51 protein-coding genes and 3 pseudogenes (2 of these 54 running past the window's edge) are annotated in these 55,360 nt (G+C 71.3%); 26 read left to right on the forward strand and 28 right to left on the reverse strand.

Annotated elements, in window-relative coordinates; translation table 11 throughout:
* A pseudogene (locus tag AB0G74_RS12840) lies at positions 1 to 460 on the reverse strand (tetratricopeptide repeat protein) (its annotated part extends 1,193 nt beyond the left edge of the window); the annotation flags it as partial.
* 497 nt (positions 461 to 957) lie between these two features.
* Between AB0G74_RS12840 and AB0G74_RS12845 the strand changes: the two are divergent.
* Positions 958 to 1,215, forward strand: coding sequence for a hypothetical protein (locus AB0G74_RS12845; protein WP_361144333.1), 258 nt, complete (start codon positions 958 to 960; stop codon positions 1,213 to 1,215).
* Here the strand turns inward: AB0G74_RS12845 and AB0G74_RS12850 are convergent.
* The 4 genes from AB0G74_RS12850 to AB0G74_RS12865 all read right to left on the reverse strand — a co-directional run bounded on the left by AB0G74_RS12850 (position 1,205) and on the right by AB0G74_RS12865 (position 2,060).
* The gene (locus tag AB0G74_RS12850) at positions 1,205 to 1,405 is read right to left on the reverse strand and encodes a hypothetical protein (protein WP_361144336.1); all 201 of its coding nucleotides are present in this window, start codon (positions 1,403 to 1,405) and stop codon (positions 1,205 to 1,207) included. The two genes, AB0G74_RS12845 and AB0G74_RS12850, sit on opposite strands and share 11 nt — an antisense overlap.
* A gap of 67 nt (positions 1,406 to 1,472) precedes the next feature.
* Positions 1,473 to 1,634, reverse strand: coding sequence for a hypothetical protein (locus AB0G74_RS12855; RefSeq protein WP_361144338.1), 162 nt, complete (start codon positions 1,632 to 1,634; stop codon positions 1,473 to 1,475).
* A complete protein-coding gene (locus tag AB0G74_RS12860; protein ID WP_361144340.1) occupies positions 1,631 to 1,861 on the reverse strand; it encodes a hypothetical protein in 231 nt (76 codons plus the stop codon). The genes AB0G74_RS12855 and AB0G74_RS12860 overlap by 4 nt, the downstream gene beginning before the upstream one ends.
* Positions 1,851 to 2,060 (reverse strand): hypothetical protein, encoded by a 210-nt coding sequence (locus tag AB0G74_RS12865; protein ID WP_361144342.1) that lies wholly within the window; start codon positions 2,058 to 2,060, stop codon positions 1,851 to 1,853. The genes AB0G74_RS12860 and AB0G74_RS12865 overlap by 11 nt, the downstream gene beginning before the upstream one ends.
* A 107-nt stretch (positions 2,061 to 2,167) precedes the next feature.
* Here AB0G74_RS12865 and AB0G74_RS12870 point away from each other — a divergent pair, with 107 nt between their 5' ends.
* The 4 genes and pseudogenes from AB0G74_RS12870 (at position 2,168) to AB0G74_RS12885 (ending at position 3,647) form a co-directional block, all read left to right on the forward strand.
* Positions 2,168 to 3,004, forward strand: a complete 837-nt coding sequence (locus AB0G74_RS12870) for a helix-turn-helix transcriptional regulator (RefSeq protein WP_361144345.1) — start codon at positions 2,168 to 2,170, stop codon at positions 3,002 to 3,004.
* Positions 3,001 to 3,216: a DUF397 domain-containing protein gene (locus tag AB0G74_RS12875; protein WP_361144347.1), complete on the forward strand. Its 216-nt coding sequence runs from the start codon at positions 3,001 to 3,003 to the stop codon at positions 3,214 to 3,216. The genes AB0G74_RS12870 and AB0G74_RS12875 overlap by 4 nt, the downstream gene beginning before the upstream one ends.
* Before the next feature lie 53 nt (positions 3,217 to 3,269).
* A pseudogene (locus tag AB0G74_RS12880) lies at positions 3,270 to 3,452 on the forward strand (DUF397 domain-containing protein); the annotation flags it as partial.
* Positions 3,444 to 3,647, forward strand: a complete 204-nt coding sequence (locus AB0G74_RS12885; protein WP_361144502.1) for a DUF397 domain-containing protein — start codon at positions 3,444 to 3,446, stop codon at positions 3,645 to 3,647. The pseudogene AB0G74_RS12880 and the gene AB0G74_RS12885, both read left to right, overlap by 9 nt.
* A gap of 3 nt (positions 3,648 to 3,650) precedes the next feature.
* Here AB0G74_RS12885 and AB0G74_RS12890 read toward each other — a convergent pair whose 3' ends face one another.
* Positions 3,651 to 4,496 carry an alpha/beta fold hydrolase gene (locus AB0G74_RS12890; RefSeq protein ID WP_361144350.1) on the reverse strand — a complete coding sequence of 282 codons (846 nt, stop codon included), beginning with the start codon at positions 4,494 to 4,496 and terminating at the stop codon, positions 3,651 to 3,653.
* Positions 4,497 to 4,683: 187 nt separating this feature from the next.
* Here AB0G74_RS12890 and AB0G74_RS12895 point away from each other — a divergent pair, with 187 nt between their 5' ends.
* The 4 genes from AB0G74_RS12895 to AB0G74_RS12910 all read left to right on the forward strand — a co-directional run bounded on the left by AB0G74_RS12895 (position 4,684) and on the right by AB0G74_RS12910 (position 7,718).
* A complete protein-coding gene (locus AB0G74_RS12895) occupies positions 4,684 to 5,325 on the forward strand; it encodes an RNA polymerase sigma factor (RefSeq protein ID WP_361144354.1) in 642 nt (213 codons plus the stop codon).
* Positions 5,322 to 6,314, forward strand: coding sequence for a CU044_5270 family protein (locus AB0G74_RS12900; RefSeq protein WP_361144357.1), 993 nt, complete (start codon positions 5,322 to 5,324; stop codon positions 6,312 to 6,314). The genes AB0G74_RS12895 and AB0G74_RS12900 overlap by 4 nt, the downstream gene beginning before the upstream one ends.
* A 171-nt stretch (positions 6,315 to 6,485) precedes the next feature.
* Positions 6,486 to 7,157 carry a peptidase inhibitor family I36 protein gene (locus tag AB0G74_RS12905; protein WP_361144360.1) on the forward strand — a complete coding sequence of 224 codons (672 nt, stop codon included), beginning with the start codon at positions 6,486 to 6,488 and terminating at the stop codon, positions 7,155 to 7,157.
* Between the two features lie 162 nt (positions 7,158 to 7,319).
* The gene (locus AB0G74_RS12910; protein WP_361144363.1) at positions 7,320 to 7,718 is read left to right on the forward strand and encodes a nuclear transport factor 2 family protein; all 399 of its coding nucleotides are present in this window, start codon (positions 7,320 to 7,322) and stop codon (positions 7,716 to 7,718) included.
* Positions 7,719 to 7,895: 177 nt separating this feature from the next.
* Here AB0G74_RS12910 and AB0G74_RS12915 read toward each other — a convergent pair whose 3' ends face one another.
* From AB0G74_RS12915 to AB0G74_RS12925, 3 genes are all read right to left on the reverse strand, one after another.
* Entirely contained in the window at positions 7,896 to 8,966 is a 1,071-nt protein-coding gene (locus tag AB0G74_RS12915; protein WP_361144366.1) for a hypothetical protein, read from the reverse strand.
* 100 nt (positions 8,967 to 9,066) lie between these two features.
* Positions 9,067 to 10,503, reverse strand: a complete 1,437-nt coding sequence (locus AB0G74_RS12920; protein ID WP_361144505.1) for an MFS transporter — start codon at positions 10,501 to 10,503, stop codon at positions 9,067 to 9,069.
* A 194-nt stretch (positions 10,504 to 10,697) separates the two neighbouring features.
* A complete protein-coding gene (locus AB0G74_RS12925; protein ID WP_361144368.1) occupies positions 10,698 to 11,159 on the reverse strand; it encodes an SRPBCC family protein in 462 nt (153 codons plus the stop codon).
* A 118-nt stretch (positions 11,160 to 11,277) separates the two neighbouring features.
* Here AB0G74_RS12925 and AB0G74_RS12930 point away from each other — a divergent pair, with 118 nt between their 5' ends.
* Both AB0G74_RS12930 and AB0G74_RS12935 read left to right on the forward strand, forming a co-directional pair.
* Positions 11,278 to 11,601: a nuclear transport factor 2 family protein gene (locus AB0G74_RS12930; protein ID WP_361144372.1), complete on the forward strand. Its 324-nt coding sequence runs from the start codon at positions 11,278 to 11,280 to the stop codon at positions 11,599 to 11,601.
* Positions 11,602 to 11,776: 175 nt separating this feature from the next.
* Entirely contained in the window at positions 11,777 to 13,039 is a 1,263-nt protein-coding gene (locus tag AB0G74_RS12935; protein ID WP_361144375.1) for a hypothetical protein, read from the forward strand.
* Between the two features lie 248 nt (positions 13,040 to 13,287).
* Here AB0G74_RS12935 and AB0G74_RS12940 read toward each other — a convergent pair whose 3' ends face one another.
* Together AB0G74_RS12940 and AB0G74_RS12945 are read right to left on the reverse strand one after the other, a co-directional pair.
* A complete protein-coding gene (locus AB0G74_RS12940) occupies positions 13,288 to 14,481 on the reverse strand; it encodes a hypothetical protein (RefSeq protein WP_361144377.1) in 1,194 nt (397 codons plus the stop codon).
* A gap of 115 nt (positions 14,482 to 14,596) precedes the next feature.
* Complete coding sequence (locus tag AB0G74_RS12945; protein ID WP_361144380.1) at positions 14,597 to 15,622, reverse strand: WYL domain-containing protein; 1,026 nt, start codon at positions 15,620 to 15,622, stop codon at positions 14,597 to 14,599.
* A gap of 137 nt (positions 15,623 to 15,759) precedes the next feature.
* Here AB0G74_RS12945 and AB0G74_RS12950 point away from each other — a divergent pair, with 137 nt between their 5' ends.
* From AB0G74_RS12950 to AB0G74_RS12975, 6 genes are all read left to right on the forward strand, one after another.
* Positions 15,760 to 16,167 (forward strand): RidA family protein, encoded by a 408-nt coding sequence (locus AB0G74_RS12950; RefSeq protein ID WP_361144383.1) that lies wholly within the window; start codon positions 15,760 to 15,762, stop codon positions 16,165 to 16,167.
* A 692-nt stretch (positions 16,168 to 16,859) separates the two neighbouring features.
* A complete protein-coding gene (locus AB0G74_RS12955) occupies positions 16,860 to 17,450 on the forward strand; it encodes an ATP-binding protein (RefSeq protein ID WP_361144386.1) in 591 nt (196 codons plus the stop codon).
* Between the two features lie 167 nt (positions 17,451 to 17,617).
* Positions 17,618 to 17,887 carry a hypothetical protein gene (locus AB0G74_RS12960; RefSeq protein WP_361144389.1) on the forward strand — a complete coding sequence of 90 codons (270 nt, stop codon included), beginning with the start codon at positions 17,618 to 17,620 and terminating at the stop codon, positions 17,885 to 17,887.
* Positions 17,888 to 17,894: 7 nt separating this feature from the next.
* Positions 17,895 to 18,275, forward strand: coding sequence for a hypothetical protein (locus AB0G74_RS12965; RefSeq protein ID WP_361144392.1), 381 nt, complete (start codon positions 17,895 to 17,897; stop codon positions 18,273 to 18,275).
* 913 nt (positions 18,276 to 19,188) lie between these two features.
* Positions 19,189 to 20,958: an alpha/beta hydrolase gene (locus AB0G74_RS12970; RefSeq protein WP_361144395.1), complete on the forward strand. Its 1,770-nt coding sequence runs from the start codon at positions 19,189 to 19,191 to the stop codon at positions 20,956 to 20,958.
* Entirely contained in the window at positions 20,955 to 21,545 is a 591-nt protein-coding gene (locus AB0G74_RS12975) for a hypothetical protein (RefSeq protein WP_361144398.1), read from the forward strand. Before AB0G74_RS12970 ends, AB0G74_RS12975 begins: the two co-directional genes overlap by 4 nt.
* A gap of 34 nt (positions 21,546 to 21,579) precedes the next feature.
* Here the strand turns inward: AB0G74_RS12975 and AB0G74_RS12980 are convergent, their stop codons facing one another.
* A complete protein-coding gene (locus AB0G74_RS12980; protein ID WP_361144400.1) occupies positions 21,580 to 22,182 on the reverse strand; it encodes an XRE family transcriptional regulator in 603 nt (200 codons plus the stop codon).
* A gap of 87 nt (positions 22,183 to 22,269) precedes the next feature.
* On the opposite strand from AB0G74_RS12980, the gene AB0G74_RS12985 reads away from it, so the two are divergent.
* Positions 22,270 to 22,896: a methyltransferase domain-containing protein gene (locus AB0G74_RS12985; protein WP_361144403.1), complete on the forward strand. Its 627-nt coding sequence runs from the start codon at positions 22,270 to 22,272 to the stop codon at positions 22,894 to 22,896.
* Positions 22,896 to 23,396, forward strand: coding sequence for a DinB family protein (locus tag AB0G74_RS12990; protein WP_361144406.1), 501 nt, complete (start codon positions 22,896 to 22,898; stop codon positions 23,394 to 23,396). Before AB0G74_RS12985 ends, AB0G74_RS12990 begins: the two co-directional genes overlap by 1 nt.
* A 141-nt stretch (positions 23,397 to 23,537) precedes the next feature.
* On the opposite strand, the gene AB0G74_RS12995 is transcribed toward AB0G74_RS12990, so the two are convergent.
* Positions 23,538 to 24,596 carry a helix-turn-helix domain-containing protein gene (locus AB0G74_RS12995; protein ID WP_361144408.1) on the reverse strand — a complete coding sequence of 353 codons (1,059 nt, stop codon included), beginning with the start codon at positions 24,594 to 24,596 and terminating at the stop codon, positions 23,538 to 23,540.
* 38 nt (positions 24,597 to 24,634) lie between these two features.
* Here AB0G74_RS12995 and AB0G74_RS13000 point away from each other — a divergent pair, with 38 nt between their 5' ends.
* A complete protein-coding gene (locus tag AB0G74_RS13000; protein ID WP_361144410.1) occupies positions 24,635 to 26,026 on the forward strand; it encodes an MFS transporter in 1,392 nt (463 codons plus the stop codon).
* A gap of 37 nt (positions 26,027 to 26,063) precedes the next feature.
* Here AB0G74_RS13000 and AB0G74_RS13005 read toward each other — a convergent pair whose 3' ends face one another.
* Positions 26,064 to 26,588 carry an FBP domain-containing protein gene (locus AB0G74_RS13005; protein WP_361144413.1) on the reverse strand — a complete coding sequence of 175 codons (525 nt, stop codon included), beginning with the start codon at positions 26,586 to 26,588 and terminating at the stop codon, positions 26,064 to 26,066.
* Between the two features lie 312 nt (positions 26,589 to 26,900).
* Here AB0G74_RS13005 and AB0G74_RS13010 point away from each other — a divergent pair, with 312 nt between their 5' ends.
* Positions 26,901 to 27,392, forward strand: coding sequence for a hypothetical protein (locus AB0G74_RS13010; RefSeq protein ID WP_361144416.1), 492 nt, complete (start codon positions 26,901 to 26,903; stop codon positions 27,390 to 27,392).
* Between the two features lie 336 nt (positions 27,393 to 27,728).
* Entirely contained in the window at positions 27,729 to 27,872 is a 144-nt protein-coding gene (locus AB0G74_RS13015) for a hypothetical protein (protein ID WP_361144418.1), read from the forward strand.
* Positions 27,873 to 28,129: 257 nt separating this feature from the next.
* Here AB0G74_RS13015 and AB0G74_RS13020 read toward each other — a convergent pair whose 3' ends face one another.
* The 4 genes from AB0G74_RS13020 to AB0G74_RS13035 form a co-directional block, all read right to left on the reverse strand.
* The gene (locus tag AB0G74_RS13020) at positions 28,130 to 29,347 is read right to left on the reverse strand and encodes an NAD(P)/FAD-dependent oxidoreductase (protein WP_361144421.1); all 1,218 of its coding nucleotides are present in this window, start codon (positions 29,345 to 29,347) and stop codon (positions 28,130 to 28,132) included.
* Positions 29,348 to 29,542: 195 nt separating this feature from the next.
* Positions 29,543 to 30,238, reverse strand: a complete 696-nt coding sequence (locus AB0G74_RS13025) for a pyridoxal 5'-phosphate synthase (RefSeq protein ID WP_361144424.1) — start codon at positions 30,236 to 30,238, stop codon at positions 29,543 to 29,545.
* Positions 30,239 to 30,275: 37 nt separating this feature from the next.
* Positions 30,276 to 30,617, reverse strand: a complete 342-nt coding sequence (locus AB0G74_RS13030) for a DUF5713 family protein (RefSeq protein WP_361144427.1) — start codon at positions 30,615 to 30,617, stop codon at positions 30,276 to 30,278.
* Positions 30,618 to 30,732: 115 nt separating this feature from the next.
* Positions 30,733 to 31,629, reverse strand: a complete 897-nt coding sequence (locus AB0G74_RS13035; protein ID WP_361144430.1) for a phosphotransferase — start codon at positions 31,627 to 31,629, stop codon at positions 30,733 to 30,735.
* A gap of 312 nt (positions 31,630 to 31,941) precedes the next feature.
* Here AB0G74_RS13035 and AB0G74_RS13040 point away from each other — a divergent pair, with 312 nt between their 5' ends.
* Entirely contained in the window at positions 31,942 to 36,921 is a 4,980-nt protein-coding gene (locus AB0G74_RS13040) for a SpaA isopeptide-forming pilin-related protein (RefSeq protein WP_361144433.1), read from the forward strand.
* Positions 36,922 to 37,200: 279 nt separating this feature from the next.
* The gene (locus AB0G74_RS13045) at positions 37,201 to 38,025 is read left to right on the forward strand and encodes a L,D-transpeptidase family protein (protein ID WP_361144436.1); all 825 of its coding nucleotides are present in this window, start codon (positions 37,201 to 37,203) and stop codon (positions 38,023 to 38,025) included.
* A gap of 280 nt (positions 38,026 to 38,305) precedes the next feature.
* Here AB0G74_RS13045 and AB0G74_RS13050 read toward each other — a convergent pair whose 3' ends face one another.
* Complete coding sequence (locus AB0G74_RS13050; RefSeq protein ID WP_358825435.1) at positions 38,306 to 38,953, reverse strand: TetR family transcriptional regulator; 648 nt, start codon at positions 38,951 to 38,953, stop codon at positions 38,306 to 38,308.
* Between the two features lie 658 nt (positions 38,954 to 39,611).
* Here AB0G74_RS13050 and AB0G74_RS13055 point away from each other — a divergent pair.
* On the forward strand, positions 39,612 to 42,083 hold the full coding sequence (locus AB0G74_RS13055) for a PQQ-binding-like beta-propeller repeat protein (protein WP_361144439.1): 2,472 nt from the start codon (positions 39,612 to 39,614) through the stop codon (positions 42,081 to 42,083).
* Positions 42,084 to 42,814: 731 nt separating this feature from the next.
* Positions 42,815 to 43,975: a serine hydrolase domain-containing protein gene (locus AB0G74_RS13060; protein WP_361144442.1), complete on the forward strand. Its 1,161-nt coding sequence runs from the start codon at positions 42,815 to 42,817 to the stop codon at positions 43,973 to 43,975.
* Between the two features lie 56 nt (positions 43,976 to 44,031).
* Here AB0G74_RS13060 and AB0G74_RS13065 read toward each other — a convergent pair whose 3' ends face one another.
* From AB0G74_RS13065 to AB0G74_RS13105, 9 genes and pseudogenes are all read right to left on the reverse strand, one after another.
* Positions 44,032 to 45,291 (reverse strand): cytochrome P450, encoded by a 1,260-nt coding sequence (locus tag AB0G74_RS13065; RefSeq protein ID WP_361144444.1) that lies wholly within the window; start codon positions 45,289 to 45,291, stop codon positions 44,032 to 44,034.
* Between the two features lie 110 nt (positions 45,292 to 45,401).
* The gene (locus AB0G74_RS13070) at positions 45,402 to 46,631 is read right to left on the reverse strand and encodes a cytochrome P450 (protein WP_361144509.1); all 1,230 of its coding nucleotides are present in this window, start codon (positions 46,629 to 46,631) and stop codon (positions 45,402 to 45,404) included.
* Between the two features lie 80 nt (positions 46,632 to 46,711).
* The gene (locus AB0G74_RS13075; protein ID WP_361144447.1) at positions 46,712 to 47,461 is read right to left on the reverse strand and encodes an ATP/GTP-binding protein; all 750 of its coding nucleotides are present in this window, start codon (positions 47,459 to 47,461) and stop codon (positions 46,712 to 46,714) included.
* Positions 47,436 to 47,663, reverse strand: a pseudogene (locus AB0G74_RS13080) (DUF742 domain-containing protein); the annotation flags it as partial. The gene AB0G74_RS13075 and the pseudogene AB0G74_RS13080, both read right to left, overlap by 26 nt.
* Positions 47,664 to 48,082: 419 nt before the next feature.
* Complete coding sequence (locus AB0G74_RS13085; RefSeq protein ID WP_361144450.1) at positions 48,083 to 48,517, reverse strand: roadblock/LC7 domain-containing protein; 435 nt, start codon at positions 48,515 to 48,517, stop codon at positions 48,083 to 48,085.
* On the reverse strand, positions 48,514 to 50,148 hold the full coding sequence (locus tag AB0G74_RS13090; RefSeq protein WP_361144453.1) for an ATP-binding protein: 1,635 nt from the start codon (positions 50,146 to 50,148) through the stop codon (positions 48,514 to 48,516). Before AB0G74_RS13090 ends, AB0G74_RS13085 begins: the two co-directional genes overlap by 4 nt.
* 378 nt (positions 50,149 to 50,526) lie before the next feature.
* Entirely contained in the window at positions 50,527 to 51,018 is a 492-nt protein-coding gene (locus AB0G74_RS13095; protein ID WP_361144457.1) for a hypothetical protein, read from the reverse strand.
* A gap of 616 nt (positions 51,019 to 51,634) precedes the next feature.
* Positions 51,635 to 54,589: a BTAD domain-containing putative transcriptional regulator gene (locus AB0G74_RS13100; RefSeq protein ID WP_361144460.1), complete on the reverse strand. Its 2,955-nt coding sequence runs from the start codon at positions 54,587 to 54,589 to the stop codon at positions 51,635 to 51,637.
* Positions 54,590 to 54,776: 187 nt separating this feature from the next.
* Positions 54,777 to 55,360, reverse strand: partial view of a polysaccharide deacetylase family protein gene (locus AB0G74_RS13105; RefSeq protein ID WP_361144463.1) — the 3' portion only. The gene runs 175 nt beyond the window's last position; 584 of the gene's 759 nt are visible here — the last part of the coding sequence; the start codon falls outside the window, past its right edge; it ends in the stop codon at positions 54,777 to 54,779.

A 55,360-nucleotide genomic window follows, 5' to 3' on the forward strand; every position in this document is an offset into this window, starting at 1 on the left:
CCAGGGGAAGATGCCCCAGCTCGTCGGCGAGGCCGCTCAGCTCCCGCGCCTCGTCCGCGTCGTACGGCTGGACGGTGTGGGCCAGGAACTCCGCCGAGGCGTCCGGCGGCAGCGGGCTCAGCGCCAGCGGCGCGGCCGGCCGCCGCCAGCCGGTGGCCCGGCGACTGGTGACGATCCGCCGCCCGGTCGTCAGACCCAGCAGGGCCGCGATGTCACGGGGCGCCCCCGCGTCGTCCAGTACGAGCAGCCAGTCGTCGTGCGCCCGCAGCCAGTCCAGCGCCCACGCGGCCCGCTCCGCGCCGGTCGTCGCGGCCACGAAATGGTGCGGGGCGAGCCGGGTGGCGAGATCGGCCAGCCCGTGGGTGATCCCGGCGGGGGAGTCCGCCGTGATCCACCACACGGGGTTGAACCGGCCGAGCTGCCGATGGGCGACCTCGGACGCGAGGGCGGACTTGCCCATGCCGCCGAGGCCGCAGACGACAAGTGACGACGCCGCTGTCGGCTCACCCAGGGCCGCCTCCAGCCGTGCCAACTGCGTCCTGCGACCCACGAACCAGGGATCGGGTGGCAGAGGCAGGTTGGTGGTCCCCGGAGGCGCCGATACCGCGCCTGGATGCCGGAGCCCTTCGGCGGTCAGGTGAACGGTCCTGGCGTTGATACTGGCGTGATCACCCGTGGAGACGATGCCGTTGTTGGTGCGGACGACCAATGGGTGCGGCTCCGATGACTCGGTGACGAGTCGGCTGTGGACGGCCGACGAAAGCCGCGTCGGCTCGGAAGAGGGCTCGGAGTTCTTTCGCAGGGGCTGATCCACCTGGAGCCCCGTTCTCGATCGATATGGGTGGAGGACGCCATGACCGCCCTCGGATGAGTGAACCGAACGACGAACGGCCGACGGCGGAATCGGGCGATGTCACCATCCCCGGAATGGGGCTTTACACGGCTACAGTCGGCCAAATGTCCATTGCAGTGAGGTCCCTTCAGGACGCGCAGGCCGTGGTGATGGAGGGTGTGACCGGGCTGGTGTCGCTCGATCCGGAGGCCGCGTCCCAAGGCGCTCTGATGGCCAATCGGGCCTTCGCGTCGGGGACGGTCGAGCAGGTGCTCAAGAGCCATGGCGTCTGGCGGACGGTCGTTTCCGCGCGGGGTGAGCGGATCGAGATCTCGATCGCCAGGCGTTCCTGGTGGCGGCGGGCGGTTCGGGCTAGCGGCTGACGTCCTCGGCGGGGGTGGGGCCCGGGGAGTGGCGGAGGACGCAGCGGGGGCAGGCGTAGAGCACGACGGCGGTTCCGTTGGCGCGGTCTATGACGCCGACTTCGACCGGGGCGCAGGTGGGTCGGCCGCATTGGACGCAGATGGCGTCGAGGGTGTGGGGGGTATGGGTGAGGAGGGCGTCGCGGGTCATGGGGGGTCTCCACGAGCCCCCGGCGGCGGGTCGGCGGGGCCGCCGGGGGTGTTCTGTGCGGGCGGGGTCAGTCCTCGGCCGGGCGGCGCCGGTGGTGTTCGGCGTCCCGGTGGCGTTGCAGGAGTACGCGGCAGTCGACCGCCCTCGACTGGTCCCCGGCGGCCTTGGCCGCCCGTTCGTCCTCGATCAGTTCCCGGCAGTGGGGACAGCCGGTGGGCTGGTCGGTCATGTGAGGTCCCCCTGGCCGGACCGCTTGTTGGCCTCGGCGACGGCTTCGGCGAGGAGTTCGGCGGTGGTGACGGGGCACAGGTCTGCGGCGGGGACGGTCCATTCGATGCCGCCGCCGATGGGGCGGAGCCAGTAGCGGCCGTGCGTACGGTCCATCACCCGGCCGACCTTGTTACGGGTCGTGTCGCGGGCGTTGCCGCCGATCTGCGGGGTCCAGTCAGTGGGCATGGGGTCGGCCTCCTCGCCGGAGTCGGGCCGTCTCGTTCTGGACCAGCCGCCGGAGTGCGGCGAGGACGGTGATCAGGGTGTCCCGGTCGCGGACGTATCCGGTACGCGGAACCCAATCCGGCGCGAGCCCCCAGTAACCACCCCCGACCAGCAAAGAGTTGAGTTGGGACTGAAACGTCGAACCGTGGACAGCAGGCATGGCCGCTCCTTTCTGTAGCGTTTCCACTACGCGGAGCATCAGAGTCCCTTAGGGTGGAACCACCTTCAAGGTGCCTCAAATGAAGGAAGGGGCGGGTGCGTTGCCTTATGAACCGTAAGGAACTGAACCCCGGTAGGAGTCCGCAGGCGGCCTTTGGTGCGCGGTTACGCAGCACACGGGAGGCCAGGAGCTGGACACAGGAGGATCTGGCCGATCGGACCGGTTACTCCAGCAAACATATCTCTGCCGCCGAAACTGGTCGAAAGCCTCCGACCCTCCGGTTCTCGCGTAGCCTCGATGTGGCATTCGGAATCGAAGGTACGTCCGAAGCATTCGAACGTGCGTACCGGGAAATGCGGAACGGTGTACTGCTGGAAGGGTTTCCAGAGTACGTCGCCTTCGAGGCTCAGGCGGTAGAGATTCGGTTGTACGAGATCGGGATCATGCCCGGGTTGTTGCAGTCCCCCGACTACGCCCGGGTGCTCGCCAACAGTGCCGTGGAGCGGGGTGCTATCTCGCCGGAGCTGGCCGAGGAACGAGTCTCGTTTCTCGCCGAGCGGCAGCACGCCATCGCCCGGCCTCGCGGCCCCATGGTGCTCCTGGTGATGGACGAGAGCTGCATCCGCCGCCCGGTCGGTGGCCGGAAGGTCATGGAAGCTCAGTACGACCGGTTGATCGAGTTCGCCGAGCAGCCGAACACCGTGTTGCAGATCGCCCCGTTCGCCATAGGGGAGCGTCGGCCGCTGGACTTGCCAGTCAATCTGTTGACCTTGGCGGATCGAACGCTGATGGCTTACGCCGAGTCGCAGATGCAGGGACACTTTGACCGGCATATCCCGTCTGTAGTGCCCCAGTTGACGGCCTACCATCAGCTACAGGCCGTATCCGCCTCCCAAGCGGAGTCCGTGGCCATGATCCACGAGCTACGAAAGGGCACCCCGTGACGACCACGACCGAATCCCCCCGGTGGTTCACGTCCTCCTACAGCAACAACGGCGGCAACTGCGTGGAGGTGGCCGTCAATTTCGTCATATCCCGTGGCGTCGTCCCCGTCCGGGACTCCAAGAACCCCACGGGCCCGGCCCTCGCCGTCCCCGCGCAGGCGTTTTCGGCCTTCGTGACGGGCGTCAAGGCCGGTGACTTCAAGGCCGTCTGAGGCCGCCGTACCCTGGGCCGGGTAGCACCGCAACGGCTGCGAAAGGGGTCACCGTGACCGAACCCGAGTTCCTCACGTCCTCCTACAGCGACAACGGTGGCGCCTGCGTCGAGGTCGCCGCCAACCTTGCCCAGGCATACGGCATCGTGCCCGTCCGGGACTCCAAGCGCCCGGACGGGCCCGTACTGACTCTCCCCGCCACCGCCTTCACCGCCTTCCTCACGGAAGTGAAGGCCCCGAGCTGGGCCAAGTCCTCGTACAGCAATAACGGCGGCGACTGCGTCGAGATCGCCGCCAACCTCGTCGCACCCGGCGGCGCCGTCTCCGTACGGGACTCCAAGATTCCGGACGGGCCCGTACTCGCCGTGCCCGCCGAGGCGTTCTCCGCCTTCGTCGGGGGCGTGAAGTCCGGCGGTCTCGACGCGGTCTGAGAGCTACGCCGAGCCCACGGCCGCCGCGATCGCCCCGGTGAGCGCGGCGGGCTGCGACAGGAACGGTGAGTGGGAGCTGGCCAGCTCAGTGACCGTCGTCGGCGTGGTCGACACGGCGTCGATCTCCCGGACGAAGCGGCGCTGGAGCGCCACGGGTATCGCGTTGTCGCGGGTGCAGACCACATAGGAGTGCGGCAGGCTGCCGTAACGCTCCCTGGTGACCGTCAGCCGCTCGCCGGGGATGCCCCTCGGCGCGTCCGTGGTCAGCAGGGCGATCGCCGCGTCCACCGTACGGTCGTCGACGTCGTGGTAGAAGGCTTCCTTGGCGGCGGCCCGCCGGGTCGCGTCACCGGGGTCGATACGGGCCGCGCGCAAGGTCTGCGGGTCGCCCACGATCAGCGGGCCGACCTTCGCGCCCGCGTTCTCCGGCAAACCGGCGTAATACTCGGCCGGTTGCCCGCTGACCGGGGCGATCGCCGTGACGTAGACGACTCCGGCGACGAGTTCGGGGGCGCGCTCCGCAACCGCCGTGGCGACGACCCCGCCCATGCTGTGGGCCACCAGGAAGCAGGGACGGCCGGCGCCTATCGCCCGTATCTGCTCGATGAGGAGCGCCGCCGCAGACGACGCGGTGACGTGCGCGACCGGCGACGGGGCGGTGGCGAAAGCGGCCGCGTCGAACGGCCGGGCCCAGCGGGCACTGGGCGAGGGGCCGCGCACGCCGTGCCCTTCGAGATCGACCGCGACCGAGGTGATCCCCCGGGCGGTCAGCCGCTCGGTGACCGGGCTCCAGCACCAGCTTCCGTGCCAGGAACCGTGCAGCAGGACGACGGGCAGGGAGTTGCTCATACGTTCCTCTTACGTTGCGGGGGCGGGCAGTTGCCTGTGCAGCGTAAGCAGACGGGAAGTGATCACGCGGTGCTGGGAACGGCTGTTCCCGGCCGATCCCGGACCGGGTCCGCCGTCTGAAATTCCGGTCCCGCCTGCCGAGCTGAGACGGAGTGGAACCGAAGGCGCCGTGCGGACACTTGTTGATGTGGAGTCCGCATTGAATGAACGAGTTCGGTCCGGCGATCGGGCGGCGTTCGCCGAGATCTTCGACGAGCACGCACGCGTTGTCTACGCTCATGCCGTCCGGACGACGGGTGACTGGGCCCTCGCCGAAGACGTCATGTCGCTGACCTTTCTGGAGGCATGGCGATTACGTGACAAGTTGCGCGAGGAAGTCAGAAGCGTCCGGGCGTGGCTGCTGGGTATCGCGACCAACGTTCTGCGCAACATCGCGCGGACAGCGCGACGACACCGGGACGCGATGTCCCGCTTGCCCCCTCCGGAGTCGCTGCCCGACTTCTCCGACGAGGTGGTCGGGCAGATGGCCGACGCGCAGAGGCTCACTGTTGCCGTCCGGGCTCTGCGCCGCCTGAAGCGATCGGAGCGTGAGGTCTTCACCCTGGTCGTGTGGTCCGGCCTGGGCTACGCGGCGACCGCGGAGGCCCTGGGCATCCCGGTGGGCACCGTACGGTCCCGGCTCTCACGTGCGCGGGAGAAGCTGCGAAAGCTCGTAGCCGAGGAGCTGGCGGTAGATCCGCATGCGGTGGAACCGAGCGGCGAAAACGGACACATAACGGGTAGCGGGCCTGTCCCGGTCCGCGCATCCCAGAGAAGGGGCACACGATGACTTCGGAGCAGGAAAGTTCCGAGCGTGAGCGGGCACGTCGGTTACTGCCGCCGCCCGACCACGCGGAACCGGCCCCGGGACGAATGGAAGCCCGCCGTCGGCACCTCCTGAACGAGGTCGGCGGGCACGGTCGATCCCGGGCTCCCGGTCTGGTGCCGGGCCTGAGGCGGCGTACGGTTCTGGGGCTGGGCACAGTGCTGGCCGTCACCGCGAGCGCCGTCGTCCTCGGTCTCGGCACATCCGACGCTCCGGACGCCACGCCACCGGCCACCGCCGCTTCGGTCCAACTGCTGGAACGGGCCGCCTTGGCCGCTGCGGCGTCCTCACCGGCGAAGGTAAGCGCCGGGCAGTACGTCTACATCAAGACGGTCGGCTACACCTCGGTGCTGTCCGAGACCGCCGCAGGCCGGATGGAACTCCTCCGCCAGGACGAGGCGATGCAGCAGTGGACGGCGGTCGACGGCAGCGAGCGGACACTGCGCAGAAAGGGTGGCGAGGACCAGCTGCTGCCGGAGCGCCCCGGGAGCGGAACCCTCAATTCGCCTACGTACAACTATCTGGCCGCCCTGCCGGACGACCCTGAGGCTCTGGTACGGCGGATCCGCGACGAGGCTGAGCGGAATCACGGATCCGGTTCCGATTCCACGACCGGTGTGGACCAGCAGTCATTCGTGACCATCGGTGATCTTCTCCGCAACGGGGTGACCCCACCCGAGACCGCCGCCGCTCTCTACCGTGCCGCTGCCCTGATCCCGGGCGTCGATGTCGTGCCCGACGCCGTGGACGCCGCCGGGCGTCGCGGGGTCGCGGTCGTCCGCGTGCACAAGGGCGAGCGCATCGAGTGGATCTTCGAGAAGAGTACGTCGCGGCTTCTGGGCGAACGAACGGTACTTGTCGAAGACAGCTCCTGGGGCAAGTCCGGAACGGTCGTCACTTCCGTGGCGCTCGTCGAGAGCGGTGTCGTCGACAAGGCCGGGGTGGTGCCGTAGCCGTGCCGCTTCCGCCCAGGCAATACACCGGGGGGCGGCGGCCGTGCAAGAGCGCGCATGGGGACGCGATGCGGCTGGGAAACGTATATCACCGAGTGATGTGTTCCTGCCGTCGATTGAATGCTGTGAACTCCCTGTGAATAACGCGGAAGCGCCTACACAGGAGGTCACATGCGTCCCTTGCGCGTGCTCGTTCCGATCGTTACCGCATTATGTGCCATGGTTACTGGTGTCACAACAGCGTCTGCGGCACAGGAGCCCGGCGCATTACGCCAAAGCGGCACGGAGGCCCGTGCCGAGGATGGCCGTCAGCAGGGCCTCGACAAGTCGCGTCCCATTATCGCCGACTACAAGGGCAAGAAGATCAATCTGGCGAAGGGGTGGCAGGGCGCCCAGGCTTGCTCGGAGGTGCCGAGTGGCCGGGTCTACTGCTACGACACGGCGGAGGAGGCCGACCGGGCTCTGGCCGCCATCGCTCCCGAAGTCGCGAAGGGAGCCGGGGGCGGCGGAGTTCCGGCGCAGGCCGACGGACAACTCAAGCCCAGTGCGAGTAGGGACTGCGCTTTCGGGTGGGTCTGCCTGTGGGAGCACTCCGACTTCACCGGGCGCCGTCTCCAGTGGTCGGCCAAGGGAACGAAACAACTCGGTGACTGGAATTTCCGGGACAAGGCCAGCGCCGGCTGCGTGAACCGGAGTATCGGTGGCGCGCTTGTCTATGACGCCCGAACGGCCATGCCCGACCCGTACTTCTCTATGCATGTCGGGTACTGCTACGACTTCACCAGCGGCAGCTACCCGACGGGCGGAAACTGGAACGACAAGGCGGACTACATGGAGATGTGACCGACCGAGGCTTGCGCTGCTCGAGAATGACGGTGGCTTGGCCGGAAGCAGCCCGGTTTCCTAGGCAGGGCTGTTGCGAAGTCGCATGATCTCGTGGGCGCCCTGGACCGAAGTCGCCGCCACGCCATGTCCGTTGCCCCATAGCGGTGTTACCGTCGCGCCATGTCCAAGATCGAGATTGACGCGATAGTCGCCGAGTTCTTCGGAGCCTTCGACAACCGCGGTGGCAAGGCCGCGGACGTGGCCCGGATCCGCCGGCTGGTCATTCCGGGTGGTGTGATCGTGCTGACCGGGCCGACGTACACGGTATACACCGTGGACGAGTTCATCGAGCCGCGCGAACGCCTGCTCGCCGACGGCCGGTTGGTCGAGTTCTCGGAGTGGGAGACCTCCGAGCGAACCGAGATCGCGGGCGATATCGCGTCGCGGTTCGGCCAGTACCGGAAGGCCGGCATCCTGGACGGCGAGCCGTTCGAGGGCGGCGGGACCAAGACCATCCAGTTCGTCCGCACCCCGGAGGGCTGGCGGATCGCGGCGTTCTCCTGGTGCGATCAGCCCTGAGGGTCCGCAGGTCGCGGCGGTCCAAGGAGCGCGGGCTGGGCCGTCACGCACGCGGTGGAGCTCCGGTTGAACGGGGTGACTTTCCCAAGTCGCCTCGGACCACCGGAGCCTGTCACACGCCTTCGATCGGGAACCCTTGGTCCCGGCCGTGGAGAGTGTGTGACAGGCCCGGCGAAATCACTGGATCAGGTCGGTGTGCGGATGCTCGGCGGAAGCCGGGCAGACGTAGATCTGCATGTTGTCCGTGCTGCCTACCTCCACGCTCGTCGGCTGTGAGGGATTCCGGCCCGTGTGGTGGGAGCCGGCGGCGGCAGCCCGGTCTTCCTGCGGCGCCCAGCTGTCACCTTCGCCGCCGTCCCACTCCCAGGATGCGATCGTCACGAGCGGGACCATCTGCACCTCGCACACGGCGCAGTACCGGGGGATCGGGTCGGTGCGGCCCCAGGGGGGCCACCCCCCGACTTTCCAGCCAGGCGCGTTGCCCAGATGAGTGGAGTAGAACTCGCGTGGGTACTCCGCGTAGGAGCTGTCCACGTCGTCGCCCGCTGCCTGCCATCTGTTCCAGTCCTCCAGCATCCGCTGTAGCTCCGGGCTCAGATCAAGGCTGTTGGGGTACTCGGTGATCGCTTCCGGCGCCAGCACGCACGGCTCCGGCACGTAACCCGGATAGTCCGCCTCGTACGGTTCCGGTGGTGTGGCGAGAATGCTGCCGACCTCTGCGGCCGACCGCCAGAACAGTGCGGTCAACGGCTTGTAATCCGGTTCGTGTTCGTACGGGCACCAGAGAATCTGAAGCAGATCGGCCTGCCCGGGCGGTCGCAACAGGGGTATGTCTCGCAGGAACAGCTGTGCCACGGGCAGCATCGGGACCGGGCATTCGTCGGGCCAGGGTGGGCCTGCGTCGAACCGTTCAGTGAACCGTGCGTCGTCGCGTTCTTTGAGCGCCTGCTCCTCGGGTGTGTACCCGGGGAGCAGGCCATCAGGGCGCCAACGGGACTGTAGGCGTCTCTCGAGCCGTACCCGGGTCGGCGACTGCCGGAATCCGGTGTCCACGTGCAGATGTGCGGCTTCGCAGTGCGGCCACGGCTCCCCGGCCGGCCACAGCAACGGCCCGCCGACCGAGCTGTCCCCGGTCGAAGGCGATCCGGGACGCGGATGCAGCCGTATCGCAGGTCGTGCCAGGGGAGCCAGCTCGGGAAAGACAGCGGTCACCTCGACCGGCCGCGGCGGAGTACGTACGAAGCCCATGCCGGTGATCCTGTCACCGCCCACCGACAGTCCCCGCCACCTCGGCGGACATCAGCGCCCGACCGGTTACGCCGCCCGCCGACCCGATCACCGGGAACGCTCAGTGCGCCGACGTCGCCTTGAAACCGCGTGGCACCAGCGCCGCGACCAGGATCGTCACCGTGCCGACGATGCCGACCGACACCCATGACGTGGTGGTCAGCGCCGAGTCGAACGCGGCGCGGGCGGCCTCCAGTACCGCCGGGTCGCCCAGTTCGGCAGCCTCGCCGATCGAGTCGCGGGCCTTCGCGGGGTGGCCCGTCATATGGGACGCGTACGCCGCCGCGTGGACCGAGCCGAGGAACGCGACGCCGAGGCCGACGCCGAGTTCGTACGAGGTCTCGGAGACCGCGCCCGCCTGACCCGCGCGTTCGGCGGGGACGGCGGAGACCAGTACGGCGGCGGCCGTGGTGATCGCGATGCCTTCGCCGAGTCCCATGGCGACGAAGATGACCGCGACATACGGATAGGTCGTCGGCTCCGGGGAGAGCGCCAGGATCAGGAACCCGGCGGTGATCGCGGCGAGGCCGGACGTCATCGTGGCCCGGACGCCCGCGTGCCGCATCAGCCACGGGGCCGAAAGGGAGCCCGCGAGGCCCGCGAGGGCGACGGGCAGGGTGCGCAGGCCCGCCTCGGAGGGGGAGTAGCCGTGGACGTACTGCATCCAGAGGGAGAGCAGGAACAGCGCCGCGCCGATCGCCAGCATCGCCATCAGGGTCGCGAGGGCGGCGGCGGTGAACGCGGGCCGCCGGAAGAGGCGTACGTCCAGCAGGGGGTCCGCCAGGCCGAGTTGGCGGCGCGTGAAGAGGGCGAGCAGGACGAGCCCGGCGGCCAGGGTCAGCAGGCCCCCGGCCTCGGGGCCGTTCTTCGCGAGGTTCTTGATGCCCCAGGCGAGGGCGATGATCCCGGCGACCGAGAGCGCCGCGCCCGCCCAGTCCAGCCGGCCGTGGCCCGCGTCCTTGAACTCCGGGAGCAGGAAGACGCCCGCGACGACGGTGACCACGACGACGGGGACATTGACCCAGAACGCCGCCGACCAGTCGTACTCCTCGACCAGAATGCCGCCGACCAGCGGGCCGATCGCGGCGCCCGCGCCCGCGACGGCCGCCCAGACCCCGATCGCGAGGGTCCGTTCGTGGGGGTCGTGGAAGATATTGCGGATCAGGGAGAGCGTGGAGGGCATCACCATCGCACCGCCGATGGCGAGCAGGACACGCCCGGCGATGAGCTGCGCCGACGAGTCCGCCGTGGCGGCCAGCACCGACGCGATACCGAAGAGCACGAAACCGGCGAGGAAGAGCCGCTTGCGGCCGTAGCGGTCGCCGACCCCACCGGTGGTGACCAGCAGCCCGCCGAGGACCAGCCCGTAGACGTCGATGATCCAGAGCTGCTGGAGGGCGTCCGGCTGGAGATCGGCGATCAGCGACGGCAGGGCCACATTGAGGATCGTGGCGTCCATGGCGACCAGCAGCAGGCTGGAGCAGAGGACCGCGAGCATGGTCCAGCGCCGCCCGCGCCCGGGGCCGCGTACCGTGGCCGCTTCGTCGTTCGTGTCGTGCACCTGATACGTCCCTCGATCCCGGTCGCGGTCCCGGTTCTCCGGGTCCGACGGGTGCAGACTGCCGGGTCGGGGCGGGCCGGAGGGCATGGCGACGCGCCGGGTACGCCGAACGGCGGACTCCCCGGGGGCGCCTATCGCTCCACGAACGCCGCGAGGTTCGCGAGGGAGGAGGCCAGGCCCTCGGCGTGGTCCTCGGCCGAGATGCCGTCCGGGACACCCTCGGCGACGATGTCGACCCGGGTCCCCTCCGCCACTGGCGTGACGGCCCAGGTCATGGTCATCGTGCCCGCGAAGGCGGGGTCGTCCGAGACGAAGTCGGCTGCCTGGACGACCCGTACGCCCGGGACGATGTCCACATACCGGCCGTCGACCACATCGGTGTCGGCGGTGGCCTTGCCGTGCGCACCGGACGCGTCCGGATAGGTGAGGACCAGACGGTACGAGCCACCCGGCCGGGCGTCGAAATGGTCGAAGCGGCCCGTCATACCCGCCGGGGGCAGCCAGGCCGTGAGGGCGTCGCGGTCGACGAGGGCGGCCCAGACGCGGGCGGGCGGGGCGGTGATCAGCCGGGATGCGCGGTCCGTACGGGGCATGGCCGGGACCCTAACAGGACGGCCGCCGCCCGGGTGGCGGCCAGCGGTGGCGCCGGGCGGAGGTGTGGGGTCTGCTGGCGGGCGGGGGCGGATCCGCAGCCGTACCCCTGGAGAGATCATGACGATCGCCCTCGACAAGCTCACCGAACCGGCCGTACGCGCCTTCGTCCGCGCGCTCAACGCCGGGGACCGCGCCGCCTTCACCGCCGCCCTGACCCCCGGGGCCACCATGTCGGACGACGGGTCCGACCGGGACGTCGCGGACTGGACCGAGCGGGAGATCTTCTCCTCCGGCGGTCATATGGACATCCAGAAACAGACCCATGACGGGCTCCGCCTGGTCGCCGACTACCGCAACGACACCTGGGGCGAGATGCGTACGGCCTGGCGGTTCACCGTCGACGGCGGCAAGATCAGCCGCTTCGAGACCGGGCAGGCATGAGGGCGCGGGCGGGCGCGCGGGTCCGGGCGGGCAGCCGGGTCCGGCGGGCGGGCGTGCGGGTCCGTACCGGCGCCGGGACGGCGGGCGCATGAGCGGGGGGCCGCCCCGGGTGGCCGCCGAGCCGCCGCCCCAGGAAGCCGCCGCGCCATCCACGCGGCCGTGGAACCGGTGGCCGATGACCGCGGCGACCGCCGCCGGGCTGGTCGTGGCCGCCGCCCTGCTCCTGTGGATCGGCCGGACGGACGTCCTGCGGGCGCCGACCTTCGCCGGGCGGATCACCGGACTCCTCTTCGTCCTCTTCGGAGCGCTCGCCGCGGCGGGGGCGGCGGCGTCCTTCGACTACTGGGGCAGGCGTAAATTCCGCTACTCGGGCCCGATCGTCCTGGCCGGGTCGATCGGCGCGTTCATCACGACCGGCCTGCTCTGCCTCCTCTGGCTCCCGAGGACGGAGTTCACCCCCCACTCCTTCGTCTTCATCCCCCTGTGGTTCTGGTCGCTGTGGGCGCTCTGGACGCTCGGCCGCCACCACGCCTGGGAGGGCATCCGCCACCCCAAGGGCTTCACCGCGGGCCTGACCGCCACCGCCCTGGCGACGGCGGTCAATCTCGGGTACACCACCGTCTACCAGCCGCATTTCTCCCCGACGGCCCTCGCTGTGGACACCGCGTTCGGCACCCCCGTCGCGGACCCGGTGAAACCGGTGATCCACCTTCCGCTGACGATCACCGTCCGGAACCTGGGTACGGTCCCCGTCTACGCCCTCCAGACCAGATACCGGGTCCTGGGCCGGACGAGCGACTTCCACTCCGACCTCCGCGCGGAGAGCCCGGAGGAGTGGCAGAGCGATCTGTCGACGACCACCGAGCGCGAGGGCTATGCCGACCGCGCCGAGTTCTACAGCGTCAACTCGGGTTCGTTCATTCCGGCCATGGAAACGCTCCAGCCCAAGGAGAAGCGCGTCAAGGAGACGGTGGTCCAGGTCTCCAAGTCCGCGGATTTCAATGAGATGGTCGCCCTCGCGGAAGTGTTCCTCCTGCGCCACGATCGCGGACGGCTCGGTAAGGAGTTCGCCACCGACCAGCCCTCCTGGGCGAAGCGCCCGGGGGAGAAGGACCTGGTCGCCTGCGGTGATTGCCAGTACTTCGCGCACTACGGGGCGCTGTCCCCCGCCACCTACGTCTCGGAGGTGACCCGGCACCAGCGCTATCTCACCACCTGGATCGAGCTGGACGACACCGCGCGGGAGAGCCTGCGCTTCCGGATCTCGCAGGTCTCCCGGGATTCCCAGAAGGACATTCCGGCGGAAGGGGAGGACTTGGCGAAGCACAGCATCGTGACCGCCTCGACCCGCGAATCGGCCGTTCCCTTCGCGGCCCTGCTCGCCGCCGAGACCGACACCGGGTCTGGGTCTGGCTCCGGTCCCGGCGCCACGCGGTGAACCGGTCCCGTCGGCGGCGCGCCCCGCCCCGATCATGGGATAAGATCATCGTGTTGAGCGGGCACCGGAACACCCGGTAACCAGCCGCGCGTTGGTGGTCCAAGGAAAGGCGCCCCACTTCCTGTGGGGAGATGCAGGTGCAAGGCCTGCCCAGCGCTCCGAATGAGGGTGCCGCTTCGCTTCCGCGAGGCGGCACCCTTTTTGTTGCCTTCGGGAGCCGGAGGCCGTGCGTCCGGGCCCCCGGGGCGTCAGAAGAAGCTGCGGACGAAGACGTCCGACTTGCCGTTGGTGTCGCCGGGCACGATGTCGTTCGCCGCCGAGTGGAAGACCACGTCCCGGCCGCCCGTGCTGACCGCGTCCGTCCGGGCCGTCGCGGGCTGGGCCGACACGACGTCGTCGGTACCGGTCCGCAGATCGCGCAGGGTGAGCGACGGGGTGTTCGGGGCGTGCGCCGTGTACAGCAGATAGCGGCCCGTCGGATCGATGGCCACGCCCTTCACCCCGGCGACCAGCTGGGACGTGGCCGTAGCGACGTCGTAGACGTAGGTGTCCGCGCCCGACAGATAGACGACCTTGCCGCCGCCGTCGCTGATCTGGACGACCGTCGCCGGCTGGGACGCGCCCTCGATCGGGCCCGTGGTCGTACCGGCGGTCCGGTCGCGGAGGAAGACATCGCCCGCCTGGGCGTCCTGATAGGCGACATAGCGGCCGTCGCCGCTGATGGACGGCAGCGAGTACTGGGTGTGGCCGAATGTCGCGATGGTCGTCGTCGTGTACCCGTCCTGGACCTCGACGCGCTGGCTGGGCGTCGGCGAATGGGCGTACGTGACCAGGGCGATGGAGTCGCCGTCGGCGTTGATCGACGCCTGGTTGCAGCTCCAGGCCGCGCAGTTCGAGGCGATCGACGCGCCGGTGCCGATCTGGAACTGGCGGAGCCGGACATTGCGCATCCACTGCACCGGATAGGCGGCGTACTCCCCGTCGCCGCTGATCACCGGCGGCTGGAGCGGGGCCAGATTCCCCAGCCGCTTGGTCTGGCCTGGGCGCCGGTCGTGGACGAACCCCTGGTTGTCCCCGGTCGGCGCGTCGGCCGTCAGGTTGGTCGCCGACGACGCGAAGACGATATGGCGGCCGTCGGGTGTGATCGAGGCGCCGGTGGAATCGTTGTCACCCTGGGTGCCGTCGGCGGCGACGCTGATCCGGTCGACCCCCGCCGTACTGACGGCGACGGCCCCCGGGCCGCCCGGTCCGGCCGCCCCGGGACCCCGTACGGCGGTCGCTCCACCGGTCGATCCGGCGGCGGGCCCGTCGGCGGCCGAGTTCGCGGCGGGCAGCGCCGAGGCCGCCCCCGGCAATAACGCCGTGACCGCGCAGATCACCACCACCGCGCCCAGAGCCGCCCGGGCGCGCCGGGTGGCGCCCCGGTTCGTGTTTCCCCTCATTTTCCCCCCAGCCAGGTGTTTCCCCCGGTTACCTACCGGAGGACCCCCACATGCAACCGGTGACGGCGTAGTGGGGTCAATGCGTCATACGACGGATCGAGCCGGGCGCGTTCGATCAGGAATTCTCATCCCCGGCGGGCCCGCCGATGCCACCGTCGGCGTAGCGGGCGGCGATCGCGGCGGCCCGGTCGCGCAACGCCGTACGCAGCCACCGCGGGGAGAGCGCCTCCGCTTCCACGGAGTACCGCCAGAGCGCCCATTCGGCGTGCTCCCGGTCCTGGAAGGCCAGCTCCAGCAGCGGACGGCCGTCCAAGCCCGGTTCCTCGGCGCGTACGGCCAGTGCCGTGGCCGCCAGCTCGTCGCGGCGCGCCGGATCGACCCGTACCCGGACGGCGATCTGCTGCCCGCCACCGGTACGGAACCGGGTACCGCGATCCCGCCAGGTCTGCTCAAGGTCGACCCGCTCCGGCCGTTCGGCGGTCGTGTCGGTCTCCTCGGCGGCCGACACCCGGTCCAGGCGGTAGGTGCGGTCGGCGCCGCCCCTGGTGGCCAGCAGATAGCCCTGTCCGCGTACGGTGACCAGCCCGATCGGGTCCACCGTGCGCCACTCCGGGACCCGGTCGGCGGCGCCCGTGGCGGCCGGGGCGTACCGGATCCGCAGCTTGTGGCCGGTGAGCACCGCGCGCCGGATCTCGGCCAGAACACCGTCCGGTACGTCGTCGACGGTGGTCACCGGCCGGGACAGGAGATCGGTCTCGGGGTCGACGAGCAGCCGCCGGGCCGCGTCGGACGAGGCCGCCCGGTAGTCGTCGGGCAGCGCGTCGACCACCTTGAGCATCGCGGACGCCAGCGCCGAACCGAGCCCGAAGACCTGCGCGCCGCGCCGGGACCCGGCGACCAGCAGGGCCAGCGCCTCGTCATGGCTGAGCCCGGTCAGCTCGGTCCGGAAACCGGGCAGCAGGGCGAAGCCGCCGTTCCGGCCCCGCTCGGCGTAGACGGGGACGCCCGCCGACGACAGCGCCTCGATGTCGCGTAGCACGGTCCGGGTCGAGACCTCCAGCTCACGGGCGAGGGCGGCGGCCGGCATCCGCCCGCGTTGGCGCAGCAGCAGAACCAGGGAGACCAGCCGGTCGGCGCGCATCCGGGAACCGTAGCCGAATACATGACACAAGGTGTCGCGAAGGGCCGGGAGTCTGGTCGTACGACCTGAAGGACGGGCGGCGGACGCGACGACGAACGGCGGACGCGGCCGTACGCCCCCGGTAGCAAGGAGCCGAAATGACGGCGGAAGTAGTACGCACGGCGGTCAACCCGGTGACATGGTCCCTGCCGCTGGGCTTCAACCAGGGCGAGTCGGTCTCCGGCCATACCCGCACCCTGTACTGCTCGGGCCAGGCCGCGATGAGCGCCGACGGCAAGCCGCTGCACGAAGGAGACATGGCGGCCCAGACGGCGCTCAGCCTGCACAACCTGGAGGCGGTACTCGCCGAGGCGGGCATGGACCTCACCCACCTCGTACGGCTCAATGTCTATACGACGGACGTCGATCTGTTCTTCGAGCACTACGACGTCCTGGCGTCCCGCCTGGGCGCGGCGGGGGTGGCCCCGGCGACCACCCTGCTCGGCGTGTCCCGGCTGGCGCTCCCGGCCCAACTCGTCGAACTGGAGGGCACGGCGGTGGCCTGACGGGGCCATCGGGGTGGGGCGCGGGGGCGACCCGCATTCGGTCGGCTGCACCGCGCCGATCGCGCTCCCGTGCCTCCCCCGCCAGCGGAAAGCGGCACAGGCCCCCCGGCGTTCCCGTCTCCCGTCCCCGGTCTCCGGCGGAAGCCTTCCGTCGCGGAACGGCGCGGATCGTCAACGAGGTTCGCGCGATGTCGTACGCGATGGCGTACGGGATGTCTTACGCGAGGGGCGCGGGCCGGAGCCCGGAGTCCGGGCGGGATTCGGGGCGCCGCGCGGCTTCGTGGCGCTATAGCACCATCCGGCGTCACGTTGCGTCGATATCGTGTTGTGTCCTTCGGATGACTCGTCACGGGCCGTCGTCGGGCGCTTACTCCGGTACGCTGCGTGAAATGCGAGTCGTACCGAGGCGTGACGGCCACGGTGGTGCCCCAGCGGTGTCCCCGTGCCAGGGAATGCGCGCCGCTCACACCACGGGTGAGCGGGTCACGAGCCCCTGTTCGACTCGCCGTGGCAGGTGTCGCACAGTGTGTACCCCGTGTCATCCTTCGCGCTGGAATATGCCCGAAGCGCTTGTTGCGGTGACTGTACGTCAACCATGCTGTCCCGCGAGGGAGTCACGTTCCGTGACCCCGTCGGGAGAGACCCAGTCGAGGCGCGAGGCGATGTGTCCGCCGGTTCGGATGGTGTGAGCGGTGCAGGTGCTCCAGGTTCAGTTGGAGGTCGGTCCCGATCCCGCGGAGGTGGGACGGGCCCGTAGGTGGGCGCGGTCCCGGCTCGTCGGATCCGGGATAGAGCACGACGAGCCACTGGCGGAGACCCTGATCCTGCTGATCTCGGAACTGGTCACCAACGCGGTCGTCCACACCGGCTGTCCGGCCGTCCTGCGAGTGCTCTTCGGCCTCGGCAAGGCCGAGGCGGGCACGGTCCGGGTCGAGGTCGCGGACCGCTGCGCCCGGCCGCCCCGGCGGCGGACCGCCGACGACGACGAGACCAATGGCCGCGGCCTGGAACTCGTGGACGGCCTCGCCGACCGGTGGGGCTGGCGGCAGGAAGGCCACGGCAAGGCCATCTGGTGCGAGGTCGACCGGGCCGTACCGCTCGGCGCGGCCTCCCGCCCCGGCGACACGCGAGGGGCGCGACACGCCGCGACCGTACGGGAGATCGCCGCAGCGGTCTCGGCCGCCGGGGCGCGGGACGCCGGTCGCGAGGCCGTCACCAGGGAAGGCGCGCGGGGCGGTGCCGCGCGCGCCGGAGCGGCCGGGCTGGCGGCCGTACGGCGCTGACGTACGCACGGCGCGGGGGCGCGGGCGGGCGCACATGGCGTCGACGCCCGCGCCGCCCTGTCGTGGGCCCGTCTCTTTGACTCCGTACGACGGTATGAGCCGCTGCCGCGGCGTCGCGCTTCTCCACAGGCTGTGGACAACTCTTCGCGGTGACGACTCCCGGCCCGGTGGCGTATCTGCGTATCGCGGCCCGATCACCGGGCAATCACCCCGTGCCGGACACTTCGGCGAGGCGCGATTTCTCCGCCGTGAACCCGGTGTTTGGTGATAGCGGTCCCGGGTATTCGGCCCTGAATTCGATCCGCTTTGCCACGGTGTCGACGCAATCATCGGCCGAAAGGTTTTCGGACAGCTTCCGATCCCTCATTGCCGATGGCCCCGAGCCGGGAATAGCGTCCCGGACCGTCGCCGTCGTCATCGTCGAAAGGGATGGGTGAGCACCCCATGTCGAAGTCTTCTCCCCTGAAGCGCGCGATCGTCGCCCCCGCGGTGGGCGCCCTGATGGCGGGCCTGTTCTCGCTCGGAACTGCGGCCCCCGCGTCGGCTCTGACCTCGGCTCCCGTCGCCGGTTCGGTGGGCGCCAAGGCGCATCCCACCGGCTGTAGTTACGGCATCAGCCACCGCTCGGGCTCCTGGGCCAGCTGCTCCAGCCACAACGGCGGCTCCTACCGGGCCATCACCATCTGCCAGGAGGAGCGCGGCACCCGCAAGAAGAATGTGAGCGCCACCACCTGGAAGCAGAGCGGAATGTCCTACTCCTACTGCGGCGCGGGCTGGGTCCCGGATTCCGCGGGGATCGAATCCTCGGCCTCCAACAAGTCCTGACCCCCGATGGCCGGAATCCCGGAGAGATCGAGAACGACGCCATGCCGATAACCAGTACCGCCGCGTACCGCGCGTCGGGCTGTGTTCCCTGCTCGGCAGGCATCGAAAGCTCCCCGCGCGACAACACCTGACCCACCCCGGTCCCCACCCGGCGCCCCGTCGATCATCCGGCGGGGCGCCGTGGTGTGCGCTCGATCCGGGTCGCGGAACCCGGCACGGCCGGGGCGTCGGTGGCCGCACAATCCAACAGGTCCTTTTGGTTCGCTCATTTACTCGATTCAAGTAAGTGCGTGTGCTCTTGTGTGTACTGCATCGGCATGCTATGGCCGCATGCTTTCGTTGTGCTGCTGATTGCGGCGCATGTGGTGGCGGGTATCGGATGCGGACTATCATTTCCCGAAACGTTCGTTTCGAGACGCCAGTCGGCTGTTCGGGGGGTTTACGTGGCGCCGGAATTCGATGCACAGCGATGGCGGGAAATGTTCGGTATTGAGTCGTCGGATGCTGCTGCCCCATCCGGGAGTCTCGGTATGTCCCTCGCGTCGCTGACTCCCGGAGCTTCCGCCGGGGAGGGGGGACCGGGCGGGGCCGGCGGTGTCGGCCGACTGCTGCACGGAGGTACCCCCTGGCGACAGGCTGCCAAGGCTGCGAATGACCTGCGCCGGAGTGCGGATCAGAGCGAGCGGACCCTTGAAGCCGGCCATAAAGGTGTCGCTCAGGGAGGGGCTGGGCTTACCAGTGTCTCCGTTTTGAAGTCCGTACTTGAGTCCTGGGAGGAGCGAATCTCCTCTGTGCGGAACGAGTGCGCGTACTTGGACGGGGCCCTTCTCAAGGTCGCCGAGGAGTTCCCGGGTGTAGACACCGGAGTCAAGAAGTCGATTGATTCCTCGTCTGCTGAGGTCGGTGGTGCGCGATGACATCTGACTTTCTGACATGGCAGGAGCTTCGGGATATCAGGCCGTCCGAGTTCGAAGAGGCGGCGGACGCCTGGCACCGTGTATCCGAGAGCTCTGCGGCTGATCGACAGACCGTCACAAGAGCCATGTCGATGAAACTCGTCGAAACTCAGGAGAGTGAGGCGGCTCGGAAGGCTGTGTCGCGCCTGCATCGCCTCAGCCGTAACTACGAATACCTGTCCACAGAGTGCGGGTTGGTGCGTACCGCCCTGAACGGACTTTCCGTGGAACTGGCTGAGGCGCAGCGAAAGCTGCGCCAATCCCTGGATGATGCGGCTGCGCTGGGAGTTACGGTCAACACCGACGGCTCAGTTACGTATCCATCTGCGGTCATCGGGTCCGGTGCGGGAGAGAAGCGTGCATCCGGCGGTACGGCGCAAGGGAGTTCCCGTGTGCCCGGAGAGCTGCCCGGTACCGGCGAGTACGGCAAGCCGCCTCAGATCGTTCCGCACGACCCTCAGGATGGCCGATTTCGGGGCGATCTTGAGTTGAATCCCCATGCCAGGGCAGCGCAGGACATTGCCGACCGTATTGCCCGCGCCGTTCGATCCGCTGCTGAAGTGGATGCTCGTTACGCCAAGACCTTGGGCAGGCTGAAGGCACCCAGTGGCTTGGAGGTCACGGAGCCCATGTTGGCGGACATGCGGCAGGACGTGAGCAAGGTGCGCGTTGCGGCTATGCGCTATCTCGCAGAAGCGATGCCCAAAGGTGCCGATCCTGCCCACAATCAGAAATGGTGGGAGGGGCTGGACGAGGAGCAGCGCAGGGAATATCTGGACACAGCGCCTGAGCTGATCGGAATGCTGGACGGTATCCCCGCTGTGGTCAGAGACGAAGCCAACCGAAGCTACCTGCCGATCCTCATGGAGGAGGTCGAGCGCCGTGGTGATGATCCCGGCATGCTCGAAGGGTTGCGGAAGATCGAGGAGCGGTTACTGGAGCCCAGTAAAGTTCCCATGTATCTGCTGGGAATCAGTGATGAGGGAAACGGTCGGGCCATCATCTCCTTTGGGAACCCGGACACTTCGCGTAACGTCTCCGCTTACGTGCCGGGGATGGATACGAAGCTGAATGGCGATTTCGCTGGCGGGACGGTGAAGCGCGCGCTTGACACCGCGATCGGCGCGCAGCGGTACAACAAGTCTACGGCCTCCATCGTCTGGCTCGGTTATGACGCTCCCCAGCATGTCGAGGTCCGGACGACGGCGAACGCAGAAAGAGGTGCACCGGCCTACAATCGATTTATGGAGGGAATCGCCGTGACCAACCAGCATGAGGATCCCCATGTGACGGCCATAGGTCACTCGTACGGTTCGCTCACTGTCGGGACAGCGGCCAAACAGTCGGGGGGAATCCCAGGGGTGGACGATATTATTCTGGTGGGCAGTCCGGGCGTCGGTGTTGACAGAGCCGCAGATCTCGGGGTTCCGTCCAGCCGCGTGTATGTGGGGGCGGCCGACAATGATTTTGTGACCAACATGCCTAAATTCCCTCAAGCTATCGCAAGTTTTGATAATTCGAATGAGAACTACTTCGGAACGGATCCCGCCAGTCGGGAGTTCGGTGCGCAGCGTTTTGCCGTAGACGACGGTCCGCATCCCTTTGGTGGCGATTTCACGGCTGCGCATTCTCAGTACTTCACGCCGGAGAAGGATAAGGTCTCTGCGGACAATATTGCCCGAATCGTATCGGGTGAGTACGGCATTAAGACAGAGAGGCATCGATGACGCAGGCGAGCCGCCGAGTCCGCAGCATGATTGTGACGGCTTTGGCCGGGACCGTGCTTGGTGGATGCGGCCTGGTGTCGGGCGACGACAGGCGGGAGGAGCCCAGAGTGGACTTCACGATGAAGGAAGCCGCAGAGAAGGCGGATGCCATGCTCGATGCCACCATGGCGGCGTACGTGCCGGAGATCGAGTGGACGTATGACCAGACCACGGTCGGGACTTGCGATCTGAGCCGTTACCGGACGGTCATGACGATTGTCTCCGAGGGGCGGCGCGGCAACTTTCTGGGTGTAACGGAGCGAGCCTGGAAGAAGAGCGGCTATGCGATCGTCTCGGTCAACGATGACAAGGAGCATCCGGCGATCTTCGCGCGGTCCGCCGAGGGGTTCTCCATCAGTGTGGTCTTCGGTGACCGCGGGCAGGCGTTTTTCGAAGTCGCGACTCCCTGTGCCCAGCAGTCCGAGGTGCCTGATCCGGCTGTACGGGCCCTTGGCCAGGACTACTCGAACAGTGAGGTGCCGTACCCCAATGTGCGGTCCGCCTTCTGGTCCGCGGGGGCGCCCGGGGAGCGGGCTGTGGGAGGGTAGCCGGTCGGCGTGCGTACCCCCTTCGGACGGGGTGTCAGGGCTCGTTGTGGTGGCGGGGGGTGTGGGGGGTTGTGCGGAGGTGGGCGCGGGTGCCCTGGGGGCCGAAGAGGATGAGGAGTTCTACCGTCGCGCCGTCCCTGCTGCTCAGCCAGTGGGGGATCGAGGTGTCGAACTCCGCCGCCTCGCCCGCCGAGAGCGTCAGGTCGCGGTCGCCGACGACCAGGCGGAGCCGGCCGTTGAGGACGTAGAGCCATTCGACGCCCTCATGGGTCTGCGGGGTCGGCTCCAGGGAGTCCGGGCGGGCCGGGATGATCATTTTGAAGGCTTGGGTGCCGCCGGGGCGGCGGGACAGCGGGACGAAGACCATGCCGTAGCGGTGGACCGGCTTCAGATGGATCCGGGGGTCACCGGTACGGGGCGCGCCGACCAGGTCGTCGAGGGGGACGTCGTAGGCGCGGGCCAGGGGGAGCAGCAGTTCCAGCGTCGCCCGGCGGCCACCGCTCTCCAGGCGGGACAGGGTGCTCTCGGAGACGCCGGTCGCCGTGGCCAGGTCGGCGAGGGTGATGCCGCGCGCCCGGCGCAGGGCGCGCAGCCGGGGGCCCACGGTGTCGAGGACGTCCGCCGTTTCGGGGTCCATCCGGTCATCTTGCCAGAACGGCAAGATTCCGTGCCGGACTGCGTGGGCCGGTCGAGAGTGGGCCGTACCCGATCCGAGGAGTCTTCGATGGGCAGTACCGATCCGGCCGCCTTCTGGGACGGCGTCTACGCCGACCGGCCCGCCGCCGCCGATCCCCGGCCGAATGTCCGGCTCGTCGAGCACGTCACGGGCCTGCCGCCCGGCGACGTACTCGATCTCGGCTGCGGCGAGGGCGGCGACGCGCTCTGGCTGGCCCGGCAGCGCTGGCGGGTGACCGCCGTCGATGTGTCGGAGGTGGCCGTACGGCGGCTCGCCGGGCTCGCCGGGGCCCACGGGCTCGACCGGCTGATCACCGCCGAGCGGCACGATCTGGCCGTGACCTTTCCGAGCGGGGCGTACGACCTGGTCTCCGCGCAGTTCTTCCAGACGCCGCTCGCGCTGGACCGGGCCGGGGTGCTGCGGACCGCCGCGTACGCGATCCGGCCCGGCGGGGTGCTGCTGGTCGTGGACCACGGGTCGGCCGCGCCCTGGTCGTGGAACCGGGACCCCGGGGTCCACTATCCGACGCCGGGCGAAGTCGCCGACGGGCTGGCACTGGACCCGGCGGAGTGGACCGTCGAACGGTCCGAGGTCCTCCGCCGGATCGCCACCGGACCCGGCGGGGAGACCGCCGAGGTGGCCGATCACGTACTCGCCGTACGGCGGGCCGTCTGATGCCGGGCCCCGCGACCGCCCGGCGCCGCCGGGACACCCCGCCGCCCCGGACCGGCGGTACCGAGACCGAGGTGCTCCGCGGGTTCCTCGACTATCTGCGCGACTCCGTCGCCGCGAAGGTCGAGGGCGCCCCCGAACCCGGGGTCCGTACCGCCTCGGTGCCGTCCGGGACGAATCTGCTCGGGCTGCTGAACCATCTCACCCATGTCGAGCGCGCCACCTTCCTCGGTGAGCGGGTCGAGGACTGGCCCGCGACCTTCCGGGCCGACCCCGGCGACGGCGCGGCCGAGGTCGTGGAGCGCTACCGGGCCGCCGTCGCGGCGGCGAACGAGGTGCTCGACGGCTGTACGGACCTTGCCGCGGCCGCACCCCGGTCCCGGCCGAACATGACGGCGCCCAGCCTCCGTTGGGCCCTGGTCCATCTGATCGAGGAGACCGGGCGGCACGCCGGGCACGCCGACATCCTCCGCGAGCTGTTGGACGGTACGACCGGGCGCTGACCGGCGGGTACCGGTTCCGCGCGGCGGGCGAAGTCGCGTGCGCGGTCCGCCCGTGGGTGGTTTGTTTCGCCGTTTCCCGAGCCCCCTGGTTGCCCTCCCGGCCGCCCTCCCGAGAAGTCCGTCACCGGGTGCGGGTCGGGGTCAGATGTGGACGCCCTCGCCGCGGAACGTGCGGCGGTAGGACGTCGGCGGGACTCCCAGCGCCGACTGGAGATGCGCTCGCATCGACTGGGCCGTACCGAAACCCGCGTCCCTGGCCACCTGGTCCATGGGGAGTTCGGTGGACTCCAGGAGTTGGCGGGCGCGTTCGACGCGCTGGGCGGTGAGCCACTGGCCGGGGCTGACGCCGACCTCCTCGCGGAACCGGCGGGTGAAGGTGCGGACGCTCATCGACTCGCGGTCCGCCAGGTCGCGGAGGCGGATCGGTTCGTGGAGGCGGGTCAGGGCCCAGGCGCGGGCCGCCGATGTGCCGTGGGCCCGGTCGTCGGGGACCGGGCGGTGGACGTACTGGGCCTGGCCGCCGTCCCGGTGCGGTGGGACGACGCTGCGGCGGGCCGTGTCGTTGGCGACGGCCGCGCCGTGGTCCCGGCGGACGATATGGACGCAGAGGTCGATGCCCGCGGCGACGCCCGCCGAGGTGAGGACGTCGCCGTCGTCCACGTACAGCACGTCCGGGTCCAGCCGCACCGAGGGGAAGAGGCGCCGGAAGTGGTCCGCCCACCACCAGTGCGTGGTGGCCGGGCGGCCGTCGAGGAGGCCCGCGGCGGCCAGGAAGAAGCTGCCGGTGCAGATGGACGCGATCCGGGTGCCCGGCCGGATCCGGGCGAAGACGTCCCGCAGTCCGGGCGGCAGCCGGCCGTCCTCGTAGACCTCCGACGGCTGGTACGCGGCCGGGACGATCACCGTGTCCGCGTGCTCCAACTCCTCCGGGCCCCGCTCGATATGGATGTCGAAGTCGCCGTTGGCCGGGACCCGGCCCGGTACGGGCGTACAGCTCACGACCTCGTACAGCGGCTCGCCGGACGGGCTGTGGGCCCGGCCGAAGATCCGGGGCGGAATGGACAGCTCGAACGGGATGACATCGGGCAGGGCGAGGACGACCACCCGGTGCCTGCCCGGCTTCGGGGTACCGGGCTTCGGGGTACCGGGCGCGCCCGGGGCCGCGTACGGGGTGGGCGTCGGCGTCGGGACATCCGTCATGGCCCGATCCTAGCGAATGCTGTCCTTCGGGCCACTCGATGCGCCGCCCCGGCGGCCGGAAGCTGGTGCCCGTGACCGATGTGACGCACAGACCCGCCCCGCCCCGTTCCCGCCGCAGGCCGCACCGCGCCTGGTCCGTGGCCGCCGTCACCTTTGTGACGATCATCGGCGCGGCCGGCTTCGCCTCCCTGCCCGGACTGCTGATCGACCCGCTGCACGAGGAATTCGACTGGTCGCGCGGCACCATCGGCTTCGCGGTCTCGGTCAATCTCGCGCTCTACGGGCTGACCGCGCCGTTCGCCGCCGCCCTGATGGACCGGTTCGGGATCCGCCGGGTCGTCGCCTTCGCCCTGACCGTGATCGCGGCCGGGTCGGCGCTCACCGTCACCATGACCGCCGCCTGGCAACTCGTCCTCTTCTGGGGCGTTCTGGTCGGCCTGGGCTCCGGCTCCATGGCCCTGGCCTTCGCCGCGACCGTCACCAACCGCTGGTTCGTCGCCCGGCGCGGACTCGTCACCGGCATCCTCACCGCCGCGGGCGCCTCCGGCCAGCTCGTCTTCCTGCCCCTGCTCTCCTGGCTGGTGGAGGAGCGGGGCTGGCGGCCGGCCGCGATCACCGTCGCGCTCTGCGCGCTCGCCGTCGTACCCCTGGTGTGGCTGCTGCTGCGGGACCACCCGGCGGACGTCGGCGTCTCCGCGTACGGCGCCGAACACTTCACGCCCAAGCCGCCGCCGGTGAAGGGCGCGGCCCGGCGGGCGATCACGGTCCTCTTCGACGCCGCCCGTACGGGGCCCTTCTGGCTGCTCGCCGGAACCTTCGCGATCTGCGGCGCCACCACCAACGGGCTGGTGAAGACCCACTTCGTACCCGCCGCCCACGACCACGGGATGGCGATCACGGCCGCCGCGTCGCTGCTCGCGGTGATCGGCGTCTTCGATGTCATCGGGACCGTCTGCTCCGGCTGGCTCACCGACCGGTACGAGGCCCGGCGGCTGCTCGCCGTCTACTACGCCCTGCGCGGTGTGAGTCTGATGTTTCTGCCGATGCTGCTGGGGCCGAGCGTCGAACCGCCGATGATCTTCTTCATCGTCTTCTACGGACTGGACTGGGTGGCCACCGTCCCGCCGACGATCGCGCTCTGCCGCGCGTACTACGGCGACGACAGCGCGATCGTGTTCGGCTGGGTACTGGCATCGCACCAGGTCGGCGCGGGAGTGGTGGCCTTCGCGGGCGGGCTGGCCCGGGACGCCTTCGGCTCGTACGACGTCGTCTGGTACGCCTCCGGGGCGCTCTGCGCGGTGGCGGCCCTGATGGCCCTCGTCTTCCGGCGCCACCGGCCGGACGAGCCGACGGCGGAGACGGCGGAAGCGGGGGAGCCGGAGCCCGGGGCGAAGGCGGTGGCGGAGGCCGCGAGGCCGGGCTCTGGATAAGACCCAGGGGCCTGGCGGCCCGGCGGCGCGGCGCCGCTCAGTCGGCCAGGACCTTCGCCACGAACGCGGCGAGATGGCCCGACATCCGGGCCACCTTCTCCTCGACCGTCAGGCTCTCCTCGTGCTGCCGGGTCCGCAGCTTCGGCTGCCGCTTGCCGCGGATATAGAGGGAACAGGCCAGATCGGCGCAGAAGTAGATACCGACCGTGCTGCCCTCCCGGCCGCGCGGGCCCGCGAGCGGCGCGACGAGCAGGGAGACCCCGGAGGAGGCATGGCCGGTCAGACAGATATTGCAGAGGCTCGACTTGAACGCGCTGTTGTTGCCGCTGCCCGGGACCCGCAGGCTCAGTCCGAGCGGAGCCGGGCCGTCCCGCCCCGGGAGCAGCTCGCCGGGGACGACGAGATAGGCGCGCTGGGGCGCGCCCGGGTCGATCCAGCCCAGGAAGTCGAGGTCCGCCCAGGGGGTGTCGCCGAACTCCACCGGCAGCCGGAGCCGCTTGGCCTCCCCCTTCGTACAGTTCACGAAGGACGAGCGGATCTGTTGATCGGTGAGCGGTTCCATAAGACCGACGATAGGCAGCCGGGGCGCCCGGGGCATCCCGATTTCCGGCGGGCCGTCCCCCGGCGGGCGGTCGGGCTGTGAGCAGCGGGTGCGGGAGGCCGCGTGACGGGGGCCGATCCGTGCGGCGTATCGTCCGGAGTGACGGGGCCGATCAAGGGCTCCCGGCGAACGAGGGGTCGTCGTCCTGTGCCCATCTGCCTGCTGGCCTCGGCTTCTTCGGCTTCTACGGGGTCTTCCAGTCCTTCGGCTTCGTCCCCGTACCCGCACCTCCGGCGCTATCTGCGCCCGGCGACCACGGGCTACGCCTCCGCCGTGGCCCAGCTCGCCGTAGTGGTCGTCGCCGGATCCCTCATGGCCGCCGGGGAGCAGGGCAGCCCGGGGCTCGCGGTGGTGCTGGCCCTGGCCGTCGTGGCCTACCTCCCCGTCGTCGCCCTGATCGGCGGGGCCCTGATCGCCCTGGCCTACGTACTGCCCGTACTCGCCTTCGCCGAGTGGGCCGCCGACCGCCGGGGCGGCTCCGTACCGGCCTGGCGTGCCGGGGCGGTGCTGGGGCTCGGGGCGCTCTACGCCGTACCGTTCGGCGTCGGGGACCCCTCCGGCTACCTGCTGGCCTGGGTGCTGGTCTGCCTCTCCGTCGTACTGCCGCTGGCCATCGCGGACCGGACGGACCGGGCGGACCGGGCCGGGCGCACGGCCGGGACCGGGCGGGCCGGACGACTTCGGCTCGCCCCCTGGGTCTGGGGCTTCGCCCTGTTCTGGCTGACCGGTGTCGTCATCGGCTGCGCGGCGCTCCTGGCGCCCTGAGCCGGGCCGCCGTTGGGCCCCGCCGCAGCACGGGGCGTGGGGCCCGGTCGGAAAAATGGCCGGAACCCGACCGCCCGCACTCCGGTACGACGGCGAGCCGCCCCCCGGGGCCGAACGCGGCCCCGTCCGCCCCGGGGCCCGGTGCTCACACGGCGGGGCCGGTGTTGGAGCCGGACCCCCGGACCGGTCCCGTCGAACCGGCGGCGCTGAGCTGCGCCGTAATAGAGGCGAGGTGATGAATCGCTCTCACGTACGATGCCCAGGCTGACGACAACGGGGTGGGGGCCGCCGGATGGCGCATGGTCACACCCTTGCGATGAATCCGGAGGAAACGTAATGAGTGTGTTCAAACGACCGCTGGGCCCGGGCCTGGCCGGAAAGGGTGTGAACGAGGTCTTCCCGGCCTCCGTCGACCCCGAATGGGAGCCCGGAACGGCTTCCGCCGACCCCGAATGGGAGCCCGGCAACCACGCGTCGTGAGCCACGACGACCGTAGTTGACGTACCGCCGCGCCCCGCGCGGTAAGGCAGAGAACCGGTGACCGGACGCGGCCGGCGCCGGATACTCAGCCGCTACGTCCCGCGGCCCGCCCGAGGCGGGGAGATGTTCCGGAAGACGCGCGGTGAAGGCGAACCCGCGCGCACGGGAGCACCACGCGGGAGAAGGCGGGAGAAGTACGAGTACGACCGCCCGGGCGCATCGCGCGACGGGCGAACCAGCGGTGAGGCAGCGCCCGTTCAGCGGCGCGCGACGGCCTTGGCGATCTTCGGAGCGTCCAGGGCGATCTCCCGCAGCATGCCCGAGATCGGGTTGGTGAAACCGGTGAAGTAGAGACCGGGCGCCTCCGCCGGACACCGGCCGCCCCGAACCCGTGGTCCGCCCCGGCCGTCCAGTACGCCGAGATGGCCCAGCATCTTCCCGAGCCCCCGCTCGTACCCCGTCGCCGCGATCACCGTGTCCGGCGTCAGCCGCGTACCGTCCGCGAGGACCACCGCGTCGCCGTCGAACGATTCCACCGCCGCCACGGGCCGCACCCTCCCCTTCTTCACCGCCCGCACCAGACCTATGTCCTGGACCGGGATCGCCCCCTGCCTCGCCCGGGTGTAGAGCCCCTCCGCCGGGCGCGGCAGCCCGTACGCGGACAGGTCGGGGACGGCGATCGCGGCCTGGAGCCGGGCCAGCCGGTCGACCAGGAACACCGGCAGCCGCCGGGCCGCGATCGCGGTCCGCTGCGACGGCCAGCCCAAGGTGGTGCGGCGGACGATGTGCGGGGGTATGCGGACCGCGAGCCGGACCCCGGCCGCGCCGCCGTCGGCCAGGTCCACCGCGATCTCGGCGCCCGTGTTGCCCACCCCGACGACCAGGACGTCCCGGTCCGCGTAGGGTGCCGGGTCGCGGTAGTCGCTCGCGTGGATCAGGTTGCCGGTGTACGAGGCGGCGCCCGGCCACTCCGGCAGCCGCGGGGTGTGGTTGTAGCCGGTCGCCACCACGACCGCGCGGCCGGTGAGCCGCCGTCCGCCGGTCGCGTGCAGCAGCCAGCCTGTCGGCTCCGCGCCCTTGCGCCCGCGTCTCCTGAAGAACTTCCCCGGTCTCGGTCCCGGGGCCCGGCCGCCGTCCGTCGGCGGCAGCGGCTCGACCCGGGTCACCTCGACGCCCGTCACCACTTCCAGCTCGTGGAAGTCGGCGTACTTCTCCAGATACCGGACCAGGTCGGCCCGGGCGACCCAGCGCCCGAAGGCCCGGGGCAGCGGCAGACCCGGCAGCGCCGAGAGCCGACGCGGGGTGTGCAGCCGCAGCCGGTCGTAGTGACCTCGCCAGGACGCCCCGACCGCCGGGGACTTCTCCAGCACCACGGCCCGTACGCCGTGCGCGCGCAGCGCCGCCGCCGTCGCCAGTCCGGCGGGGCCGCCCCCGATGACATAAACGGGCAGGTCCGCGGTGCGGTCGATGTCCATGATGCGTGAGCGTAATCGCGCGGTCACTTGATGGGTCTCAGTCAAGAAGGGAATCGATTGCGAATTGATCACGAGGGATCGGGGGTGTTCGTTTTCGTTCGGGTGCCTTCGCCTTGTGGCCGGGCCGGGCCGTGGTCGGGCTGCGCCGGGCCGCGTTGGGCCGCTTTCGGGTGGGCGTGGGGCGGGGCCCGGCGCTCAGGGCCAGAGGAGCGTACGGGTCCACCCGGGGGCCGGGCCCGTATAGCGGAGGCGGATATGGCGGCGGGCCGCGTCCCCCTGGAAGAACTCGGCCTCGTCCGGCGTCAGCACGTACCGCGTCCAGGTCGGGACCGGCGCTTCCGGGTCCGACTCGGCCCGCCGCCAGGCCGCCCGGCTCGCCTCGGCGAGGGTCGCCAGATCGGGCAGGGGGGCGCTCTGGCGGCCGGTGAGCGCCGCCGCGAGCGCGCCCGTCGACCGGGCGTGGAGATCCGCCAGGCTCTCCGTAGCGCCCAGGGCCGCCACCCGGCCCCGGATCCGGATCTGCCGCCCCAGCGCCGGCCAGTAGAAGCAGAGCGCCGCCTCGGGTCGGGCCGCGAGCTGCCGTCCCTTGGCGCTGGTGGAGTGCGTGGCGAAATGCCAGCCGCGTTCGTCGGCGTCGTGCAGCATCACGATCCGCACGTCCGGCGCGCTGTCGCCCTCGCCCGCCGTCGCCAGGGACATCGTGTGCGGCTCCGGCTGCCCCGCCGCTACGGCATCGGCGAACCAGCGGTGGAACAGCGGCAGCGGCGCGTCAGGCGCCGAGTCCGGGTCGAAGGAGGGCAGGGGGTGGTCCCAGACGCGCTGGGCGTGCAGCAGCGCGCGGAACTCCTCCTGGCCGGGGTCGTCGTGGGGCGCGGCGGGCGGGCTGGTCATACGGTGATCGTCCCAGACGGGACGGGCGGGCCGGGGCCTACCAGTCGCGGGCTTCCACCAGGTCCTCCATGTCCGCCGATGGGAAGCCGTACGCCTGCGCCACGAAGTAGAAGTCCGTGGCTATCTCGTCCCGCGCGACCGTCTCGATCTCGCTGTCCGCCGCCCAGAACTCCTCCTGGAGCGCGTTGAACCGCTCCGTCGCCTCCTCCGTCAGGGCGTAGAGCGCCGGGAGGTCGGCCGGGCGGTCCCGCTCGATCCGGACGCAGAGGTCCTGGAGGATCACGGCGCCCTTCTCGATCAGCCGCAGCGGGTAGTACCCGTCTCCGCGCAGGGCCTTCAGAAAGGTGTATTCGGCCACCTGCTCGTTGGTGATCGTCATCGTGTCGTCGTCCCCGCCCTCGCCGTGCGTGTGCCGTTCGGCCGGTCTCTGCCGTCCGTTCCGATGGTGCACCACGGCACTGACATCGGGCCCCGGCCGGGCCGCTTCCAGGGGGTCAGAGGTCGAGCGGGGTGAGCTGCCAGGCCCGGCGGCGCTGGGCGCGGAGCAGGCCGAGGGGGCTGTCGTCGGAGCCGTAGAGCCGGTCCGCGAGCCGGGTCAGGGTGTCGCAGCGGGCCAGCCAGACGCCCCGCAGACAGACGTCCGGGCCGTACGAGGCGAGCGCCGACGCCCGGACGGCCGCGGGCGCTCCGATCGAGATCGCGAGCCCGGCGATGTCCTCGGCCGGGTCGCCGAGCGCCGCGTCGGTCCAGTCCAGTACGCCGGTGATACCGCCGTCGTCGCCGGTCAGCAGATGCTCGCCCTTGAGGTCGTTGTGGAGGAGGACGGCCGAATCCGGCGCGGCGGGCGGCGGGGCGTCGGTCAGGCACCGGTGGACGAGCCCGGTGTCCAGGGCGTGGTCGGCCGCCAGCCGCCGGGCCGCGCCGAGCGCCCGTTCCGTCAGTTCGGCCGGGTCGCGGACGGGTTCGGACGGCAGGGCGGGGCCGGTTGTGGCGCCGGGGGTCGGGCCGGTGGCGTCCTCGGGGTCGTAGGAGCGCAGGGCCGCCAGCAGCCCGGAGAGATCCAGTTCGCCCGTGCCGGAGACCGGCCGTTCCTCGGCCGAGCGGCCCGGGAGCCGGGTGTCGACGGTGTACGAGAGCCCCGGCGCCCACTCGCCCGCCGCCAGGCTGCCGGGGACGGGGACCGGCAGCCGGGGGCGCAGGGCGTCCCGGAGGGCGATCTCCCGGCGCTGACGGGCGGTCACGTCCTCGTCGAGGGCCAGCCGGAGGACCCGGTCGTCGCCGATCAGCCACGTCGCGTGCTCGCTCCCTTCCGCGACCGGGCTGACCGGGGTGCCGTCGAGGGCGAGCAGGCGTCGTACGGCATCGGCGTCGAGGGCCGAGGGCTGGCGCATGAGGAGTCGTTCCCGGTCGGATCGTAGGCGGGGCGAGGGCGGTGCGGAGGTGGGGCGAGGGCGGGGCGGCGGTACCGAGCCTGCCTCCCGGTGCCCGGCCGCGCCAACGAATATCCACCGTTCCGTCACGTCCGGAGCGATCGCCCCGCTACCGCCACTGAGTCCAGCGCCGTTCCCACGGGGGGGTGATTGTCCGATCTCTCCGGGCGACGCCCGAAGAGTGTCGCCGATACCCCGGTGACCCCCCTGATCAGCCTGTAGGGCGGAGGTCCGTAACAGGACATTCCACACCTAACGAGAGAAGTCGATGTGATGAGAGCAGTTCTCGCGCGGCTGCGACAACGCTCCTGGACCACGGGCGTCGCCTGTGCCGTCCTGGCGGCGTCCGCGCCCGCGCTCGCGCTGGGGCCGGGTATGGCCTCGACGGCGCTCGCGGCACCGGCCCCGGAGGCGACGGTCACGTCGGCCGGGGCCGGTACGGACAAGGAGGGCGACCGGAAGGACGGCGCCCGCGGCGCGAAAGCGGCCGAGGGAGCCAAGGGCGCCAAGGGCGGCAAGGCCACCGGGAAGTCCGGGGCCCGCGCCCTCAAGCCCCTGAACCTGCACAGGACCCAGCAGCTCCGGGCGCCGCTGCCCAGCGGTCTCGGGCCCTGTATCCCGGGCACCCCGCCCTGTCCCGACCCGTACCCCCCGATCAACAACGGTCCCATCGCCGGCCGCGACAACAACATCAACATCTTCGCGGGCGGCAACTTCAACGTCCGCGAGCGGGCGGCGGAGGCCGAGGGCAAGGTCGTCGTTCTGGGGAACTTCGACCAGAACAAGGCCGCGGGCGGCAGCTCGATCTACAACATCGGCATCGTCGGTGTGGGATCGCGGGTCCCCCCGGACGACGGCACCGACTTCCTCACCACGGGCGGGAACGTCTCCGTCGCGGCGGGCCAGAGCCTGCTCGCCGACGGCGGCAACGTACGGTACGCGGGCACCCTCACCGGGACCGTCACCGGCACCCTCATCCAGGACCCGGACGCGGCCGACCCCTACGTCGCCCTGCGCGACGAGCTGACCAGCGCCAGCCAGTGCTACGCGCGGACCGAGGACGGCGCCAACCGCCCGGCCACCGGCACCGCAGTCAACGAGGGCGGCCAGACCACCTTCACCGGTGACGGCACCTCGGCGCTCCAGGTCTTCAACGTCAACTTCGACATGCAGACGACCTCCGGCGGACAGCAGGGGCTCGTCTTCAACAACATCCCGGCCAACGCCACCGTCCTGGTGAACGTGCTGGGCGCCAACCGCACCATCAACACCTACAGCGGCAGCCCCTTCGACACGGACCCGCTGAACCAGCTCCGTGAGCGGCTGCTGTGGAACTTCCCCGACGCCGCCACGGTCGGCCTGCGGGGCACCGGCCAGTTCCAGGGCAGTGTCCTGATCGGCAACCAGTCGTCGAACACGACCGTCACCCTGCCGGGAACCAACGGCCGGTTCTTCTCCACCGGCAACATCACCCACACCAGTGTCGTGGGTGCCGGTGGTGGCCAGGAGTTCCACGCGTACCCCTTCGAGGGCGATCTGCCCGACTGCTCCGTCGTGGTCCCGACCGCGCCGGTGACGGTCGTGAAGGAGGACGCGACGACGGGCGCGCCGCTGGCCGGCGCGACCTTCCAGCTGTGGGAGGAGACCAACGGCGTCGCCGGTCTCCAGACCACCGGCGCCTCGCCCGACTCGCAGATCGGCTCCCCGTGCGTGACCGGGGCGAACGGGCAGTGCTCCCAGACCGTCCAGCCCGGTACGTACTACTGGCAGGAGACGGCGGCCCCGCCCGGGTACGACCTCCCGGCGGATCCGGTCTTCCCGGTCGTACTGACCGCCGACGACGTCCCGGCGGGTGTCACCGTCACCGCCGACAACAGCCGGACCCCGGTCACGGGTGAGATCTCGGTCGAGAAGACCGACTCCGAGACCGGCGAGCCGCTGCCCGGCGCGATCTTCGAGCTGTGGCACGAGACGAACGGTGTGCCCGGTCTCCAGACCACGGGCGCCAACCCGGACGCCCAGCAGCTCCCGGACTGCACCACGGACATCTCCGGCGAGTGCGCCAGGATCGTGCCCACGGGTACGTACTACTGGGTCGAGGTCTCGGCCCCGCCCGGGTACGACCTGCCCGCCGTCACGGTCTTCCCGCTCACCCTCACCGAGGAGAACGCGGCGCAGGGCGTGAGCGTCACCGTCGAGAACACCCAGACCCCGGTACCGCCGGGCGAGGCGCCGGTGACCGTGACCAAGGTGGACTCGGAGACGGGCGCGCCGCTGGCGGGCGCCGTCTTCCAGTTCTGGCAGGAGACCAACGGCGTCGCCGGACTCCAGACGTCCGGTGCCACGCCCGACACCCTCGTCCCGCCGGACTGCACGACCGACGCCCAGGGTCACTGCACCCGGGACGTGGTCGCCGGAACGTACTACTGGCGCGAGATCACCCCGCCGCCCGGCTACCAGCTCCCGGCCAACCCGGTCTCCACCCTCACCCTCACCGAGGGCGACATCCCCGACGGGGTGTCGGTGACGGCGGAGAACGTGGCGATCCCGGAGCCCCCGGTCACCGGTGACGTCACGGTCGTCAAGGAGGACGCCGCGACCGGCGCCCTGCTGGCGGGCGCGGTGTTCCAGCTCTGGGCCGAGACCAACGGGATGCCCGGTCTCCAGACCACGGGCGCCAACCCGGACCTCACCATCGGTGCCCCCTGCACGACGGGTGCCGACGGCGAATGCGTCCGTACCGTCGAGACCGGCCAGTACTACTGGCAGGAGACGGCCGCCCCGCCCGGCTACGACCTCCCGGCGAACCCGGTCTTCGGGCCGCTGGTGCTGACCGAGGAGAACGCGGCCGACGGCGTCACGGTCACCGCCGAGAACACGGCGACCGCGCCGGTCACCGGCGATGTCTCCATCGTCAAGGAGGACTCGGTGACGGGCGCCCCGCTCGCGGGCGCGGTGTTCCAGCTGTGGGAGGAGACCAACGGCGTACCCGGTCTCCAGACCACCGGCATCAATCCGGACACCACGATCGGCGCCCCGTGCACCACGCCCGCGAACGGGACGTGCACGGAGACCGTGGAGATCGGCCAGTACTACTGGCAGGAGACGCAGGCCCCGCCCGGGTACCAGCTCCCGATGAACCCGGTCTACCCGATCACCCTGACGGCCGAGAACGCCGACCAGGGTGTGAGCATCACCGCCGAGAACACGGCGATCCCGCCGGTCACCGGCGATGTCACCGTGGTCAAGGAGGACTCGGTGACGGGCGCCCTGCTCGCGGGCGCGGTGTTCCAGCTGTGGGAGGAGACCAACGGGATCCCCGGTCTCCAGATCGGCGGCGCCGACCCCGACACCACCGTCGGCTCCCCGTGCACCACGGGCGTCGCCGGTGAGTGCACCGCCACCGTCGAGGTCGGCCAGTACTACTGGCAGGAGACGGCGGCCCCGCCCGGGTACGACCTTCCGGCGAACCCGGTCTTCCCGGTCACCCTGACGGAGGAGAACGCTCCGCAGGGCGTCACCGTGACGGCCGAGAACACCAGGACGCCGCCGGGTGAGGCGCCGATCACGGTGATCAAGGTCGATGAGGAGTCGGGTGACCCGTTGGCGGGTGCGGTGTTCGAGCTGTGGGAGGAGACCAACGGTGTTGCCGGTCTTCAGACCACGGGGATGAACCCGGACACGCTGTTGCCGCCTTCCTGCACCACCGCCGTCAATGGCCGGTGCAGCCGGGATGTGGTTCCGGGGACGTACTACTGGCGTGAGACCCAGGCCCCGGCGGGTTACGACCTGCCGGCGAACCCGGTGTTCCCGATCATCCTGACCGAGAACGAGATTCCGGGCGGCGTCACCGTCACCGCCGAGAACACGGCGACCCCGGCGGTCACCGGCGACGTCTCGGTCGTCAAGGAGGACTCGGAGACGGGTGCTCCGCTGGCCGGAGCGGTATTCGAACTCTGGCAGGAGACCAACGGGATTCCCGGTCTCCAGACCACGGGCGCCGACCCGGACACCTCGATCGGCACTCCCTGCACCACCCCCGCGAACGGGACGTGCACGGAGACCGTCGAGGTCGGCCAGTACTACTGGCTGGAGACCCAGGCCCCCGCGGGCTACGACCTTCCGGCGAACCCGGTCTTCCCGGTGACGCTGACGGAGGAGAACGCTCCGCAGGGTGTGACGGTCACGGCCGAGAACACCAGGACGCCGCCGGGTGAGGCGCCGATCACGGTGATCAAGGTCGATGAGGAGTCGGGTGACCCGTTGGCGGGTGCGGTGTTCGAGCTGTGGGAGGAGACCAACGGTGTTGCCGGTCTTCAGACCACGGGGATGAACCCGGACACGCTGTTGCCGCCTTCCTGCACCACCGCCGTGAACGGCCGGTGCAGCCGGGATGTGGTTCCGGGGACGTACTACTGGCGTGAGACCCAGGCCCCGGCGGGCTATGACCTGCCCGCGAACCCGGTGTTCCCGATCATCCTGACCGAGAACGAGATCCCGGGCGGCGTCACCGTCACCGCCGAGAACACCCGGACGGCCCCCGTCCGCGGTGATGTCTCCGTCGTCAAGGAGGACTCGGAGACCGGCGAACCGCTGGCCGGCGCGGTGTTCCAGCTGTGGAAGGAGACCAACGGAATCCCCGGTCTCCAGACCATCGGCATCAACCCGGACACCACCATCGGCGCCCCGTGCACCACGCCCGCCAACGGGACCTGCACGGAGACCGTCGAGGTCGGCCAGTACTACTGGCAGGAGACGCAGGCGCCGTCGGGGTACGACCTCCCGGCGAACCCGGTCTTCCCGATCACCCTGACGGAGCAGAACGCTCCGCAGGGCGTGACCGTCACCGCCGAGAACACCAGGACCGCGACCCCGCCCACCGGCGAGATCGAGGTCCACAAGACCGACGCCAAGAACGGCAAGGACCTGGAAGGCGCCGTATTCGAGCTGTGGGAGGAGACCAACGGCGTCGCCGGTCTCCAGACCAGGGCCACGAACGGCACCCCCGCCGACACCCGGATCGGCCAGGGCTGCGCCACCGACGTCGAGGGCAGCTGTGTCTTCGACGAGTTGGAGCTCGGTACGTACTACCTGCTGGAGACCGACGTACCCGAGGGCTACGTCCTTCCGGCGAACCCGGTGAAGGGCCCCTTCACCATCACGGCGGACAACGCCGACCAGCCCGTCCTCGTCGAGGTCGCCAACAAGCGCGGCGAGCCCGGCAAGGGCAAGGGCGGCAAGGGCAAGAAGTGACAACCGCATAGCGGGACGGCGTACGGCCCGGCCACCGGCCGGAGCCGTACGCCACCCGCCCTGATCGGAGACGCGGACGCGCCGGACACCACCGGCCGTCCGCGTCTTCGTTCGTCATCAACAGGCGTCGCCGGTCTTCGTTTGTCGTACTTTCCGCGCCACGCGTCCTTCACGGCACCGTTCTTCACCTTTTCGGACCGCCTCCCGGGCGAGCCCCGGCCACCGCTGATAACTGTGGTCTGGGGACACAGGGGGGACACCACGAGGACGGAGCGCCGCATGCGACGCAACCAGATACGGCAGCAGCCCGGTCGGCCGGACGGCCCGCACCCGGACACCTCCGGGCAGACCACCGCGACGACCGGCGGAGCGGCGGCCCGCCGGGGCGCCCGGGGCCGGGCGCCGGCCGGTACGGGCGCCGCCGCGATCGCCGTCGCCGCCCTGCTGGCGGGCGCGGTCGCCCCCGCCGCCGCGGCCACCGGCCCCGGCACCGCCGGTGCCCGCGCGGCCGAATGCACCGCTGGTACGGGGCCGTACCAGCGGGCCCTGGAGGAGTATCTGAAGCGGCCCGTGGACGGCGCCCAGTCCGCCGAGGACTGCGCGGCCATCCGCGGCTTCCAGACCGCCAACGGCATCGACCCGGCGGACGGCTACGCCGATCTGGAGACGTACCGCACGATGGTCGCCGTCAAGGCCCGCGCCAATCCGAACGCAGCGGGCAAGTGCCCCGTCCGCGCCTACCGGGTCACCTGCGTCGACCTCGACCGGCAGCTCCTGTGGGTGCAGAAGAACAAGAAGGTCGTCTTCGACCCGGTACCGATAAGGACCGGCCGGGACTCCGAGGAGACCCGGCTCGGCTGGCACACCATCTACTGGCGCAGCCGCGACCACGTCTCCACCATCTACGACGACGCGCCCATGCCGTACGCCCAGTTCTTCGACGGCGGCCAGGCGCTCCACGGCCGGCTCGGCAATCTCTACGACGGCGGCGGCTCGGCGGGCTGCGTCAACCTGCGGCTGGCGGACGCGGCCGGACTGTGGGACCTGCTGGCCGTCGACGACTCCCTGTACATCTGGGGTACGAAGCCGGGCACCGCGGGCTGACGGGCGGCCGGTCCGGGAGGGGGGGGCTCCGGCGCCGAGCGCGCCGGGGCCGGGCAGGCCGGGGCAACGGGGGAAGCGGGGGAACGCGGGGAGCGGTGGGGAAACCCCGTGGGGATACCGGCGGTGAACGGGTGCCGGTGGGCGGGGGACGCGGGCGAAGACGCGGGCCGCGCGGGGATGAGGAAGAGGTGTGGGGGGTGGGCCGTACGGGTGACGGGATGACGGGGCGGCGGGGTGACAGGCGACGGCGCGCCGTCGGCCGCCGTACGCCGGGCCGTCGCTACTTCAGCGGCTTCTTGCCCGTGATACCCAGATGTACCAGCAGCGCCAGGTTCGGCCGCAGCTCGGCCTGCTTCACACCCCAGGTGGTGAAGCCCTTCTGATGCGACGCCACCGCCGCCAGCATGACCACGAGGGAGCCCGCGACCGCCGCCGGACTGACGTCCTTGTCGATCCGGCCCTTCGCCTGAAGCTCCTTCACGGCCTCCGTGAGGGAGTTCGTGACCGAGTTCAGGATCTTCATACGGATCTTGTAGAACCGCTTGTCGCCCTCGGCGGCACCCAGGTCCACGACCCGCAGAATCGCGTCGTTGCGGCGCCAGAAGTCGAGGAAGCCGTCGACCAGTTCCTCCGCCGACTGCCAGGCGGCCTTCCCGGTCCAGGAGCGGCCCGCGACCAGTCCGGTCAGGGCGGCGCCCTCCTTGGCCATCTCCTCCGCGATCTCCAGTACGGCGCCCTCGACATCGGGGAAGTACTGGTAGAAGGTCGCGGGGGAGGTGCCCGCCTTCCGGGCGACGTCGATCACCTTGACGTCCCGGTACGGCGACGAGCTGAGCATCTCGCCGAGGCAGTCCAGCAGCTTCTGCCGCGTCGCCTGGCCGCGTCGTCCGGCCACTCGGCCGTCGACAGTGCGTACTTGTCCTGTCATGCCGTCAGCTTACCGAGGGGTGATCAGCGCGCGATTCGGCCGACTGCAAATGGGGTGCCCGGCCTGCCGGGAGCGCCCCGAAGGCCCCTTCCGTACCCCTTCCGTATCCCCTCCGTCGCCCGCCGGGACCCCTGTGGGCTCATTCGTTCGATTCCGAAAGGCGCAGGTGGGCCACTGTTCCGCCGGGGCGGCTCACCCCCTTGCCCCATTTCTGCGTCAAGGATCGTGGAACCCGTCACTCCGCCCGGCCGTCCGAGAGCCGTCGCGGAGCCGTCCGAGCACCGTCCGGGCGCCGTACGGGAACCGCCGGGGAAGCCGCCCGGGGCCCGCCCCGAGCGCCCGGCGGACCCGTTCCGGCCAGGACGAATCGTCGTACTCACCGACAATCGGGATGCGAAGCGGCGGAGCGGGGTACGACATCGGCGGTAGCGGCCGGAACGAGGAAGGGTGCGGAAATGCGGGAAGCGACGGCTCCGGCCTGTCCGACCTGCCCGGATCCGGGTGAGACACCCCGATCCGCCCCCGGGTTCGCCACCGTCGCCTCCGGCAGGAAGAATCGGCGGTGCGCGACCGCAGCGGGGCTCGGCGGTGGAACGCCGCACAGGGCCGGGAAGGACGGGCCCGCAGGAGCCGGGGCCCGTACGGGGAGGTGGCAGGGATGGAGCAGCTGACGCAGCACGACCCGAGACGGATCGGTCCGTTCGAGGTGCTGGGCCGGCTCGGCGCAGGCGGTATGGGGCTCGTCTATCTCGCCCGGTCGGCGTCCGGCCGCCGGGTGGCGATCAAGACCGTCCGTACCGAACTCGCCGAGGACCAGCTCTTCCGGGTCCGCTTCACCCGCGAGGTCGAGGCCGCCCGCGCCGTCAGCGGCTTCTACACCGCCGCCGTCGTCGACGCCGACCCCAGGGCCGCCGTGCCGTGGCTCGCCACCGCCTACGTACCGGCGCCGTCGCTGGAAGAGATAGTGAACGAGTGCGGTCCGCTGCCCGCCAGGGCCGTCCGCTGGCTCGCGGCGGGCATCGCGGAGGCCCTCCAGTCCATCCACGGCGCCGGGCTCGTCCACCGCGACCTCAAGCCCTCCAACGTCCTCGTCGTCGAGGACGGGCCCCGGGTGATCGACTTCGGGATCGCGTCCGGGGTCTCCAACACCCGGCTCACCATGACCAACGTCGCCGTCGGCACCCCCGCCTACATGTCGCCCGAGCAGGCCCGCGACTCCCGCAGCGTCACCGGCGCCAGCGATGTCTTCTCCCTCGGCTCCACCCTCGTCTTCGCCGCCACCGGACACGCCCCCTTCCACGGCGCCAACCCGGTCGAAACCGTCTTCATGCTGCTCCGCGAAGGACCCGACCTCGAAGGGCTGCCGGCCGAACTGCGCCCCCTGATCGAGTCCTGCATGGGGATGGACGCGGCGGGCCGCCCCTCCCCCGAGGACCTCCAGGCCCAGCTCGCCCCGCATCTCTTCGCCTCCGGCGGCGACGACAGCGGAACCGCTTCCGCCTGGCTGCCCGGCCGGTCCGTCGCCATGATCGAGGCACGCCGCGGAGTGGGCCGTACGGTGGCCCCCGCGGCACCCGCCGCCGCCCCGCACCCCGCAGCCCCGCCCGGGCCGCCCCTCGCGCCGCCGGACGCCCACCCGGCCGCCGTACCCGCCCACCAGGGCCCGGCGCTGCCGCCGCCGCCCGCGCGCCCGCCCCGGCGCGACCCGGGATGGGCCCGGGGCAACAGCGCCGCCGACCCGCGTACCGGGGCCGTCGCCCCGGCCGCCGCCGGAGCCTCCGTCCAGCTCCCCGGCGTCGCCGCCCCCATCGGCCCCGGGCTGCGGATCGCCGACGCCCGAGGACCGCTGCCCGGCTCACCGCCCGGTACCGGCTGGGTCCGCCCGCCCGGCGACCGGACCAACGGCCTGCCCGCCCCCGGGCCCGCCGCCTCCGCTTCCGTACCGGCGGCCCCCGCCCGGCCGCCCACCCCCTCGTCGCCCTCACTGCTGCCCGACGGCACGGGCCGCTGGCGGCCCTGGCGGTTCCGGATGTCCAACGACGTCTGGGGCACGCCCGTCGTCGCGGGCGGACTCCTCTACGTCACCTCCTTCGAGGTCCACGCCCTCGACACCGGCACCGGCCGCCGCCAGTTCAAGACCCGCGACGTCGCCTGGTCCATGACCCTCGACGGCGGCCGCATCCACGCCTCCGACGGACCGACCCTCTACGCCCTCGACGCCGCCGACGGCCGCGAACGGTGGCGGCTCTCCACCGAATCCTGGGTCTACTCCCTCCAGGCCGACCGGGGCACCGTCCTCACCGGCACCCGGGGCGGCGGCGTCCAGGCATGGGAGGCGGCCACCGGCAACCGGCTCTGGGAACTGGTCGGCGCCCAGTCCGAATTCGAGACCGCCCAGGCCGGGCCGGTGATCTCCGGCGACACCGTGTACGTCTGGAAGGAAGCCAGACTGCGGGCCCTGGAAGCCAGGACCGGCAACGAACGCTGGTCGTACCCCGTCGGCGACGCGGCCTCCTGCGGCAACGTCCCCGTCCGGGTCCACCCCGCGCCCGACGGCTTCGTCTACGTCTCCGCCGGAACCCGGGTCATCGCCCTCGACATCGCCACCGGACGGGTCCGCTGGCACTTCGAATCCCCTGCGGTCTTCCTCTCCCCGCCCGCCTTCGCGCCCGGACCCGCCGTCGCGGGCGGCGGCGTCTACCTCGCCGACTACCTCGGCACGGTCTACGCCCTCGACGCCACCACCGGCAAGGACCGCTGGCGGATCGCCACCGAAGCCCGGCAGTCCGTCGAACCCGTCCTCGTCAGCGCCGGCAACGTCCATGTCGGCAGCGGCTCCGCGCTCTACACCCTCGACGCGGTCGCCGGTACCCCGCTGTGGCGCTTCGCCGCGGGCGGCGAGGTCGTCGGCGCCCCCGTCGCCGCCGACGGCCGGGTCCACTTCGGCTCGGCCGACCATGTGCTCTACACCCTCGACGCGACGGGCGGCCAACTCCGCTGGAAGCTCGCCACGGGCGGCGAGATCACCGGCTCACCGGTGGTCCGCGACGGAGTGGTCTACGCCTGCAGCAAGGACCGCTGCGTGTACGCGCTGGACGCGACGAAGGGGACGGCGACGGGGCGTCGCTGACGCGGGGTGCGCCCGCGCCCGTTCCCGGCTGCCGGGTCCGCCCGGCGGCCTGATGCTGTCGGCGGCCTGCGGACCGTGGCTGGCTCGTCTCGCAGTTCCCCGAGCCCCTGAATACCCGGGCCGCGCCCGGCAGCCTGATCTTGTCGGCGGTCTGCACCACCGTCGTGGCTGTTCGCGCAGTTCCTCCCCCTATGCCTTCGGCAATGGGGGGACCCCCAACCTATGCCTCGGCGATGGGGGGACCCCCAGCGCCTTGGCCCTCCACGGCGTCGCCGAAAGATCCGGGCTCCGCCCGGCGACCTGATGTTGTTCGCGGCCCGCGGACCGCCTGTGGCTTGTCGCGCAGTTCCCCGCGCCCCTAAATGCTCTCCCCAGCGCCGCCCCTGAAAGGGTTTCCAGTCTTGGAGGGCCCGTCTCTTGGAAGGAGCGGTCAGGAGGGCAACCTAGGGGCGCGGGGAACTGCGCGACAAGCCACGATGGTGGCGCGGGCCGCGAACAACATCAGGTCGCCGGGCGGGACCCGGGTTGTGGGCCTCACCCGGAGGGCCGAGGCGCTGGGGGTCCCCCCATCGCCGAAGGCATAGGGGGCGGAACTGCGCGACAAGCCACATGCGGTCCGCAGGTCGCGAACGACATCAGGTCGCATGGCGAGACCCGGGTAAATCGGAGCGGCGCGGCTGGCAAGCTGGGGGCTGCCCCGGCATCCGGGGGCATTTCGAGAGGCGGGGACGATGACCAGCAGCACCGGCGCCGGGCTTCGGCGGTTGCTCGACGCGGCGGTAGGGCGCGGGGAGGTGACCGGGGCCGTCGGGCTCGTCGACCGGCCCGGGGGGACGGAAGTGGCCGCCGCCGGGAGCCGGACCCTCGGCGGGCCCGCCGACGTCACCCCCGAGACCGTTTTCCGGATCGCCTCGATCACCAAGATCGTGACCGCCGCCGCCGTCATGCTGCTGGTGGACGACGGGCGGCTGACTCTCGACGCGCCGGTCGCGCCGTGGCTGCCGGAGCTGGCCGAACCCCGGGTCGTACGGACCCCGGACGCGCCCGTGGACGATCTCGTACCGGCGAATCGGGCCATCACCGTGCGGGATCTGCTGAACTCGACCGCCGGATACGGCTATCCGGACGATTTCTCGCTGCCCGCCGCCCGCGCGCTCGCCGGTGGGCTGCGGCAGAGCCCGCCGGAGCCCGAGGGTGTGCCGGGGCCGGACGAGTGGCTGGCCGATCTGGCCCGGATCCCGTTGCTGGCCCAGCCGGGGGAGCGGTTCCTCTACAACACGACCTCCGACGTCCTGGGTGTACTGATCGGCCGGGCGGCCGGGGTGCCGACGGCGGATTTCCTGGCCGGGCGGCTGTTCGGGCCGCTGGGCATGGCGGATACCGGTTTCAGCGTCCCGCCGGGCCGTGCGGACCGGCTCACCGGGCTCTACCGCCGCAAGAGCGACGGCGGTCTGCTGCTCTGGGACGCCCCGGACGGCATGTGGAGCCGGGAGCCGGAGTTCGCGTCCGGCGCGGGCGGCCTGGTGTCCACGGCCGGTGATCTGCTGGCCTTTCTGCGGATGCTGCGCGCCGACGGCACGGCCCCCGACGGCCGCCGGATCCTCGCCGCCGACTCCGTACGGCAGATGTGTACGGATCAGCTGACTCCGGCCCAGCGGGCGTCCGGGGCGGCTTTCCTGGACGGCCAGAGCTGGGGTTTCGGCGGCTCGGTCGACATCGCGCCCACCGAGCCGTGGCAGGTGCCGGGCCGCTACGGCTGGATCGGCGGTACGGGCGCGTCGGCGCATCTCGTCCCGGCGACGGGAGTCGTCTCGATCCTGCTTACTACTACCGCCCTGTCGGGCCCCGAGGCGCCGCCGCTGATGCGGGAGTTCTGGCGGTACGCGGCATAGTCCCGTACCCCGGCGTTACGACGCCGGGGTACGGGGCCCCGAGGCTCGTCGTGAGGTCAGCGCAGGACGACCGGGATCTCCTGCCAGCCGTACGCGATGAACGACGGCACCTGCCGCAGCTCCGCCGGGTCCACCGCGAGCCGCATGTCCGGGAAGCGTTCGAAGAGGCGGGGGAGGGCCGTCAGGGCCTCCACCTTCGCCAGGGGGGCGCCGATGCAGCGGTGGACGCCGATGCCGAACGAGAGGTGGTCGTCGGCGCCGCGCGCCGGGTCGAACTCGGCCGCGTCGTCGCCGTAGTGCCCCGGGTCGTACGACGCCGCCGCGTACGTCGTCAGGATCGCGTCGCCCGCCGGGACGGTGACGCCCGCGATATCGATGTCGGAGACCGCGAACCGCAGCGGCAGGCTGGCGATCGACGGATAGACCCGCAGCACCTCGTCGACCACCGCCTCCCAGCCGATCTCACCGGCCCGGACCGCCGCCAGCTGCTCGGGGTGGCGCAGCAGGCCGACCACCGTGTTCCCGATCAGGTTGACGGTGGTTTCGAAGCCCGCGCCGATCACCAGCAGCAGGGTGTAGATCAGCTCTTCGTCGCTGAGCCGGTCGCCGTCCTCGTCGTGGACCCGGATCAGCTCGGTGGTCATGTCGTCGCCGGGGTGCTCGGCCTTGTAGGCGATCAGGGCCGGGAGGACCGTACCGATCTGCCGCTGGACCGAGGCCGCGTGCTCGGGGCTGGTGTCCGAGGTGTCGATGATCGCCGTGACCAGCCGCCGTACGTCCGGCACCAGATGGTCGGGCACGCCGAACAGTTCGCAGATGATCCGCATCGGGACCGGGTTGGCGTACGTGCCGCGCAGGTCGACCGGGCCGCCGCTCGCCGCCGTCTCCTCCAGCGCGCCCAGCAGTTCCTCCGTGACGGCCTCCACCCGGGGCCGCATGGCCTCGGTCCTGCGGGCGGTGAAGCTGGGGGCGACCAGTTTCCGCAGCCGGGTGTGGTCCGTTCCGTAGGTCGACAGCATGTTGATCACCCCGACCCAGCCGAGGATCCACGCCCACGACGGGTTCGCCGGGACCTCGGCGAACCGGGACCAGTGCTTACGGGGGTCCTTGCTGACCCGGGGATCGAGGATGAGCGTTCTGAGGACGTCGTACGTCGTCGGCGCCCAGGCCGGGATGCCGCCCGGCAGTTCGACGGGGACGAGCGGCCCGAGGGCGCGCAGCCGGGCGCTCTCGGCCCGGATGTCGGCGCCGAAGGGGTCGATGGCGACGGGGAGCGGTTCGGCCGGGCTCTCGGGCCCGGTCTCGGTCGCGGTCATCCGCTGACTCCTGACTGGTGGTGATCGTCGGTGGGTGGTTCCGGCCCCGGCACCGACCCGGGACCGGCCCCGGAACCGGCTTCGGCCTCCGCCTCGGTGGAGCCGGGGGTTCAGGGCTGTTCGGATCCCGGCACCCGGGCGCGGGTGATCCGCAGGGTGCGTTCCTGCTCGATATCGGGGAGCAGGGGGGTGAAGCGGACCGGCAGGGCCGTGAGGGAGCGGTGGAAGGGGCCGGGCCGCCAGGTGAGACGGTCCCGGGGGAGCTGGGGCGAGAGGTCCGGGAGCCACTGGGTCAGCCGCTCGATCGCCTCGGTGGCGATCAGCAGCGTGTGCTGTTTCACGGGGCAGGAGTGTTCGCCCGCCCCCCAGGACAGATGGGAGGCGTCATGGGGGTGGTGGCCGCCTTCGTCCCGTTCGGCGAAGTGGGCCAGCGCGCCGTAGGAGACGACGACGGGTACGGCCGCTCGTACCCATACCCCGTGGAAGCTCAGCGACTCCCGGGCGTAGTGGACGCCGTAGTTGTCGAGCGGGGTCTCGTACCGCAGCACCTCCATGACCGCGTCCATCACGGGCCGGGAACCGCTGGTGAGGGTGTGGTAGTAGGCGGGGTTGCCGAGGATCCGGGAGAGCGCGTTGGAGACCAGGTTGGACGTCGGCTCGTGGCCCGCGCCCAGCGACAGGAAGACCTGCCAGGTCACCTCGTCGGGGCTGAGCCCCAGCGGATGGTCCAGCAGCCAGCTGGTGAGGTCGTCGCCGCGTTCGGCGGTCTTGGCGGCGATCAGGTCGAGGACGTACTGCCCGTACTCGGCCTCGCCCTCCAGGGACCGTTCGCCGCCCTCCATGAGCTTGCCGAGGGACTCGTGGAGCCGGTCGCTCGCGCTCTCCGGCAGGCCGAAGAGATCGTTGAAGATCAGCGACATCAGGGGGCGGGCGAACTCGGTCACCAGGTCGGCCCGGCCCGCCGGACCGACCCTTGACACGAGTACATCGACGGCGTGATGGACCCGTTCGCGTAGATCGTGCGGCTCGACCAGGTCGAACGCGTCGAGCAGGGTCCGCCGGTAGCGGATATGCGTGGCCCCGTCGGCGAAGAGGGTGTTGGGCCGCCAGCGGAGCATGCCGAGGATCGGGGAGTCCTCGGAGACCGTGGCTTCCCAGGGGCGCGGATCGCGGGACCAGGTCTCGTGGTCGTGCAGCAGATCGAGCGCCGCCCGGCGGTCGGTGACGACGTACGCGAGGATGCCGGGGAAGAGTTCGGCCCAGCCGACCGGGCCCTGGGCGCGCAGCGCCTCGTAATAGGAGTGCGGGTCTTCGGCGAAGCCGTCCTCCCAGAGCCGGATGGGCGCCTGCCGGGCGAAGGCGTCGGAGGGCGCGGGGTACGAGGGCGACGCAGGGAACGGGGGAGGGGTCGAGGGGGAGTTCACCGGGGCTGGATCTCCGTCCACGGAGGGCTGGCGGTACGGGCGTTCGGGTTCTGCTGTGACGTTTCGAGCTGCTGTGACGCGGGTCCGTCCGGCGCGCCCGGCGGTTCGGGCGGCGGCGATCCGGGTCCGGCGGGATCGGGCAGCGGGGGTGCCAGCGTGAGCAGATGCTCGACCAGGGCCAGCAGCGCGTCGATGGAGGAGTTGCGGTCCCGGGCGTCGCAGAGCACCATCGGCGTCGCGGGTTCCAGATCGAGCGATCTGCGCAGCTGCTCCTCGGTGTAACCGCGGGCGTCGGGGAAGGTGTTGAGCGCCACGGCGTACGGCAGTCCGCTCTCCTCCACCATGCCGAGCACCTCGAACGAGGCGTCGATCCGGCGGGTGTCGACCAGGACGAGCGCGCCCAGCGCCCCGTAGGCGATATCCGCCCACAGGGCCCGGAACCGTTCCTGGCCGGGGGTGCCGAAGAGATAGAGCACGATGCCGCCGTTGAGCGAGATCCGTCCGAAGTCGATGGCGACGGTCGTGGTCGTCTTGTCGCGGACGCCCGCGAGGTCGTCCACGGCGACCGACGCCTCCGTGAGCCGTTCCTCGGTGTGCAGGGGGCGGATCTCGGAGACCGAGTCGATCAGGGTCGTCTTGCCGACTCCGAACGGGCCGACCACCAGGATCTTCACCAGCTCACGGGTGCTGTCCGGCAGATGCAGGCCGCCGGAGCCGTGGCTAGAGCTTGAGGGCGCGGAGGCCATCGGCGACTCTCTCCAACAGGTCGGGTGCGGGGGGAACGGCGTCGGGGATGGGCGGTCTGGCCCGGACAAGGCCCCGGTCGATCAGATGGGCGGCGAGCACCCGGACGGCGGATACGGGCAGTTCGAGCAGGGCCGCGGTCTCCACGACGGTGAGGGATCCGCCGTCGAGGACGTCCAGCAGGGCGAGCTGGGCGGCGGGCAGATCGGGCGGCGGGCCGAGCGGCGGTACGGCGCCGGGCGCGTCGCCCGGGCCGGGCCGGAACGGGTCACCGGGGGCCGCCGCCGTAGCGGTCGTACGCGTGGGGCCGCCGGCCGCGGCGGGGGACACGGCCGTACGGGTCTCGGGGCCCGGCTGGGCCGGGATGCCGCCGACGGTGCCCGGCGGGACGGACCCGTCCGGTGCCGGGGACGACGGTGGCGGCGGTAAGGGGACACCGTCCGGGGAGCCACCGGAAGCACCGGTTCCGACGGGTGCTCCGGGCGGGCCCGGGACCGGCGCCGGGCCGGGAACGACCAGTCCGGTCAGGATCGAGAGCCGTTCCAGATTGCCCGTACTGGGCCTGGTCTGCCCACCCGTCGAGAGATACGCCGGGACCAGGGGCCGGCCGCCCCTGCGGGCGGTCATGCCGGAGTGACGTCGCCATCGGTACCGCGGGGCGCGGCGGACATGGCCTTCTCGCCGAGCCGCGCCACCTGGGAGTGCACTCTGTGGGCGAGCAGGTCGAGCCGTACCTCCGGGTCGCCGTAGGCGGCGACACAGGTGCCGTGCCGGGTGGGCGCGACCAGGATGTAGCCGTGGTCGGACTCGATGACGACCTGGCGCACCTCGGCGTTGTCCTGGTCGGCGAAGGTCGCGGCGGCGCTCCGGCAGGCGCCCTGCACGGTGCTGATGATGGCGGCGGTGCGCTCCGCCGACGGCCGGGACAGCCGGTCGGAGTAGCCGGAGACCAGGCCGTCCAGGGTCAGCAGGACGGCGGCCCGTACATGCGGGATCTCCAGGATCGGGTCGAGCACCCAAGCGGTGTCGCCGGTCTCGCGGGAGGTACGGGAGGTCATCGGGGGTCTTTCCCTTCGGTGTGGTCGGCGCCGTGGTCATGGGCGCCGTGGTCGTGGGCGCCGGGTTCGGGCGCGGCGTTGCGGGCGGCGGCGGTACCGGCCTGGAGCGCCCCGAGGGCGGCGGCGGCCTCCTCCGGGGTACGCACGGGGGGCCGGGGGCGGGCGGGGGCCGTCCCGGTCGGGGCGGGGCCGTCCGGCCGGACCCGGCGGCGCCGCCGGGGCAGCGCGTCGCCGTCGGGCTGGGCGTGGTCCGGGGGCGCGTCCGGTCCGGCGGGCGCCGGGACGGCCGGTGGGGCGGGGGCGGCGGCCGGGGTGCCGTACGGCGGTCCGGCCGGGTCGGTCGGGGTCGGTCCGGCTCCGGGGACCGCGCCCGGTACGGCTCCCGGCCCGGTCCCGGGCGCGGCGGCCGGACCCGGGTGGCGCGGGGGCGGGGACGACGGCGGCGGCACGGTCGGTCGTTGTCGTAGCGGCAGTTGGTGCGGATGGGGCAGGAGATGGCGGCCCGATTCCTCCTGCGCGGCCGCCTCGGCGGCACCGCCCCGGGTGGAGCGGGGCGCGCTGGCCGCCGGGGGCCGTTCGGCCGGGTCGATCCGGCTCAGCAGATGGCCCTTGATCAGCAGCACGGCCCGGACACCGCCGTACGGTGACGGCGACGACAGATCGACCGAGAGGTCGAACTGCCGGGTGAGCTGGCCGATCGCGGCGAGACCCATCCTCGGCGGGTCGCCGAGCTCGGAGAGCAGGATCGGTTCTCTGCCCGCGACCATCCGCTGCGCCCAGGCGCGTTCGGCGGCGGCCATGCCGACGCCCGCGTCGTCCACGGTGACGGTGACGCCGTGGTGGGCCCGCTCCAGATTCACCACGACCCGGGTGTCGGACGAGGAGTGGCGCAGGGCGTTGTCGAGGAGTTCGGCGACGATGATGGCGACGGGCTCGACGGCGTGCGAGACCAGCGCCGTACCGTCCTCCAGATGGTTGCCGATCCGCACCCGGTGGTAGCCGACGAGCCGGGACTGGCCGCCGGTGACCGCGTCGACCAGATGGGACTCCTCGCGGGCCAGCCCGACCCAGGCGCCGCAGACCACGGCGGCGACCTGGGCGCGGCGCAGGGACTGCTCGTTCTCGTGGTCGAGGGCGTAGAGGGTCTGGGCCAGTTCGGGGTCGTCGTACCGCTCCTGGAGTCCGCGCAGGACGTCCTGGAGCCGGTAGAGACCCGCCTGGATCTCCCGGGTGGCGCCGCGCATCCCGGCCCGGGCGGCGGCGTCGACCCGCTTGCGCTCCTGGGCGAGCGCCGTGGTCAGCCCGGTCAGTACGCCGTCGAGCGCGTCGCCCAGTTCACCACCGGCCACCTCGGGGCGCAGGGCGCCGGGGACCCGCAGATGGGGGTGGGCGGTCGCGGTGGCGGCGGCCGGGAGGCGCTTCTCCGCGAGATGCGCGACCTCGGCGGCGCAGGCCCCGGCGGTCCGGTCGGCCTCCTCGCGGGCGACCCCGAGATGGGTCCGCAGGGTCTCGATCTCGGCCGTCTGCCGGTTCCGCAGCCGCCTCGACCGCAGCAACCCGCCTCCCAGGGCGAGAGCCGACAGGGTCCCGGCGGCCAGACCGGCGGCGGCCAGCTCCGGTATCTCGATCATCGAAACCTCGGGGGGAGGGCGGTGGTTCTGGTGCCGTCGTCGGACGACCGCTCAAGTACACACCGTCATTGATCGATTGCGGGAGGGGGGCCGGGAAGAAATTGTGAACTTGTTTTAATGATCGGCCACTTATGTCCGGTAATCTTGCTTTTTGGTGCAGGAGTGGTCTCAAGTGGTCTCAAGTGACCTCTGAGGCAGCCGTGGTGAGTGTTTTTCCTGGTGAACAGGGCGGAGTGACGGCCCCGGGCATGGGAGAACCCGGTCCCGGGCCTGTGCGGTGGCCCGGGACCGGGCGGATGGAAGTGGTACGGCCGCGACGCTCCCCCTTGACCGTCGCGGCCGTACCCGTACGGCCGGTCTCCCCGGCCCCCGAGGGGCTCAGTCCCGGGGGCGCGGCGGGGCCGGCGTGTGGCGCTCCATCGTGACGATCTCCTCGTCCGCGGAGGGCTCGGACGAAGGCGTGGACGGCGTGGCAGCGCCGTCCGTCGTCGGAGCGCCGCCGTCGCCCGTGGTCGTGCCCACGGGTGCCCCCGTGGTGGTGTCCACAGGTGTCACGGGCGGCGTCGTGGGCGGCTGGGCGGGCGTGGTCGGGGCCGACGGCGAGGGCGTGTGGCGCTCGCGCGGCGGGGCCGGGGTGTGCCGCTCACGCGGCACGATGCCCTCGGCGGGCGGAATCGGCGCCTGCTGCTCGCTACGGCCTTCGGCCGTCGGCTCCGCGGTCACCGGCGGCACGGTCGGCCGGCCGCCCGGTGCGGTGCCGGACTCGGCCGGGGCCGGGGGCGCGGGGGTGTGGCGCTCCCGGGGCAGAATGCCCTCGACGGTGGCCTGTGCGGCTCCGCGGATGAATTCGCTCGAACTGTTCTGTGTCATCTTTCCTGTCCCCCTTGGATTGGTGCGGGCGGAACGTGAGTGGCCTTCCGGCCGGGGACTCCCCCGAGGGTCCCCGGACGGAAGGCCGGGGGACCTGTTCCCCTCACCCCCCGGAGAGGAGAAATGGTCCCGGTGCGATCCGTCTGCCCCCCGTTGCGACGGATCGACTGCAAGAGAGCATGCCGAAACGGCATAAACATTCGATGAACGTCCTGCTAGAAAGCGGTCACAAGCCTGCCGACCAGGAGGAACGCCGACCTCGTGGCGTTCGGTGCCGGAGGGGGGAATCGAAAGTGCGCCCTTCGTGCCCCTCGGTACGCGCCGTCACGCCCCCTGCGCCGGGGGGTGGCGGTGACTCGACTGCTCGGTACTGCGGCGGTTCGGTGGCCCGGGGATTGCGGGTCTGTAGTCATATACGCACAGACGGTCGAGGAGGGTTCATCGCTACGGGGTGATGTGGCGACCGTCACAGCAACCATCGCGATACGGCGACTATGCCCGAATGGTCCGGACCTATGCGTTCCGGGGTCCGGACCCGCGAATTCCAGGCCCGGACCCCTTGGTTCCCGGGGCCGGACCCGATGGTTCCGCTGGTTCGGACGGTTCCGCTGTTTCTTCAGAGGGTGCTCAGCGGCGCCAGCAGTCCGCGTACCTCTTCCGCCTCCGGGGCGTCCATGGACTCCAGCAGGGACTTGGCCTCCAGCCAGCAGGCCCGGGCCCGGCCCGCCTGGCCCAGCGCCGAGAGCGCCCGGCCCAGGGTGATCAGGACGATGCCACGGATCCGGTCGCCGCCGATGCAGCCGATGGCGAGGGCCTGTTCGCAGTGCTGGGCGGCCCGGGCGGCGCGCCGGGCGGACAGATGGACCTGGGCGATCCGGAAGTGGGCGGTGCCCTCCCAGAGCCGCTGCCGGTTGGCCTCGAACAACTCCATGGCCTCGGAGAGCTGCTCCAGGGCGTCCGCGTGCCGGCCGGCCTGGGTGAGGGCGACCCCCAGGGCATACCGGGCGTTGGCGAGCCGGAGGGTGTGCCCGATCCGCTCGTAGATGCCCACGCCCTGCTGGGCGAGGTCTATGGCCTCGGGCACCCGGTCGAGGGCGAGCTGGGTCCTGGAGAGGTTGCAGAGCGCGCTGGCCTCGGTGGAGTCGCTGTCGTCCCGGCGGGCGCCCTCGGCGGCGTTGCGCAGGAACTCCTCCGCCGCCTCGTACCGGCCCTGGTTGAAGGCGATGATGCCGCGGTCGTTGTCCGCCCAGTAGACGGGGGCGGGGTCGTCGACGGAGACGGCGAGTTCGGCGGCGATCCGGGCCTCGTCGTCGGCGTCCTCGTACCGTCCGGCGACCAGATGGACATTGGTCATCGAGGTCCGGGCCCTGGCCTCGGCCCTGGCGTCGCCGCAGGAGCGCGCCGAGTCCCGGACGGCCAGCGCCGCGATCTCGTACAGCTTGGAGTTGGCGCCGGACTCGGCCAGCCCCTGGGCGGCCCACAGCAGGTCGGCGGCGAGCCGGAGCCGTCTGCCGCCGGTGGCCTGCCGGGCCCCGGCCAGCATGCAGTTCGCCTCCGCGTACAGCCAGTCCTGGGCCCGGCGGCGGTCCTGGAAGACGACGCCCGTCAGGGTCGTCGGGCCCAGGTGGTGGACCAGCTTGTCGCCGGGGCGCTCGATCCCGTACACCCGGGAGGCGGTGGCGAGATAGAAGTCGAGCAGCCGGGCGAGGGCGGCCTCGCCCTCCTCGGGCCGCTCGTCCCGTTCGGCGCAGGACCGGGCGTAGAGCCGGACCAGGTCGTGGAAGCGGTACCGGCCGGGGGCCGCGGACTCCACCAGCGATGTGTCCACCAGCGCTTCGAGGAGGTCCTCGGTCTCCTGCTCGGGATGGCCGAGCACGGCCGCCGCGGCGGCGAGGGAGATATCGGGGCCGTCGGCGAGGCCGAGGATCCGGAAGGCATGGGCCTGGGCGGGCTCCAACTGGCCGTAGCCCAGCTCGAAGGTGGCCTTCACGGCCAGATCGCCCGCCTGCAACTCGTCCAGCCGGCGGCGCTCGTCGGCCAGCTTCTCCGCCAGCACCGAGACCGTCCAGGTCCGCCGGGCGGCCAGCCGGGAGGCGGCGATCCGGATCGCCAGCGGCAGGAAACCGCAGGCCGCGACCACATCGAGGGCGGACTGTCGCTCCGCCGAGACCCGCTCCAGGCCGACGATCCGGGTGAAGAGCTGAAGTGCCTCCTCCGGCGACATCACATCGAGGTCCACCAGATGGGCCCCGGCGAGATCGACCATCCGCACCCGGCTCGTGACCAGGGCGGCACAGCCCGCCGTACCCGGCAGCAGGGGGCGGATCTGGGCCGCGTCCCTGGCGTTGTCCAGCAGCACCAGGACCCGGCGGCCCGCGAGGGTCGACCGGTAGAGCGCCGACCGCTCGTCCAGCGAATCCGGTACGGACGCCTCGGGGTGGCCGAGCGCGCGCAGGAACGCGCCCAGCACCGCCTCCGGTTCCGTCGCCCGGTTGCTGGTGCCCTGGAGGTCGACGTAGAGCTGACCGTCGGGGAACCGGGGCCGGACCTCGTGCGCGACATGGACGGCGAGGGTCGTCTTGCCGACCCCGCCGATCCCGGCGAGCGCCGAGACCGCCATCACGGACCCCTCGGCGGTCGCCAGCTGCTCGCCCAGCTCACGGACGAAGGACGCCCGGCCGGTGAAGTCGGGGACCGTCGCCGGAAGCTGCGCGGGCTGGGCCACCGGCGGCGGCGCCGTATGCGGCTCGGCGGGCGCGGCGAGGGCGGCGTCCGCGCGCAGGATCCGCTCCTGCAACTGCGAGAGTTCGGGATTGGGGTCGACGCCGAGTTCGTCGGCGAGCAGGCGGCGGGTGTCGGCGTAGACGGCGAGGGCCTCGGCCTGGCGGCCACTGCGGTAGAGCGCCAGCATCAGCAGCTCCCGCATCCGCTCCCGCAGCGGATGGGCGGCGGTCAGGGCGGTCAGCTCGGAAACCGCCTCCGCGTGCGCCCCGACCTCCAGATCGAGATCGAGCCGGGTCTCCAGGAGCTGGAGCCGCCACTCCTCCAGGCGGGCCCGCTGCCCCTCCGCGTACGGCCCGGGGACATTGGCCAGCGGCTCCCCGTCCCACAGCCCCAGCGACTTGTTGACCAGCATCCGGGCATGGCCCGGGTCGCCCGCGGCCCGGGTCTTCTCGGCCGCCGCCGCCAGCTCCTGGGCCACGAACAGATCGAGGGCGTCGCGCTCTATCCGCAGGGCGTACCCGCCCGACTCGGAGACCAGCGTCGTCGCCGAGAGCACCTTGCGCAGCCGGTGCGCGTACGTCCGGATCGTGGCCAGCGCCTGGGACGGCGGCTCCTCGCCCCAGATGGCGTCGATCAGCTCGTGGGACGTCGCGGTGCGGCCGTCGCGCAGCAGCAGGGCGGAGAGCAGGGCCCGTTGCTGCGGAGAGCCGGTCTGCAATGGCGTCCCGGCACGCCAGGCCCGCACCGGTCCGAGCACACTGAAACGCAGCTCCACGGCGTCACTGTCGACCTCGTTGGGCGCCGGAGATCGCTGCTCCGGTACGCGAGGCCCGCGTTCACGGTCCATGCTGCCCCCTGCCCCCAACTGCCGGTTCGCACCCACAGTCTGCCTTGTGTACGACAACTCCGTCAGCAGCGGAGCGCTTCATTCGGCTCATTGCCCGGGACGGCGGGCCGCCTAACGCCCCTTGGCGATCATCCGCCACATCCGCCAAGACCTCCTCCGTTTCTCCCCGGGCACGGGGGACGAAGCGTCAAGGTCGGTAGATTTCACCGGGGTTCGCCTTGGCGGGGGCCAGAAGTTGGGAGACCGTGACGAAGGTGTAGCCCCGCTTTTTCAGCTCCGTGACAATCCCGGGAACGGCGGGAACCGTGCCATCGTAGATGTCATGCAAAAGGATGATTCCATCCTTCTTGACCTGCTTGAGGGTCCGCTCCTTGATCAGCTCGGAGTCGGTGGTGGCGTAGTCCTTGGCGGTGGTGCTCCAGAGGATCTGGGCCAGCCCGAGATCCTTCGACACCTCGGTGACGTCGTCGTTGATCCGGCCCTGCGGCGGGCGCATCAGGGTGGGCTTCTGCCCGGTGATCTTCTCCAGCTCGATCTGGGTCTTCTCCAGCTCCTCGCGGATCTCGCTCTTCTTCAGCTTGTCGAGCCGGGGATGCGTCCAGGTGTGGTTCGCGACCTCGTGCCCCTCATCGGCGAATCGTTTCACCACCTTCGGCCAGCGGTCGAGGTGGTTCTTGCCGAGGACGAAGAAGGTGGCGGGCACCTTCTCCTTCTTGAGGTAGTCCAGAAGCTGGGGCGTCTTCACGCCGGGGCTGGAGTCGAAGGTCAGGG

The sequence above is a fragment of the Streptomyces sp. NPDC020875 genome, assembly GCF_040641415.1.
In the GTDB taxonomy this organism is placed as follows: domain Bacteria; phylum Actinomycetota; class Actinomycetes; order Streptomycetales; family Streptomycetaceae; genus Streptomyces.

Coding starts and splice junctions, on each gene's coding strand:
- AB0G74_RS12845 (WP_361144333.1), top strand. CDS start 958: ATGTCCATTGCAGTGAGGTCCCTTCAGGACGCGCAGGCCGTGGTGATG.
- AB0G74_RS12850 (WP_361144336.1), bottom strand. CDS start 1,405: ATGACCCGCGACGCCCTCCTCACCCATACCCCCCACACCCTCGACGCC.
- AB0G74_RS12855 (WP_361144338.1), bottom strand. CDS start 1,634: ATGACCGACCAGCCCACCGGCTGTCCCCACTGCCGGGAACTGATCGAG.
- AB0G74_RS12860 (WP_361144340.1), bottom strand. CDS start 1,861: ATGCCCACTGACTGGACCCCGCAGATCGGCGGCAACGCCCGCGACACG.
- AB0G74_RS12865 (WP_361144342.1), bottom strand. CDS start 2,060: ATGCCTGCTGTCCACGGTTCGACGTTTCAGTCCCAACTCAACTCTTTG.
- AB0G74_RS12870 (WP_361144345.1), top strand. CDS start 2,168: ATGAACCGTAAGGAACTGAACCCCGGTAGGAGTCCGCAGGCGGCCTTT.
- AB0G74_RS12890 (WP_361144350.1), bottom strand. CDS start 4,496: ATGAGCAACTCCCTGCCCGTCGTCCTGCTGCACGGTTCCTGGCACGGA.
- AB0G74_RS12900 (WP_361144357.1), top strand. CDS start 5,322: ATGACTTCGGAGCAGGAAAGTTCCGAGCGTGAGCGGGCACGTCGGTTA.
- AB0G74_RS12905 (WP_361144360.1), top strand. CDS start 6,486: ATGCGTCCCTTGCGCGTGCTCGTTCCGATCGTTACCGCATTATGTGCC.
- AB0G74_RS12910 (WP_361144363.1), top strand. CDS start 7,320: ATGTCCAAGATCGAGATTGACGCGATAGTCGCCGAGTTCTTCGGAGCC.
- AB0G74_RS12915 (WP_361144366.1), bottom strand. CDS start 8,966: ATGGGCTTCGTACGTACTCCGCCGCGGCCGGTCGAGGTGACCGCTGTC.
- AB0G74_RS12920 (WP_361144505.1), bottom strand. CDS start 10,503: ATGCTCGCGGTCCTCTGCTCCAGCCTGCTGCTGGTCGCCATGGACGCC.
- AB0G74_RS12925 (WP_361144368.1), bottom strand. CDS start 11,159: ATGCCCCGTACGGACCGCGCATCCCGGCTGATCACCGCCCCGCCCGCC.
- AB0G74_RS12930 (WP_361144372.1), top strand. CDS start 11,278: ATGACGATCGCCCTCGACAAGCTCACCGAACCGGCCGTACGCGCCTTC.
- AB0G74_RS12935 (WP_361144375.1), top strand. CDS start 11,777: ATGACCGCGGCGACCGCCGCCGGGCTGGTCGTGGCCGCCGCCCTGCTC.
- AB0G74_RS12940 (WP_361144377.1), bottom strand. CDS start 14,481: ATGAGGGGAAACACGAACCGGGGCGCCACCCGGCGCGCCCGGGCGGCT.
- AB0G74_RS12945 (WP_361144380.1), bottom strand. CDS start 15,622: ATGCGCGCCGACCGGCTGGTCTCCCTGGTTCTGCTGCTGCGCCAACGC.
- AB0G74_RS12950 (WP_361144383.1), top strand. CDS start 15,760: ATGACGGCGGAAGTAGTACGCACGGCGGTCAACCCGGTGACATGGTCC.
- AB0G74_RS12965 (WP_361144392.1), top strand. CDS start 17,895: ATGTCGAAGTCTTCTCCCCTGAAGCGCGCGATCGTCGCCCCCGCGGTG.
- AB0G74_RS12970 (WP_361144395.1), top strand. CDS start 19,189: ATGACATCTGACTTTCTGACATGGCAGGAGCTTCGGGATATCAGGCCG.
- AB0G74_RS12975 (WP_361144398.1), top strand. CDS start 20,955: ATGACGCAGGCGAGCCGCCGAGTCCGCAGCATGATTGTGACGGCTTTG.
- AB0G74_RS12980 (WP_361144400.1), bottom strand. CDS start 22,182: ATGGACCCCGAAACGGCGGACGTCCTCGACACCGTGGGCCCCCGGCTG.
- AB0G74_RS12985 (WP_361144403.1), top strand. CDS start 22,270: ATGGGCAGTACCGATCCGGCCGCCTTCTGGGACGGCGTCTACGCCGAC.
- AB0G74_RS12990 (WP_361144406.1), top strand. CDS start 22,896: ATGCCGGGCCCCGCGACCGCCCGGCGCCGCCGGGACACCCCGCCGCCC.
- AB0G74_RS12995 (WP_361144408.1), bottom strand. CDS start 24,596: ATGACGGATGTCCCGACGCCGACGCCCACCCCGTACGCGGCCCCGGGC.
- AB0G74_RS13000 (WP_361144410.1), top strand. CDS start 24,635: ATGCGCCGCCCCGGCGGCCGGAAGCTGGTGCCCGTGACCGATGTGACG.
- AB0G74_RS13005 (WP_361144413.1), bottom strand. CDS start 26,588: ATGGAACCGCTCACCGATCAACAGATCCGCTCGTCCTTCGTGAACTGT.
- AB0G74_RS13015 (WP_361144418.1), top strand. CDS start 27,729: ATGAGTGTGTTCAAACGACCGCTGGGCCCGGGCCTGGCCGGAAAGGGT.
- AB0G74_RS13020 (WP_361144421.1), bottom strand. CDS start 29,347: ATGGACATCGACCGCACCGCGGACCTGCCCGTTTATGTCATCGGGGGC.
- AB0G74_RS13025 (WP_361144424.1), bottom strand. CDS start 30,238: ATGACCAGCCCGCCCGCCGCGCCCCACGACGACCCCGGCCAGGAGGAG.
- AB0G74_RS13030 (WP_361144427.1), bottom strand. CDS start 30,617: ATGACGATCACCAACGAGCAGGTGGCCGAATACACCTTTCTGAAGGCC.
- AB0G74_RS13035 (WP_361144430.1), bottom strand. CDS start 31,629: ATGCGCCAGCCCTCGGCCCTCGACGCCGATGCCGTACGACGCCTGCTC.
- AB0G74_RS13040 (WP_361144433.1), top strand. CDS start 31,942: ATGAGAGCAGTTCTCGCGCGGCTGCGACAACGCTCCTGGACCACGGGC.
- AB0G74_RS13045 (WP_361144436.1), top strand. CDS start 37,201: ATGCGACGCAACCAGATACGGCAGCAGCCCGGTCGGCCGGACGGCCCG.
- AB0G74_RS13050 (WP_358825435.1), bottom strand. CDS start 38,953: ATGACAGGACAAGTACGCACTGTCGACGGCCGAGTGGCCGGACGACGC.
- AB0G74_RS13055 (WP_361144439.1), top strand. CDS start 39,612: ATGGAGCAGCTGACGCAGCACGACCCGAGACGGATCGGTCCGTTCGAG.
- AB0G74_RS13060 (WP_361144442.1), top strand. CDS start 42,815: ATGACCAGCAGCACCGGCGCCGGGCTTCGGCGGTTGCTCGACGCGGCG.
- AB0G74_RS13065 (WP_361144444.1), bottom strand. CDS start 45,291: ATGACCGCGACCGAGACCGGGCCCGAGAGCCCGGCCGAACCGCTCCCC.
- AB0G74_RS13075 (WP_361144447.1), bottom strand. CDS start 47,461: ATGGCCTCCGCGCCCTCAAGCTCTAGCCACGGCTCCGGCGGCCTGCAT.
- AB0G74_RS13085 (WP_361144450.1), bottom strand. CDS start 48,517: ATGACCTCCCGTACCTCCCGCGAGACCGGCGACACCGCTTGGGTGCTC.
- AB0G74_RS13090 (WP_361144453.1), bottom strand. CDS start 50,148: ATGATCGAGATACCGGAGCTGGCCGCCGCCGGTCTGGCCGCCGGGACC.
- AB0G74_RS13095 (WP_361144457.1), bottom strand. CDS start 51,018: ATGACACAGAACAGTTCGAGCGAATTCATCCGCGGAGCCGCACAGGCC.
- AB0G74_RS13100 (WP_361144460.1), bottom strand. CDS start 54,589: ATGGACCGTGAACGCGGGCCTCGCGTACCGGAGCAGCGATCTCCGGCG.